The 57671-nt window shown below is 36.5% G+C and carries 55 protein-coding genes (2 of these 55 only partly in view); 46 read left to right on the forward strand and 9 right to left on the reverse strand.

Going from position 1 to position 57671, the window contains the following annotated elements; genetic code table 11:
• From MHI40_RS03955 to MHI40_RS04095, 29 genes are all read left to right on the forward strand, one after another.
• Positions 1-594 carry the 3' portion of a PTS ascorbate transporter subunit IIC gene (locus MHI40_RS03955; protein WP_340761610.1) on the forward strand. The gene continues 672 nt to the left of window position 1, outside the view, so the window shows 594 of its 1266 coding nt (coding positions 673-1266); the start codon falls outside the window, past its left edge; it ends in the stop codon at positions 592-594.
• Between the two features lie 65 nt (positions 595-659).
• Positions 660-1496, forward strand: coding sequence for a transketolase (locus tag MHI40_RS03960; RefSeq protein ID WP_340761611.1), 837 nt, complete (start codon positions 660-662; stop codon positions 1494-1496).
• 4 nt (positions 1497-1500) lie between these two features.
• A complete protein-coding gene (locus tag MHI40_RS03965) occupies positions 1501-2436 on the forward strand; it encodes a transketolase family protein (protein ID WP_340761612.1) in 936 nt (311 codons plus the stop codon).
• 296 nt (positions 2437-2732) lie between these two features.
• Positions 2733-2888, forward strand: a complete 156-nt coding sequence (locus MHI40_RS03970) for a hypothetical protein (protein ID WP_340761613.1) — start codon at positions 2733-2735, stop codon at positions 2886-2888.
• Between the two features lie 456 nt (positions 2889-3344).
• A complete protein-coding gene (locus MHI40_RS03975; protein WP_340761614.1) occupies positions 3345-5009 on the forward strand; it encodes a hypothetical protein in 1665 nt (554 codons plus the stop codon).
• A 21-nt stretch (positions 5010-5030) separates the two neighbouring features.
• On the forward strand, positions 5031-6266 hold the full coding sequence (locus MHI40_RS03980) for a DegT/DnrJ/EryC1/StrS family aminotransferase (protein ID WP_340761615.1): 1236 nt from the start codon (positions 5031-5033) through the stop codon (positions 6264-6266).
• Between the two features lie 23 nt (positions 6267-6289).
• Positions 6290-8107 carry a hypothetical protein gene (locus MHI40_RS03985; RefSeq protein WP_340761616.1) on the forward strand — a complete coding sequence of 606 codons (1818 nt, stop codon included), beginning with the start codon at positions 6290-6292 and terminating at the stop codon, positions 8105-8107.
• A gap of 7 nt (positions 8108-8114) precedes the next feature.
• Positions 8115-9185 carry an alpha/beta hydrolase family protein gene (locus MHI40_RS03990; RefSeq protein ID WP_340761617.1) on the forward strand — a complete coding sequence of 357 codons (1071 nt, stop codon included), beginning with the start codon at positions 8115-8117 and terminating at the stop codon, positions 9183-9185.
• Positions 9186-9265: 80 nt separating this feature from the next.
• Positions 9266-10696, forward strand: coding sequence for an extracellular solute-binding protein (locus MHI40_RS03995; protein WP_340761618.1), 1431 nt, complete (start codon positions 9266-9268; stop codon positions 10694-10696).
• A gap of 57 nt (positions 10697-10753) precedes the next feature.
• Positions 10754-11401, forward strand: a complete 648-nt coding sequence (locus MHI40_RS04000) for a YesL family protein (protein WP_340761619.1) — start codon at positions 10754-10756, stop codon at positions 11399-11401.
• A 164-nt stretch (positions 11402-11565) separates the two neighbouring features.
• A complete protein-coding gene (locus MHI40_RS04005; protein WP_407691711.1) occupies positions 11566-12489 on the forward strand; it encodes an ABC transporter permease in 924 nt (307 codons plus the stop codon).
• A gap of 32 nt (positions 12490-12521) precedes the next feature.
• Positions 12522-13397 (forward strand): carbohydrate ABC transporter permease, encoded by an 876-nt coding sequence (locus tag MHI40_RS04010; protein WP_340761620.1) that lies wholly within the window; start codon positions 12522-12524, stop codon positions 13395-13397.
• 66 nt (positions 13398-13463) lie between these two features.
• The gene (locus tag MHI40_RS04015; RefSeq protein WP_340761621.1) at positions 13464-15083 is read left to right on the forward strand and encodes an extracellular solute-binding protein; all 1620 of its coding nucleotides are present in this window, start codon (positions 13464-13466) and stop codon (positions 15081-15083) included.
• Positions 15084-15325: 242 nt separating this feature from the next.
• A complete protein-coding gene (locus MHI40_RS04020) occupies positions 15326-16570 on the forward strand; it encodes an Nramp family divalent metal transporter (protein WP_340761622.1) in 1245 nt (414 codons plus the stop codon).
• An 18-nt stretch (positions 16571-16588) separates the two neighbouring features.
• Positions 16589-17605 (forward strand): NAD-dependent epimerase/dehydratase family protein, encoded by a 1017-nt coding sequence (locus MHI40_RS04025; RefSeq protein ID WP_340761623.1) that lies wholly within the window; start codon positions 16589-16591, stop codon positions 17603-17605.
• Entirely contained in the window at positions 17606-18661 is a 1056-nt protein-coding gene (locus MHI40_RS04030) for a dihydrodipicolinate synthase family protein (protein ID WP_340761624.1), read from the forward strand.
• A 63-nt stretch (positions 18662-18724) separates the two neighbouring features.
• Positions 18725-20047 carry a hypothetical protein gene (locus MHI40_RS04035; protein ID WP_340761625.1) on the forward strand — a complete coding sequence of 441 codons (1323 nt, stop codon included), beginning with the start codon at positions 18725-18727 and terminating at the stop codon, positions 20045-20047.
• The gene (locus MHI40_RS04040) at positions 20044-20913 is read left to right on the forward strand and encodes a Gfo/Idh/MocA family oxidoreductase (protein ID WP_340761626.1); all 870 of its coding nucleotides are present in this window, start codon (positions 20044-20046) and stop codon (positions 20911-20913) included. The genes MHI40_RS04035 and MHI40_RS04040 overlap by 4 nt, the downstream gene beginning before the upstream one ends.
• Before the next feature lie 97 nt (positions 20914-21010).
• On the forward strand, positions 21011-21877 hold the full coding sequence (locus MHI40_RS04045; RefSeq protein ID WP_340761627.1) for an STAS domain-containing protein: 867 nt from the start codon (positions 21011-21013) through the stop codon (positions 21875-21877).
• A 320-nt stretch (positions 21878-22197) separates the two neighbouring features.
• Positions 22198-25827 (forward strand): S8 family serine peptidase, encoded by a 3630-nt coding sequence (locus MHI40_RS04050; RefSeq protein ID WP_340761628.1) that lies wholly within the window; start codon positions 22198-22200, stop codon positions 25825-25827.
• Between the two features lie 432 nt (positions 25828-26259).
• A complete protein-coding gene (locus MHI40_RS04055) occupies positions 26260-27102 on the forward strand; it encodes an ABC transporter permease (protein ID WP_340761629.1) in 843 nt (280 codons plus the stop codon).
• Positions 27081-27872 (forward strand): ABC transporter ATP-binding protein, encoded by a 792-nt coding sequence (locus MHI40_RS04060; protein ID WP_093537189.1) that lies wholly within the window; start codon positions 27081-27083, stop codon positions 27870-27872. Before MHI40_RS04055 ends, MHI40_RS04060 begins: the two co-directional genes overlap by 22 nt.
• Positions 27873-27910: 38 nt before the next feature.
• Positions 27911-28921, forward strand: coding sequence for an ABC transporter substrate-binding protein (locus MHI40_RS04065; RefSeq protein WP_340761630.1), 1011 nt, complete (start codon positions 27911-27913; stop codon positions 28919-28921).
• Positions 28922-29122: 201 nt separating this feature from the next.
• Entirely contained in the window at positions 29123-30493 is a 1371-nt protein-coding gene (locus tag MHI40_RS04070; protein ID WP_340761631.1) for a HAMP domain-containing sensor histidine kinase, read from the forward strand.
• A 17-nt stretch (positions 30494-30510) separates the two neighbouring features.
• Positions 30511-31185 carry a response regulator transcription factor gene (locus MHI40_RS04075; protein ID WP_340761632.1) on the forward strand — a complete coding sequence of 225 codons (675 nt, stop codon included), beginning with the start codon at positions 30511-30513 and terminating at the stop codon, positions 31183-31185.
• Positions 31186-31219: 34 nt separating this feature from the next.
• A complete protein-coding gene (locus tag MHI40_RS04080) occupies positions 31220-32620 on the forward strand; it encodes a sulfatase family protein (protein ID WP_340761633.1) in 1401 nt (466 codons plus the stop codon).
• Positions 32621-32758: 138 nt separating this feature from the next.
• Positions 32759-33322 (forward strand): chromate transporter, encoded by a 564-nt coding sequence (locus tag MHI40_RS04085; RefSeq protein ID WP_340764380.1) that lies wholly within the window; start codon positions 32759-32761, stop codon positions 33320-33322.
• A gap of 10 nt (positions 33323-33332) precedes the next feature.
• Entirely contained in the window at positions 33333-33872 is a 540-nt protein-coding gene (locus MHI40_RS04090; RefSeq protein ID WP_340761634.1) for a chromate transporter, read from the forward strand.
• A gap of 20 nt (positions 33873-33892) precedes the next feature.
• The gene (locus tag MHI40_RS04095; RefSeq protein WP_340761635.1) at positions 33893-34825 is read left to right on the forward strand and encodes a formylglycine-generating enzyme family protein; all 933 of its coding nucleotides are present in this window, start codon (positions 33893-33895) and stop codon (positions 34823-34825) included.
• 200 nt (positions 34826-35025) lie between these two features.
• Here the strand turns inward: MHI40_RS04095 and MHI40_RS04100 are convergent, their stop codons facing one another.
• Both MHI40_RS04100 and MHI40_RS04105 read right to left on the reverse strand, forming a co-directional pair.
• Positions 35026-35961, reverse strand: a complete 936-nt coding sequence (locus MHI40_RS04100) for a putative bifunctional diguanylate cyclase/phosphodiesterase (protein WP_340761636.1) — start codon at positions 35959-35961, stop codon at positions 35026-35028.
• Positions 35962-36041: 80 nt separating this feature from the next.
• Entirely contained in the window at positions 36042-36173 is a 132-nt protein-coding gene (locus MHI40_RS04105) for a hypothetical protein (RefSeq protein WP_340761637.1), read from the reverse strand.
• A 38-nt stretch (positions 36174-36211) separates the two neighbouring features.
• On the opposite strand from MHI40_RS04105, the gene MHI40_RS04110 reads away from it, so the two are divergent.
• Both MHI40_RS04110 and MHI40_RS04115 read left to right on the forward strand, forming a co-directional pair.
• Positions 36212-37093: a helix-turn-helix domain-containing protein gene (locus MHI40_RS04110; protein WP_340761638.1), complete on the forward strand. Its 882-nt coding sequence runs from the start codon at positions 36212-36214 to the stop codon at positions 37091-37093.
• Between the two features lie 364 nt (positions 37094-37457).
• Positions 37458-38120: a ribonuclease H family protein gene (locus MHI40_RS04115; protein WP_340761639.1), complete on the forward strand. Its 663-nt coding sequence runs from the start codon at positions 37458-37460 to the stop codon at positions 38118-38120.
• A gap of 91 nt (positions 38121-38211) precedes the next feature.
• Here the strand turns inward: MHI40_RS04115 and MHI40_RS04120 are convergent, their stop codons facing one another.
• Positions 38212-38613, reverse strand: a complete 402-nt coding sequence (locus MHI40_RS04120; protein WP_340761640.1) for a hypothetical protein — start codon at positions 38611-38613, stop codon at positions 38212-38214.
• A 174-nt stretch (positions 38614-38787) separates the two neighbouring features.
• Here MHI40_RS04120 and MHI40_RS04125 point away from each other — a divergent pair, with 174 nt between their 5' ends.
• On the forward strand, positions 38788-39267 hold the full coding sequence (locus MHI40_RS04125; protein ID WP_340761641.1) for a metal-dependent hydrolase: 480 nt from the start codon (positions 38788-38790) through the stop codon (positions 39265-39267).
• A 114-nt stretch (positions 39268-39381) separates the two neighbouring features.
• Here MHI40_RS04125 and MHI40_RS04130 read toward each other — a convergent pair whose 3' ends face one another.
• Positions 39382-40665: a S8 family serine peptidase gene (locus MHI40_RS04130; RefSeq protein ID WP_340761642.1), complete on the reverse strand. Its 1284-nt coding sequence runs from the start codon at positions 40663-40665 to the stop codon at positions 39382-39384.
• A 126-nt stretch (positions 40666-40791) separates the two neighbouring features.
• On the opposite strand from MHI40_RS04130, the gene MHI40_RS04135 reads away from it, so the two are divergent.
• The 5 genes from MHI40_RS04135 (at position 40792) to MHI40_RS04155 (ending at position 45160) form a co-directional block, all read left to right on the forward strand.
• Entirely contained in the window at positions 40792-42009 is a 1218-nt protein-coding gene (locus MHI40_RS04135) for a helix-turn-helix domain-containing protein (protein WP_340761643.1), read from the forward strand.
• Between the two features lie 14 nt (positions 42010-42023).
• Positions 42024-42161, forward strand: a complete 138-nt coding sequence (locus MHI40_RS04140) for a hypothetical protein (protein WP_175496261.1) — start codon at positions 42024-42026, stop codon at positions 42159-42161.
• Positions 42162-42309: 148 nt separating this feature from the next.
• A complete protein-coding gene (locus tag MHI40_RS04145; RefSeq protein WP_340761644.1) occupies positions 42310-43203 on the forward strand; it encodes an NAD-dependent epimerase/dehydratase family protein in 894 nt (297 codons plus the stop codon).
• Between the two features lie 87 nt (positions 43204-43290).
• Positions 43291-43992: a gamma-glutamyl-gamma-aminobutyrate hydrolase family protein gene (locus MHI40_RS04150; protein WP_340764381.1), complete on the forward strand. Its 702-nt coding sequence runs from the start codon at positions 43291-43293 to the stop codon at positions 43990-43992.
• A 163-nt stretch (positions 43993-44155) separates the two neighbouring features.
• Positions 44156-45160 carry a M23 family metallopeptidase gene (locus tag MHI40_RS04155; protein WP_340764383.1) on the forward strand — a complete coding sequence of 335 codons (1005 nt, stop codon included), beginning with the start codon at positions 44156-44158 and terminating at the stop codon, positions 45158-45160.
• A 9-nt stretch (positions 45161-45169) separates the two neighbouring features.
• Here MHI40_RS04155 and MHI40_RS04160 read toward each other — a convergent pair whose 3' ends face one another.
• Entirely contained in the window at positions 45170-45505 is a 336-nt protein-coding gene (locus tag MHI40_RS04160) for a DUF5658 family protein (RefSeq protein WP_093537205.1), read from the reverse strand.
• A 115-nt stretch (positions 45506-45620) separates the two neighbouring features.
• On the opposite strand from MHI40_RS04160, the gene MHI40_RS04165 reads away from it, so the two are divergent.
• Together MHI40_RS04165 and MHI40_RS04170 are read left to right on the forward strand one after the other, a co-directional pair.
• A complete protein-coding gene (locus MHI40_RS04165) occupies positions 45621-46280 on the forward strand; it encodes a Dph6-related ATP pyrophosphatase (RefSeq protein ID WP_340761645.1) in 660 nt (219 codons plus the stop codon).
• Positions 46281-46345: 65 nt separating this feature from the next.
• Positions 46346-46810 carry a divergent PAP2 family protein gene (locus MHI40_RS04170; RefSeq protein WP_340761646.1) on the forward strand — a complete coding sequence of 155 codons (465 nt, stop codon included), beginning with the start codon at positions 46346-46348 and terminating at the stop codon, positions 46808-46810.
• A gap of 170 nt (positions 46811-46980) precedes the next feature.
• Here the strand turns inward: MHI40_RS04170 and MHI40_RS04175 are convergent, their stop codons facing one another.
• A complete protein-coding gene (locus tag MHI40_RS04175; protein WP_340761647.1) occupies positions 46981-47484 on the reverse strand; it encodes a YusW family protein in 504 nt (167 codons plus the stop codon).
• 163 nt (positions 47485-47647) lie between these two features.
• Between MHI40_RS04175 and ytxJ the strand changes: the two genes are divergently transcribed.
• The 5 genes from ytxJ (at position 47648) to MHI40_RS04200 (ending at position 52542) form a co-directional block, all read left to right on the forward strand.
• Complete coding sequence (gene ytxJ, locus MHI40_RS04180; RefSeq protein ID WP_340761648.1) at positions 47648-47980, forward strand: bacillithiol system redox-active protein YtxJ; 333 nt, start codon at positions 47648-47650, stop codon at positions 47978-47980.
• A gap of 17 nt (positions 47981-47997) precedes the next feature.
• Entirely contained in the window at positions 47998-48813 is an 816-nt protein-coding gene (locus MHI40_RS04185) for an STAS domain-containing protein (RefSeq protein WP_340761649.1), read from the forward strand.
• Between the two features lie 129 nt (positions 48814-48942).
• The gene (locus tag MHI40_RS04190; protein ID WP_340761650.1) at positions 48943-50694 is read left to right on the forward strand and encodes a mechanosensitive ion channel; all 1752 of its coding nucleotides are present in this window, start codon (positions 48943-48945) and stop codon (positions 50692-50694) included.
• A 9-nt stretch (positions 50695-50703) separates the two neighbouring features.
• Positions 50704-50877, forward strand: coding sequence for a hypothetical protein (locus MHI40_RS04195; RefSeq protein WP_175496262.1), 174 nt, complete (start codon positions 50704-50706; stop codon positions 50875-50877).
• A gap of 171 nt (positions 50878-51048) precedes the next feature.
• Entirely contained in the window at positions 51049-52542 is a 1494-nt protein-coding gene (locus tag MHI40_RS04200; RefSeq protein ID WP_340761651.1) for a class I adenylate-forming enzyme family protein, read from the forward strand.
• Positions 52543-52844: 302 nt separating this feature from the next.
• Here MHI40_RS04200 and MHI40_RS04205 read toward each other — a convergent pair whose 3' ends face one another.
• Genes MHI40_RS04205 through MHI40_RS04215 form a run of 3 tightly spaced genes read right to left on the reverse strand, consistent with a single transcriptional unit; the run spans position 52845 to position 56438 of the window.
• Positions 52845-54761, reverse strand: coding sequence for a PTS fructose transporter subunit IIABC (locus tag MHI40_RS04205; RefSeq protein ID WP_340761652.1), 1917 nt, complete (start codon positions 54759-54761; stop codon positions 52845-52847).
• A gap of 16 nt (positions 54762-54777) precedes the next feature.
• Positions 54778-55689 (reverse strand): 1-phosphofructokinase, encoded by a 912-nt coding sequence (gene pfkB, locus MHI40_RS04210; protein WP_093537214.1) that lies wholly within the window; start codon positions 55687-55689, stop codon positions 54778-54780.
• Complete coding sequence (locus tag MHI40_RS04215) at positions 55686-56438, reverse strand: DeoR/GlpR family DNA-binding transcription regulator (protein WP_340764384.1); 753 nt, start codon at positions 56436-56438, stop codon at positions 55686-55688. The genes pfkB and MHI40_RS04215 overlap by 4 nt, the downstream gene beginning before the upstream one ends.
• Before the next feature lie 644 nt (positions 56439-57082).
• Here MHI40_RS04215 and MHI40_RS04220 point away from each other — a divergent pair.
• Both MHI40_RS04220 and MHI40_RS04225 read left to right on the forward strand, forming a co-directional pair.
• Positions 57083-57376 carry a WXG100 family type VII secretion target gene (locus MHI40_RS04220; RefSeq protein WP_090565261.1) on the forward strand — a complete coding sequence of 98 codons (294 nt, stop codon included), beginning with the start codon at positions 57083-57085 and terminating at the stop codon, positions 57374-57376.
• Positions 57377-57454: 78 nt separating this feature from the next.
• Positions 57455-57671, forward strand: the 5' portion of a protein-coding gene (locus tag MHI40_RS04225) for an EsaB/YukD family protein (protein ID WP_093537215.1). 23 nt of this gene lie beyond the right edge of the window; 217 of the gene's 240 nt are visible here — the first part of the coding sequence; its start codon is at positions 57455-57457; its stop codon lies beyond the right edge, outside the window.

The raw sequence follows: 57671 nt of genomic DNA on the forward strand, positions 1-57671 counted from the left end.
ACTACTGCTTTAACAATGGTAGCTATTTTCATCATTTTAGCGGTTCTAGCAGGTTCTGATGTGGTGTCTAATTTCTCTGGAGACCAAAACTATATTATGTTCAGTATTATGCAAGGTATTATGTTCGCTGCCGGGTTAAGTATTATTTTACTCGGAGTCCGTATGATTCTAAATGAAATCGTACCAGCATTTAAAGGTATTGCAGATAAGCTTGTTCCGGGGGCAAAACCTGCACTAGATATACCGATAGTATTCCCATATGCTCCAACTGCTGTAATGATTGGGTTCCTTTTCAGTTTTGCTGGAGGGCTTATTAGTATGGCGTTGTTAGGTGTATTGTCATTGCCTTTGATCATTCCGGGTCTTGTTCCTCATTTCTTTACTGGAGCGGGTGCGGGAGTATTTGGTAATGCAACAGGCGGTCGAATTGGTGCTGCTGCAGGTGGATTTGTAAATGGTGTTTTAATCAGCTTCTTGCCAGCGTTTCTACTACCTGTGTTAGGAGAACTTGGTTTTGCTAATACAACATTTGGTGATTCTGATTTTGGTGTAATCGGTATTATTATTGGGTACATTGCAAGTCTATTTAACTAAAATTTAAAGGTAGCCTTCTTTCGATTGGGAGAAGGTTACCTAATTTTATGAGGAGAGGTATTTTATTGATAGAGTCGATTGAACAACTAAGATTGACAGCTACTGTGCTGAGAAAAAGGATATTATCTACTGCTTATTATAAAAAACAGGGCCATGTTGGTGGTTCCTTATCTTGTGCAGATATTTTAGTTAGTTTATTTTTTCGTCAATTATCTATTGATCCTTCTAATCCAAGATGGGAAGATAGAGACCGCTTTGTGTTATCAAAGGGGCACACGGCATTGGGGTTATATGCAACATTGGCACTGAGAGGATACATTTCCGAAGAGGAACTTAAAACCTTCGATCAATTCGAGTCACGTTTACAGGCACACCCGGATATGACCAAGTTAGATGCGTTAGATATGTCGACAGGTTCCTTGGGACAGGGATTATCAGCTGCGGTTGGTATGGCAATAGGTGCGAAAAGGTTAAAGAAAGATTTTCATGTGTATTGTTTGATAGGCGACGGAGAATCGCAGGAAGGTCAAGTTTGGGAAGCTGCAAATATTGCGGAAAAGTATAAGTTAGATAACCTCATTGTTATTATGGATCAAAACGGGCTGCAGCAATATGGTTGGAAAAATGGCCATGACAGAATGAATCCAGAGAGTAACGGAAGAAGGAAGTTTGCCAGTTTTGGATTTGAAACATGGGAAGTAGATGGACATAGTATAGAAGATTTAGTTGCTGTGCTGGATGAGGTGAAGGGTAACGCGAATGGTCAGCCTAAAGCAATTATTGCTAATACGACAAAGGGTAAAGGTGTTCGTTTTATGGAGAATAATTATGTCTGGCATTCTAAAGCCCCTAATGATGAGGAGTATATTACAGCGCTAACTGAACTAGAAGAGGGGGATTAACGGCATGTCTATAAGTGTACGCGACCAATTTGGAAAGCAATTAGCAAAGTTAGCAAAAGAGGATTCTAGAGTCCTTGCACTTGATGGAGATCTTGGAAATTCAACTCGTCTCGATTCTATAGAGAAGGAAACAGCCGATTCCTTTTTACAGATGGGAATTGCGGAACAAAATATGGTAGGGGTAGCAGCTGGTCTAGCTTCGGTAGGATTTCAGCCTTGGGTGTGCAGCTTTGCCACTTTTTTAACGAAAAGAGCATTAGACCAAATTATAGTCAGTGTTGCCCAGACTAATTTTGATGTGAAGCTAGTTGGCAGCTATAGCGGATTGCTAACTAGCAACACTGGTAAAACGCATCATTCCTTAGATGATATCGCGATCATGACGACAATCCCAAATATGACTGTCATAGCTCCAGGCGATGCTAGGGAAACGGTTGCTGCGATGAAAGCTATGCATAGAACAGTGGGACCTATGTATTTAAGGCTTACTAGGGATGAAACGATTCCTTCCTTTTTACCTGATGAAGACTTTGAAATTGGAAAAGGTAAAACTTTGGCGGAAGGTACGGATATGTTAGTAGTAACTACCGGGAGTACTACTTATCGTGTTGCTGAGGTTATTAAACAAATGGAAGACGTTTCGATTGCTCATCAACATTTCCCAACCCTAAAACCATTTGATAAAGAGCTATTAATAGAAGGAGCTAGAAAAGTTCGTCAAGTAGTAACGGTGGAGGAGCATTATAAACGTGGCGGTCTCGGAAGTATTGTTTCGGAGATATTGTCAGAGAGCTTACCAAGGAAGATTTACAGAATTGGAGTTCCCGACAATTTTTTTGGTTGTGGAACAGATGAAGAATTATTAGAGGTAACCGGGCTTTCGGTGGAAGCTATTAGGAAGTCGTTGATTGACTTGTCCCTGTGTAAGAAACAATTTTGAATTGTTTCTTGCGCAGGGATGTTTTTATATAAAATGTAAATTAAGTAATTCTAATTATCTATTTAAAAGCGTGGGTGTTATAATAATTTCAATATAATGTATAGTAGTGGGTTAATAGGTCTAATTATGGGTATATGAAAGTAGTGAAGAACCTGGAGTACTTCTACAAAATTTGTAGCAAATTATGTGTTTCAATATATTACTAGTCTATTAAGTTTTAACGACATTGACTAATCTAGCCAGAGTTTAATATAAAATGTAGCTAATTACCATTTAGACCTTAGGAGGAGCAAGACATGACAGCAATTGAATTAAATGATGAATTTAAAAAAATATTGGAATACGGATACATATTAGGAAACGAAAATAAAACGATCAAAGCAAACGAGTTTATCGATGAGATGTCAGCTCAATTAAAAGTTTTATTTGAAAAGAGTAATGACCCTGTGTAACAAACAATTTTAATAAATATTAGTTTCATAAACCAATTAAAAAATCGCCCTCAAGACTTCCGAGTTTGAGGGCGATTTTTTATTTGATTTATAGGGGAAAGTTATCCGTTTAGCGAGTAAAGAGTGAGTATCGAAGGTAGGAGAGCAGTAAGAGGAATCTGGAAATGAGTAAGCATGCACCTATGATTTTAAATTTAATTAATTATCAGAATAGTTTGCTACACAGGGACACAAAAAAAGAGACCAAATAGGAACCACCAAAAAAAGACAAAAAAAGTCCAAAACAAACATTGATTTCTCCAAAAAAGGTATTATAATTAACTTAAAAATACATGTCATATACATGTGTTTTATAGAATAAACTAATTATAAATAACACCATAAAACAAAAAAAGAGAATTGTATGGTGCATATAAAGATACATATGTATTTTTATTTTGAAAGGTGAGGGAAACATTGAATGTTGCAAATATAGGTATTATTTTTGATGAAGTTAATGCGGAGAAAAATTGGGCGAATGGCAGCAATGTATTTGAGAATTTTTTGTTTGAAATATTAGATCACTTTAGACTGCCTTATAAAAAAATAAATGAAATAGATGAGTATAATGACTTTGATCTGTTAATCGTAGGTCACACGAGTAATAGTGTAGCGGCAAGTGCAAAAATATTAGCATATGTTCATGCTGGTGGAACGGTAGTTTCTTATGGCGGATTGGATGCTATTCGAAGTAAATTAGGGTTTGCTAATATGTTTTCATCTAGTAAAGGTTACGCAGATTTATCTGCTTTTTTAAACCAACCTACCCCTTTGCGTTTTCTGGATGCACAGCCGTGGATTCAAAAAGGTAATTTAGAAGTGAAGGAATTTGGTTCTGTAAGTGATGAGGCAAAAACATGGCAGGGAGCATCTGCACTACAAAAAATTCAATATGGAACAGGAACGATTGAACGTTGGTCCATCCCGATTCCTCAAACAATAGTGGGATTACAGCAAGGAACGAAAGCTGTTGTGGAGGATGGGACACCAGCACCGGATGGTTCGGCAAATTTAGATGAGGATATCCTAAAAGCAGAGGACGGCTTTGAACTCGATTGGGTTTTGGATAGAGCGTTTACTGAAAGTGGAATGCCTTATTTCCCACACCCATATGCTGATCTTTGGAAAGAAGTAATAATGGAGCATCTCATAAAAATTGCACTAGGAAAAGGACTAACACTTCCATTTCTGGACTTATGGCCCGCTGGTGTAGAGCATGTGGCAATGATATCCCATGATAGCGATTTAAATGTAGATGAATCTGCTCAAATTACTTTAGATACTTTGAAGGCTGCAGATGTACAGACTACATGGTGTATGATTGCGCCAGGATATAGCCCATCGATATACGATCAAATAAAAGAGAATGGCCATGAAATCGCCCTCCATTATAATGCTTTAGAAATGGAAGACGGGGTATGGTCCGAAGAAACTTTCCACTCTCAAAAAGAGTGGTTAGAAAAAGCGACAAGTACGGCCCAAATTGTTTCGAACAAAAACCACTATACACGTTTTGAGGGTTGGGGAGAGCTTTACGTTTGGTGTGAAAATAATGGGATTCAAGTGGATCAATCTAGGGGACCAAGCAAAAAAGGAAATGTTGGGTTCTTATTTGGAACATGTCATCCTTATTTTCCGATTGCTTGGGCAGATGAAAAAAATAGATTATATGATGTTCTAGAAATTGGTTTCTTAACACAGGATTTAAATCACAACACACTATCAGATGTGAGTGTTATTCAACCATTTTTAAATGGAGTAAAACTCGTAAATGGCGTGGCGCATTTTCTGTTCCATCAACATCATATTTACAACCAACCAAAAGTAAAAGAAGCTATTATTCAACTAATCACAACTGCTAAAGAACAAGGATTTACATTCTGGACTAGTAAACAAATAAATGATTGGGAACGAGCACGTCGTTCTGTAACCATTGATGGTACTAGTCGTTCTGGTATAAAGGTAACTAGCCTAGATGAAGAAAGTGATTTTGTGTTACTCATTCCTGTAGCTGATAATGTTGAATCTGATTTGGTAGTGAAACGATTCGGTATTTGTTGTAAGCAAGTTAGAGTGAACTGATCCTAATATAGGGGGCTAATAATGGGAGATAATATACTAGCATTACATGGTGGCCAGAAGGTAAAAATGACACCCTTTGGAACAGGCAAACGTTTTGGATCAGAGGAAGCAAAGGAATTACTAGAGGCACTCGAGCAAAATACATTATTTTATCACTTTGGCAATAAAGTAAAACAGTTTTTACAGGATTTTAACGATCTTTATAATGTAAAATACAGTGTCGCGACATCCTCTGGAACTGCAGCACTTCATGTTGCACTTGGAGCAGCTGGTATATCGGTTGGAGATGAAGTAATTACAAGCCCTATTACTGACCAAGGAACGGTGGTTGGAATTCTCTATCAAAATGCTATACCCATTTTTGCCGATTTGGATCCCCATAGCTATACTATGACTGCTGAATCTATCGAAGAAAAAATAACAGCAAAGACGAAGGCAATAATAGTTGTGCATTTAGCCGGCAACCCATGCGATATGGACCCTATCATGGAACTCGCTAAAAAGTATAATCTTAGAGTAATAGAGGATTGTGCTCAGAGTTATTTAACTACTTATAAAGGGCAACTTACTGGTACAATTGGGCATTACGGATGTTTTAGTACAAATGATTTCAAGCATATTTCTACTGGTGACGGAGGAATGGTGACCGTAAACTCAGGGGACGAATCCGATTATTTTACGACGCATGCATTTGCAGATAAAAATTATCGAAGACAAGAAGATACTGTGATGAAGGATTTAGAATACTTAGCGCCGAATTACCGTATGACAGAGTTACAAGGTGCAGTTGGAATTGCACAGTTAAAAAAGCTTAACTGGATTTGTACAAGACGCAATGGGTTAGGGGAACGCTTACAGCAAGGAATCGCTACCATTAAAGCTGTTAATCCAATGAAAATTACCGGTGAAGGTTGGTGTAGTTATTGGTTTTATATGCTAACTTTAAATTTGGAACAGCTTACATGTACACGAGAGGAATTTTCGGAAGCTTTAGCAGCAGAAGGAATTCCAAACCAACCTGGATATATTCCGAAGGTGTTATATGCACAGCCTATATTTCAAAAGGAGCAGGCGTATTTAAATAGCCATTATCCATTTAATCTAGGTTCCTATGATTATTCCATAGGAAGCTGTCCAAACGCCGAGAATATTTTAGAAACGGCCATTCGATTAAATATAAGTGAATTCTATACAGATCAAGATATAGAAGATATGATCATAGCCATCAGTAAAGTTGCTTCCTATTATAGTAAGTAACTAAGTGTGGAAGGAGGGTCACCGTGCGCGATAATTTATTTGCAGATTACGGGATCCCCGTTTCAGCAGAGGAAGAAAGAACAGCTGCTATATGCATGAATTCCGAAGGTGACTATAGATTTGTGATTGCTGCGAAAGGGTTTGTTATTATTGTCAATTTGGAAACCGACGATGTAAAACAAGTATTCTTTCCGGAAAACAATGACGAATATCCTTATGCCTCCTTTAGTAGCAATGGATTATTTTATACTGGTGCAGCAAATATGTTTATGGTATTGGACCCTTTTAAGGAACAATTTATTCATTATAGTGTGATTGAAAATGGGGAAGAAATTGTAGGCTTTAGCTTTGCGGAGGATTTAGCAGGTAATATTTATTTCACTTCGTATCCGCACTGTCATTTACTAAATTTTTCGCCTCATTCTAAAGAAATTATAGATTTTGGCAGTATGGACCTGACCGAAAAGTATCCAGGAACTGTTGCGATTGATCAGACAGGATGGGCATATTTAGGCATTGGAACGGAAAATAAAAATATAGTTGCCTATCATATAGAAAAAGGTTTAAAAAAAGATCTTATTGAAGGAACACAAAGGAAAAAAGGAACTGGATATGTCTATCTAGGAGAAGATGGATCTGTATATGGACATATAGGAGATACCAGTTCTCCTGAGAGGATGAAGTTCTCTAATGGTGACTTCGAAACTGTTACTATAGAAAAACTACCCCTTTCTTTATATGCAGGTACTGCATTTCAACGAATTCATCGATATAAAGAAGGAAACTATCAGTTAGAGAAATACACCCTTTCAGAAGGTTTGATTGAACTTATTCATAGAGAAACAACACAAACTAAAAAAATTCAGTTTAGCTATACTTCCGATGGAGCAAAATTATCTACTCTATATCTCGGACCAGATGATCATATTTATGGTACTTCCATGCATCCACTACAATTTTTCCAGTTTAATAGTTCCACGAACACAATGACTAATTTTGGTGGAGAGGTTATTGAAAAAGGAGGAGGCGGGAATATTCCAGCCTATGCTTCTAGTGGGAATTTACTTATTGGAGTCGCATACGCAGGTGGAAAGCTATATGAATTTGATACGACGAAGAAGTTCAAAAAGAGTCAAAATCCGAAGTTGGTATTACAAGAAGAGAGTATCCATCGACCTCGCTGCGCAATTACTCTAAAGGACCAAGAACATATTGTTTGGGGAGGATTTCCTGGATATGGAATGGTCGGGGGATCATTAGGTATCTATCATATGAAAACGGAAGTAAATCTTCTGCTGACACATGAACAATTAGTAGAGAACCAAAGTACGATTAGCCTCGGACAATTGAGCTCTGGAGATATTCTGGGTGGAACGAGTATTGAGACACCAGGGGGAGCAGAGTCACGAGAAAGAGAAGCACGTTTATATGTATTAGACTGGAAGACGCAAAAGGTAAAAAATAGTTTTGTTCCAATTCAAGGTGCTCGGGAAATTGCTCAAATTTTTGTGGACCAATTTAATCGTGCTCATTGTCTAACAGATCAAAGTATCTATTTTGTATGTGATCCATCTACCGAACAAATACTTTTTCAAACAGATTTATCTAACTGGGGGCAAATTGTACGAAATAGTTTTGCTTATGATGTAACGACTAATAAGCTCTTTTGTCTTCTAAGTGAGACATTGCTTCGTATAGAGATCCAAGAGAAACGGAGTGTAGAACCCCAAGTTATTCATGCTCTACCAATGAGTGCAAGTAGTGGCCTTGTACTCAAAAACGATCGAATCTACTATGGTAGCGGAAGTCATTTATGTAGTATTCAAACTAGCGAAAATTAGAGGAGGGATGAAGACCATCTATACAATAAAAGCGATTGAAAAAGACGGAGCCCAACCGTTATTACAGAATATAGGGAATATAGATGACTGGCATGAAAAAAGATCAAAGATACACCAAGATTGGTTAAATTGTATTGGTGGTCTTCCTCCTTTAGTTAAACCAGAGATGAAGATTAACTCATGGGAGATCTTTACCGATTATTACCTGATCAACATTTGCTACGCTACAGTTTTTGAAGACTGGGTACCTGCCAATCTTTTAGTTCCGAAACTACAACAAGTAGAAAATTTAACGTCCAAAAGTGATGTACTTCTTTTACTTAACTGCACGAATAGCAAGCCGTTTCCAGCAGTGATCGCTCTCCATCCGACGAGCGATAATGGAAAAGATGATATATGTACAACAGCGGGAAGAAAGAATAGACAGTATGGATTGGAGCTTGTAAAAAGAGGATATGTAGTCTTAGCTCCAGATACGATAACTGCAGGAGAACGCGTTTTACCAAACGACAAGCCTTTTCAAACAGCGACATTTGATAAGAAACACCCAGAGTGGTCCGCGGTTGCTAAGATGATTATTGACCATCAACAAGGTATTAGCTTACTGGAAAAACTGAGTATAGTAGACAACACCAACATTGGAGCTATTGGGCATTCGTTAGGTGGGTATAATAGCTTCTTTCTAGCTGGAGTTGACAGAAGGATTAAAGCAGTTGTTTGTAGTTGTGGATTCTCTTTGTTTGCACAAGATCCAGAACAGCATCGGTGGGGTAAAAGAGAGTGGTTCAGCCATATTCCAAAGATTAGTGATTATATAAATGAAGGAATTGTACCATTTGAGTTCACTGAAATAGCTGCTCTAGTTGCTCCGACTCCGTTATTCATGTGGATGGGGCAAAATGATCACATATTTCCTCATTGGGAATCTGCAGCCAAAGGGTTAGTGGAACTTAACACCTTATATGAATGGATGGAAACAGGAGAACGCTTTACATCATTAATAGGAAACTCTGGGCATGACTTTCCATCTGAGATTCGTCAACTGGCCTATAGCTTTCTAGATCAATGGCTTAGTTAAAGTAGTCGTTCAAGTTTTCAAAGCAAATATGCTATCCTAAATAAATATAAACTAATCAATATGGTAGGGAGTTGAGACAATTGCTAAAACGGAAAAGTGCATTTGAAGATCGCTATAACAAGTTCATACATGAATTAAAAAATGAAATTATTTCGGGAAAGTTAAAGCCTGGAGAATTCATTCTCCCTGAAAATACATTAAGCAAAGTATATGACTTAAGTAGAGTATCTATTAGAAAAGTATTGGCAGAACTAGTAGATGAAGGCCTTATCGAGAAGATACCTGGAAAAGGAAACCGGGTAACTATTCCAAATGATACGCAAAAACAAACAATTACTTTAGGATGGTTTTCACATTCTTATGAGTTAGAAGTTGTTCATAAAATTATTGAACGATTTGAGATGCTCAACCCGTTCACGAAAGTAAATCTACAATTACTACCTAATAGTCAATATGTTTATAATCTAAAACAATCTTTGAAGCATGAGAGCGGACCAGATGTATTTATATTATCTGATTATCATTTTCGGGAACTAATGGATTCCAATTCATTGGATATCATAGATCCCTACTTACCGTACTTTATAGACCCAGAAAAAGATAGTTATAAACAAGTATTTGAAATGTTCACTTACGACAAGAAAATTCCTGTAACACCTTTGGTATTCTCTCCAGTGATGATTTGCTATAATCGACGAATGTTTGAAGAGGCGGGAATTGCAAAGGATTTCAAAATGGAAAACTGGGATGATTTATTAGAGTTAGCAACCCGTACTACGAAGGAAATGGATAGAGAAGGCATGATTAACGAATACGGCTTTTGTTTTTCCTCCTCTACGAATCGTTGGCCGGTTTTTCTTTTGCAGAATAAGGGTAGTTTCATGGCAACCGATAGATCTAAATCCGTTATGAACAGTAAAGAAAATATAGAAGCATTGAATTACTGCGCTGATTTAATGTATAAGCATCAAGTTTCTCCAATTTTCTCTCATGGGAGTAATGAACTTGCGGAAAATCTTTTCATGCGAGAAGGAGCAGCAATGATTTTGACTACTTACTATTTTATGAATGAATTTAGAGATCATAAAATTGAATGGGACGTTGTTCCGCCTCCTCAAAATGATGCTCAAGGAACATTAATCATAGGAGGAGCTTTAGGGATTAGTGCAAATAGCAAAATAAAAGAATCTGCTCAAGCATTTGTTCAATTTATGGTAAGTACAGAAGCACAAACATTACTCAAGCAAAATGGTTGTACGATTCCAATGCTTCGCAAAGTTGCCGAGGATAACCATCTTCTGCAATCAGGCATTCATCCTGAAAAGTATAATGCTTTTAAAGAAGCTATGGGATTCTCCAAGACAATGAAAGACCTTCATCTCACCATTGAGGAGACTGAACTAGTAGAACGAGAGATGCAATTTTTCTGGGCCAATATGGAAAAGGCAGAGGATACGTGTAAACGAATTGAAGAACTTCTAAATTCAAAACAAGCGGTAAATAACGTTTAAACCTATTTGAAGTTCATCCATTCTCAAAGGAAATATGTTTTTAAAGAGGTGATTTACATGGAACTAACTGGTTGGAGAGGTTCACTATATCATTATATGGATTGGGCATTAAAGCTTGCATATCTCAATATTCTTTGGTTAGTAGGGATAATCATTGGTATAGGAATTGCAGGTTTTTTTCCCTCAACCGCGGCAATGTTCTCTGTCATTAGGAAGTGGACCCATGAGGAGGAAGATATAAAGGTATTCGCTCATTTTAAAAACGAATATAAAAAGGAATTTCTTCAGTCCAATAAATATGGCTATTCCTGGGCAGTTCTCGGAGTAATAATATATGTAGATTTACAGTTCTTCCGTGGCATTCCTACTATTTGGTCATTAGTTATTTCATTGTTCTTTTTTATACTTGGTGCCATTTATATAGTTTCTTTACTGTATGCATTCCCTGTTTACGCTCAATTTCAATTAACTATAAAGCAATACTTTAAAAATTGTTTACTCATTGTCCTTTCTAATCCATTATTTTCTGTATTAATGGTCTTAGGATTTTATTTCCCCTATTATTTAATGACTAAGGTTCCAGGGTTAATACCATTTTTCGGAGGCAGTCTTATAAGTCTAGTGTTAGTGATTATTTCTAATAGAATGTTCGAAACATTAGAGAAAAATAATAAGAAGTATATAGAAGAACAAGAAATAAAATAGTGAGTGTTTAATATGTACAAATCAAATTATTATAGAATACATGTATATTACATGTACTGAATGGAGTTAAAAGAAAGCAGGAATTTGAAAGGGGAGATTAGTTATTGAAACTAAAAGTCAAAAAAATTGACCCGCTAGATTCACCTTTAGCAGTATCAAATAATATCCCGATTAAAAGAAAAAAGAATTCCTTGAAAAGTAAATTATGGCGGGACCGCTATTTGTTACTACTAATCTTCCCCGGAGTTCTATACTTTCTTATTTATCGTTATATACCAATGGCAGGAATACTTTTAGCATTTAAGGATTATAGCCCGTTTCGAGGATTCGCAGAGAGTCCGTGGGTAGGGTTAAAGTATTTCAAACTAATCTTTGAAGATGCAGAAGTTATTCAAGTTATATGGAATACGTTACAAATTTCTATGCTACAAATCTTTTTTGCTTTTCCTATCTCTATAGTACTTGCCTTAATGTTGAATGAAATTAGAAATCAAGTTTATAAAAGATTTCTCCAATCTATTGTGTATTTACCACATTTCTTATCCTGGGTAGTCGTAGTTGGGATAACCGTTATATTTCTTAGAAGTGAAGGGTTGATCAACGGAGTTTTAGTAAATTTTCTGGATCTCAATCCAATTCCGTTTTTAACAGATCCCACTTTGTTCAAACCTATAGTCATTTTACAGGTTATTTGGAAGGAATCAGGATGGGGTACTATTCTTTTCTTAGCTGCATTATCTGGTATAAGTCCACATCTATATGAAGCAGCTGTAATAGACGGAGCTAGTAGACTGAGACAAATGTGGCATATTACTTTGCCAGCTCTTAAGAGTACAATTGTCATCTTATTAATACTTCGTTTAGGAAATGTCATGGATAGTGGGTTCGAGCAAATCTTTCTAATGTTGAATCCTTTCAATATGGAAACAGGAAATGTACTAGATACGTATGTGTATTTTAAAGGGATCCAGCAGGCTAACTTTAGTTTTGCCACAGCTGTTGGGCTGTTTAAAGGAATTATAGGTTTAATACTTGTTGTACTTGCCAATAGACTTGCGAAGAAGTTTGGAGAAGACGGCTTGTATTGAAGGACTTTTAGATTTTGGTAGGGGGGTAGATTATGTTCAAATCTTCTGGTGGGGAAAGGGTAATGGAAATCGTTAATAACATCGCTTTGTTATTAATCGCTGTAACGATGCTCTTTCCCTTCCTTTACATTTTTTCTGTTTCATTTTCAAGCGTAAGTGATGTACTCAATAGTGATTTGCTTTTATGGCCAAAGGAATGGGTGACAGACGCCTATTCGTATATCTTAGGGTCGGACCAATTTATCCGTTCTCTAGGGGTAACCGTTTATATTACTGTGGTTGGAACATTTGTTAATCTAGTGTTTACATCAACGATGGCTTATTCTTTAACAAGAAATATTATTGGACAACGATTAATCTTGTTCTTAGTATTGTTTACAATCTTATTTTCTGCGGGAATGATTCCAACTTATATAATTGTGAAAGAAACTGGATTATTAAATTCGTTATGGGCATTGATCATACCAGTGGCGATCAGTCCTTTTAACTTAATCATCATGACACAATTCTTTAAAGGAATTCCAGAGGAACTGACAGAGGCTGCCATTATAGACGGGGCCAATGATATTCAAATTTTTACTAAAGTGATTTTACCGTTATCTAAGCCTGCTTTGGCAGCATTTGGTCTGTTTTATGCAGTGGGTCATTGGAATAGCTACTTCTCGGGAGTGCTCTACTTGAATGATCCGTCGAAGTGGCCAATACAAGTTATTTTACGCCAAATTGTTATTGTAAATGAACCAAATGCTGCACTGGGCGGTCATGCAGCAATGTTAGAGGCTTTACCTCCTCCAGAAACGGTTCAAATGGCGGCGATTTTATTGGCAACCTTGCCAATACTTATTGTTTATCCGTTCTTACAAAAACATTTTGCAAAAGGAGTGATGCTTGGATCTGTAAAGGGTTAGTAACTAGAAATTTGTCTGTACTACTGTTTTACGAAGCCTTACAATAAGATAATTGGAGGGGTTAATGTGAAGAAAAAGCACAAAATAATTAGCTTTCTACTTCTTTTCCTAAGTTTTATGTTAGTTGCATGTACGGATGAAAAAACAGATGAAAAAGCCACTGTGGACGAAGGAAATGAAACAGCAGGAGAAAAAGCACCAGTTACACAAATGGATCCATTTGATCATTCAGAGAACTATACAATTACGGGGATGACATTCCGTTTTGGTGATCCACCTCCCTTAAAAAGTCCTGGTTTAGATATGATAAATGAGCGATTTAACGTAGATTATAAACCAGAGATTATCCCTCAAGGTGATTATGTGGAAAAATCATCTGCCATTGTAGCATCAGGCGCTATGCCAGATTTAATTGGATTTCAAGCTGGCGATACCCGTTTTTATCAGTGGGCAGAAGATGGAGCATTTCTACCTTTAGATGACTATTTATCACATTATGCTACGTTAGGAAACATTCCAGACTATATTTATAATTCTTTTAAAGTAGATGGAAAGATTTACGGCATTCCACGTTATTCTAATCCATATCCTGTAACGCCAATTATTCGTCAAGACTGGTTAGATAAATTAGGAATGGAAGTTCCAACAAATTACGAAGAGTTAGAGAAAATTGCCATCGCATTTACAAAAGAAGATCCAGATGGGAATGGTAAGGACGATACGTATGGGGTAGCTATTGGAGAAAATATTAACCCAAGTTTTAATATGGGAACTTACTGGGACTTCAATTCTTGGTACCACCAAAATGATGATGGTGATTTTATCCCTGGTATCATTTCGGATGGAAGAAAAGATTTAGTTCAATTTTTTGCTAATTTGTATAAAGAAGGCGCGATGACAAAAGACTTTGCAGTACTTGATTGGGCTAGTACTAATAATGAGTTTTACTCTGGTAAAGCAGGAATTTTCGTTGCCGGTGTTTCAGGAATGTCACAGGAATACTTTGATGGATTATTAGCTATTAATCCGGATGCAAAGCTTGTAGCAATTCCACCATTTGAAGCACCTGACAAATCGAAAGGATTTACAATGGGTTCAGGTAACTCAGGTATTCTTGCTTTAAATGCTAATCTTGCTAAAGATGAGGGTAAAATATACCGTGCATTAGAGTTAGTAGACTTTGGGAAAACATATTTCCCAGCTGAGGAAAAAAATCCACAAAATGCGGACTTTGATTTCTATTTAGGTAAAGAAGGAACAGGTTATAATATGGAAAATGGATTACCTGTTCAAGTTCCAACATTCTCTTCTGAAGGACTTTCTCCGTCAACTTATTTCCTAGATAACAGAGAACAGGTGCCTGAGGATGCGAAAATTACCTATGCAGATAGCTATACATTACCAGAATTGAAAGAGATGACCGCATCATTACAAGAAATGTTTGAAACGACAGATTTATATGTGGATCCTTCTCATGGAGTGCAATCCCCAACAAACCAAGAAAAGGGTACAGATCTATTTCAATTCTTAATCAATGAACAATCGAAAATGATTGCTGGCCAAAGACCATTATCAGACTGGGACGCACTTGTTAAAGAATATTTAGCAAAAGGTGGCGAAGCAATCATTAAAGAGACAAACGAAGGAATTAAGTCAAAAGGTTATACAGAAAGAGAATGGAAGTAAGTAATAAGAATATAGCCTGTTCGCACATGCGAATAGGCTATTTTTATTTTTGTCTTTGTAAGTTAGCACTGCTGATACCTTTACATGCGGAGTTTTTCTAATATATTCATAGTCCATTAGAAAAGAGTTATTAGAGAATTCTTCCTCCCTATTTAAAGACATATTAAAGACATGTCATAAATTCTACTCATAAGTTAATATAATAATAGAGTATTCAGAAAATTAGCGAGGGAGGAATTGGTTTGGTAGTTCAAGGGGAATCAGTCTCAACAAGGGGTGACGAGAATATTAAAAAGAAAAGTATATTTAGTTATCTTGGGCCGGCTTTAATAACTTCTGCATTAGTTTTAGGTCCCGGAAGTGTTACGCTTTCATCGAAAATCGGTGCTATATATGGCATGCAATTGGTTTGGACGATTATTTTAGCCATTGCTTTAATGATGGTGTATACAGAAATGAGTACTCGAATAGGTTTAGCTGCTGAGCATAGTTTCATACAAACAATTAAGAAAAAGTGGGGGTTACCTGCAGGCATACTAATTGGGATCGGGGCATTTCTAGTTACGGCTTCCTTTCAGGCTGGTAATGCAATCGGTACAGGTATCGCTGTATCAGCAGTAACTGATATGAATCCTACAATTTGGATTATTATCTTTACTTTAATATCCATTGCGCTGTTATTTGCAAAACAGTTTTATCAAATTCTTGAAAAAATGATGCTTGTATTGGTAGTGATTATGTTGCTAGCATTTTTAATCACTGTAATAGTAGTCCAACCATCTATTGTTGATATATTTAAAGGATTTATACCAGTGTTACCTGAAGGTAGTATGGGGTTAGTCATTGCTTTGTTTGCTACAAGTTTTTCTATAGTAGGTGCCTTATATCAATCTTACTTAGTTAAAGAGAAAGGCTGGAAAATTACAGATGCTGCAAATGGTCGAAAGGAATCGTTTTTAGGAATCTTTCTATTAGGTTTTATATCTTTTCTAATAATGATTACAGCCGCTACAATTTTAAAGCCTCAAGGACTTGTTGTGAATGATGCAAGTGAAATGGGTCTGGCGTTAGAGCCACTTTTCGGGAGCTGGTCTACTTTCGTATTTATGCTCGGATTGTTTGGCGCTTCTTTTTCTTCCCTCATGGGAAATGCCACAATTGGTGGATCCTTACTTGCTGATGGCCTTGGTTTAGGAAGCAGCTTATCGAATTTGAAAGTGAAGCTCCTCATTATTGTCGTGATGCTCTTCGGTTCTATTATTGGTATAGTATTTGGCTCTGCTCCATTAAATTTAATTGTATTTGCACAAGCCGTCACCATATTTGTTGTACCTTTTATCGCAATTGCTATTTTAGTAGTGGCTAATGATAAAAATATTATGGGGGAACTTAAAAATAAACTATTAAGTAATATCCTAGGAATTATCGGAATACTCGTTCTAATTTATTTAGCATTTAATAATTTGAAGAATATCTTTTTCTCTTAATGAACAGGAGGGTTTCAGTTGAAAACAGTCGAAGAACTAGAAAACTTAATGACCGAGCCATCGGATGCACTGGTAGAGGATATGCGTAAAATAGACGGGAATATTTTGATATTAGGTATTGGAGGCAAAATGGGACCGACATTAGCTATTATGGCTAAAAGAGCGATTGATAAAGCTGGAGTAGACAAAAAAGTGATTGGTGTATCTCGATTTTCCAATGGCACCTTAAAAGAAGATTTAGAAAAAGCCGGAATTGAAACAATTTCCACAGATTTATTAAACGATGAGCAATTGAAACTTCTTCCGAAAGAGAAAAATATCATTTATATGGCAGGCAATAAATTCGGGACAACTGGAAATGAACACTTTACTTGGGCAATGAATACATATTTGCCTGGTAGAGTAGCAGAGCACTTTAAAGGAGCAAATATTGTGGCTTTCTCTACTGGAAATGTTTATCCACTGGTACCACTTTCACAAGGTGGCTGTGATGAACTGCATGAGGTTGCTCCAGTTGGAGAGTATGGTCAATCCTCTCTTGGGAGAGAAAGAGTGTTTACTTACTTCTCTCATAAAGATAATACGCCACTAACTGTTTTTAGATTAAATTATGCAATTGATATGAGATATGGCGTATTACTAGAAATAGCTCGTTCTGTATATAACGGAATTCCTTTGGACTTATCGATGGGTCATGTTAATGTTATTTGGCAAGGTGATGCAAATGAATATGCAATTAGATCATTGTTAAGAGCTAGCTCTCCTCCTAATATTCTAAATGTAACGGGACCAGAAACGTTATCAGTTCGATGGCTTGCAAATGAATTTGGAACGTTGCTAGGAAAAACTCCGGTTTTTGAAGGAGTAGAACAAGAAAATGCATTATTAAATAATGCCAGTAAAGCACATAAGGAATTTGGATATCCGCGTGTCTCCATAAGAGAGATGATTGAGTGGACAGCAACGTGGGTAGCCAACGATGGAGAAACGATTAATAAACCGACGCACTTTCAGGAACGGAAGGGGCAATTCTAAATGTCTTTAACACCAGAATTACAAAAGCATTTACAAGATGGAGCCTTTATCCCAGCTCATCCTTTAGCCTTGACAAGGGAGAAACAATTAGATGAATATGCCCAAAGAAGATTGACTAGATATTATATGGAGGCTGGTGTAGGTGGAATTGCAGTAGGTGTTCATACAACTCAATTTGAAATTAGAGATCCACAGTTTAATTTGTACGAAATTGTTTTACGGTTGGCGATGGAGGAAATTGAAAAAGCACAGTTACAGCGTCCATTCCTGAAAATAGCAGGTGCTTGTGGTAATACGGAGCAGGCTTTAAAAGAAACGAAAATAGCTAAAGCGTTAGGCTACGATATGGTACTTTTAAGCAACGGTGGGTTACAAGATTATTCGGAAAAGGAACTTATTGATCGAACGAAAGTTGTTGCAAATGAGTTGCCAGTGTTTGGTTTTTACTTACAACCAGCTGTTGGAGGAAGAATCTTCAGTTATAAGTTCTGGGAGGAATTTGCAAGTATTAAGAACGTAGTAGCTATTAAAATGGCGCCTTTTGATAGGTATTTAACAATGGATGTAATTAGAGCTGTGTGTGCTTCTCCTAGAAGAGATGAAATTGCACTTTACACTGGAAATGACGATAATATTGTTTTGGATTTATTGACAATGTATCAATTTGAAGTAGATGGTAGGAAGGAGAGTAAAAGCATAGTTGGTGGTCTCCTAGGTCATTGGTCGGTCTGGACTCATGAAGCTGTGAAGCTTTTTGAGAAAGTAAAAGAAGCTAGGCTTCATAGTCAAATAGATAAGCACTGGTTTTCTATTGCACAAAATGTCACAGATGCGAATTCAGCATTCTTTGATTCTAAAAATAGTTTCAAAGGGAGTATTGCTGGGATCAATGATGTGCTGAACAGACAAGGTCTTCTACAAGGAAATTGGTGTCTAACTGACCATGAAGTTTTAAGTCCAGGTCAAGCAAAAGAAATCGACCGTGTTTATGCAACGTATCCACAGTTAAATGATGATGTTTTTGTACAGGATTTTCTTCGTAATGATAAAGAATAATGAACAACGGAAAGGACACATTGCTAATTATGTGTCTTTTCGTGGTGGAATGGAGGAAGGGGAATGAAAACACATTTAAAAGTAGGAGTGATTGGTCCATTATGGATTTATGACACATTAGTACGTTGTTTTGGGCTTTTTCCAACCATTCAGCCGATATTTCGTTTGTCTGATGAAATAGAGAATGCTAAAAAGTTCACTGTTGAACTAGAGGACAAAGTGGATTGTTTATTTTACTCCGGACGAATTCCATACTTGTTAGCAAAAGAAAAAGTATCAGTGGAAATTCCAACATTTTATATACCCTTAAAAGGAGCAGGTTTATACCAATCGTTGTATAAATTGAAAAGTAATATGAATTTTACTCAAATAAGCTTTGACGGAATTCAAAATGATTATATTGAAATTGTAAAAAAAAATTTAGAAGAAACGTTTAGTTATGACAATTATAGTGACTTAGTTTCCCTAGACAACATAGAGGATATTGTTAACTTTCATATGGAGAATGTAGAAAAGGATTCTAGTACGGCTGTAATTACAAGCTTAAGATTAGTAAGTGAACGTTTGACAAGTAATAATATTGTAAATGAATGGTTAAAGCCCTCTGAAGAAGATATTATTGTCGCTATCGAACGAATGCTATTAGGGACTACTCAGCGAAAACAAAAAGAAATGCAAATTATAGTGGGGCGAATTTGTATAGAAAACTTGACTATGTTAGCATCAGAATTTATGACCGAGCAACAAATTCAAAAACGAAACCATACTACATACCGAATGCTCCTCCATTTTGCCGAGCAAATGAGCGGTTATTTGACGGCATTAAGTAGTAATGAATACTTGTTTGTTACAAGCCGGGGAATATTTGAAAGAGTCACTGAAGGTTATAAAGTATTGCCAATTTTAGATGAGTTAAAGAAAAAAATAGGTGTCACCCTTTCAATTGGAGTAGGCTTCGGCTTTTCTGCATTAGAAGCTGGATCTCATGCAAGAGTTGCACTTATGCAAGCTCAAGAAAACGGAGGTAATAGCTGTTATATCGTGAATGAGGATAAAAGTGTGTTTGGACCAATTAACTTAATAGCCCCTATGAAATATCCATTAACAGTTACCGATCAACTATTAATACAACAATCAGAGGCAGTTGGTTTGAATGCAGCAAACATTGAAAAGACGATGGCGTTAATACGAAGAAAAAAGAAAAATGAATTTACCGCTCATGAGCTCGCTTCGGTATTAGGAATTACGCCAAGAAGCGCGCATAGAATTGTTCAATCTTGGCTAGATATATCTTTAATAGAAGTGATTGGTACAGAGAAAATATCGAGAAGAGGTAGACCACGGCAAGTTTTCACTCTACTAAAAAGTGAGGAAGAGAGATTATGAAAATAGGTTTAATAGGTTTGGATACATCCCATAGTGAGATTTTCACGCGATTGTTAAACGATTCGGTGGACGCTCATCATGTAAAAGGTGCTCAAATAACACATGTTATTCCAACTTACTCCGAAGACTTACGCATCAGTCGGGAACGGTTTCCTAATTACTATAGAATTATCACCAATAATTACGGAGTTATTCCTGTCGAAGATGTAGAAGAGTTCATGACGGTCGTTGATGCAGTAATTATCGGAACAGTAGATGGTAGAAATCATTTAGAATGGTTTAAAAAAGTGGTTAGTTATAGTAAACCAGTATTCATCGATAAACCGATTGTCATGAACAGTGGGGAAATGAAAGAATTAATCAATCTTAGTAAAATCTATAATACCCCTGTTATGAGTTCCTCCTCTTTGAGATTTTCAGAATCAGTTGTACAAGCAAAAAGTGCAGATATCCAGAGTGGCTATTTTTTTGGACCGACGCCTCGTCAAGAACAAATGCCAGGATACTTTTGGTATGGGATTCACTTAGTTGAAATGGTTGTCACTATATTTGGTACCGAAGTTGAAAAAATGAAAGTAGAGACATATAAGGATTGCGAACAAATTCACATGACATTTTCTAACGGAAAACACGCCATCATTCGAGGAGAAAACGAGTGGCATAATCGATTTGGAGCAACTCTGCATACCAAAGAAAATGTTCATTCCTTACGTTTATGGGAAGAGGAGAAACCGTATTACGCAGGGCTAATCGAACAAGTCATACATTTTTTTGAAACTGGGGTATCCACGGTACCCATTGAGGAGACGAAGGAGATTGTTGGGTTACTCGAGGAGATTTCATCCCTGTGTAGCAAACAATTCTGAATGTTTTTAAATATACTTACTTTAGGTATAGTCCATTACACTCTAAACGTTTATACTAAATGGTAGATGGTGGTAATGTAGAAAGTAGGTAGATAAAATGGCATCGATTGATCGCGAACTTTATGAATACATTCTTGTAAATTCAAGTAATATTACAACCAAATGGTTTACCGCAAAATGTGATTTTGACAGCCCTTTTTATTCTAATAATTTGAATCCCGAAATAGACAAAGTTTTAAAAGAACAGCATGCATTAACAATTAGCACCGTAGCTTATGCTTTTTTGGAGGAAGAACATGGCTTTCAGGAGCAACTTTTAATATGGGCTGAAACAGTAGCCCAAAGTAGAATTGAACATAATATTCCGATCCATGACGTCATAAAGGCGCTAAATAAAACGCGTGAAACAATATGGCTATTTGTGGAGAACTTTGCATTTGCGCATCATGATGATTTGGTCAATACCGTTGTGTTGAAGTGGAGTCGCTTGTTTAATACCGCATTCGATCAACTTATTCACAGTTTTTCGGAAAGGTATTACTATCTATCTAACAATAGATTGAATGCCCAACAAGCGTTGATAAATGAACTTAGTGTACCGGTCATACCAATTTTAGAGAGTGTCGGAGTTTTACCTATTGTAGGGGATATCGATACATTTCGGAGCAGGTTATTATTGGAAAGTGTCCCTAATACATGTGTGGAAATGAATATAGACAAACTTTTCATAGATATTTCATCTGTCACGTTTATGGATACAATGGTAGCAAATGAATTATTCCGTTTAATAGATGTACTTCAATTGCTTGGCATTAAGACTGTCTTATCTGGTATTCGACCTGAAGTGGCGCAGACTTCGATTCAACTTGGAGTCAATTTCGGGAATATTTCTACTTTTAGTTCATTAAAGCAAGCCTTGTTAAGGACTGGAGTTTATACTACTAGTGAAACTAGTAAAAAATAGAAGTTTAAAAAAACATTTACAGGAGAGGTCTGTAAATGTTTTTTTATGTCCCTGTGCAGCAAACAATTCTGAATAAAAAATTAACAGGATTTAAGTATTAAAATATTTCTTAATTTACACCAATTATATTAGTACAATCTACTAATATATAATTTTGAATTAGGTTCAAAAGATATGCACTATATTGAGTAAACTAATACTATTTTACAATCTTTTGAATAATTAGAAATTTCGGTATTCGTACTAGTTTAATTGTGATAAATTGGTATTGTCACACTTAATTGGAAGTGTGAAAACTCAAGTTAAAGGGGAAATGAGATTTGAAGAAGTTTAAGTTTACGAAGTTCTTTAGTAGCATGCTAGCTGTGATTATGGTTTTATCTCTATTGGTTCCATTCTCAAATGCTAGTGCTGAAGAAGTTAAACCATTCAAGCAGAATGGTCAAAGTGAAAGTACTATTCAACTGAAGGCTGCTATAGCGGAACAATTGAGCTTATCTAAAGATGGCCCAACCCTTCATGAAAGTTTACAAAATGTGTCAGGCAATCAAGATGTTGCAGTAATTATTCATTTATCCGAGAAGCCTGTAGCACTAGAACAAGGAATTAGCCAAGTGAAAGGCAACAAATTCTCAAATGCGCGCGCAAATCAGGTCCGTGCAAATGTAAAAGCTCAACAAGCAAAAGTGAAAAAAGAACTAACTGTTAAACAGGTTCAATTAAAGCAAGGATATACGTTTGATACAGTATTGAACGGATTTGCAGCAACAGTTAAAGCAAGTGACATTCCGAAATTATTAACTGTAGAAGGAATTACGTTAATCGAACCAGATGCTACTGTTTATGCATCAGAAGAAAATACGACTAAATCTTCTGAACTTATAAAAGATGAAACATTAGAAGCACAAATGAATACAAGTGTTTCCTTCCTAGGCATTGAACAGCTATGGGATGAAGGAATTGAAGGACAAGGGGTTAAAGTAGCGGTACTTGATACAGGTATTGATGCGGATCATCCTGAGTTTGCTGGTATTTATAAAGGTGGGAAGAACTTCATTCCAAATTCATCTACTTATGCGAAAAATCGTGCAGATGATGATGCTTCCGAGACATTACCTTCGGAACGCCCAGCGGGAACACCTGAATTTAATACAACGGGAAGTTCATTTTATACATCACATGGTACACATGTAGCGGGAACGATTGCAGCAATTGGTGCAAACGAATTCGGTATAAAAGGGATTGCACCTAAAGTAGATTTATACGCTTACCGTGTACTTGGGGCTTATGGAAGCGGAGCAACTTCAGGAATAGTTAAAGCAATTGAAACAGCTGTAATAGAAGAGATGGATGTTATTAATCTATCACTTGGTGGTGGAGCTAACTCTGAAACGGATGCAGGTTCATTTGCGATTAATAACGCCATGATTGCTGGTACTATTGGAGTAATTGCAACTGGTAACTCTGGTCCAAATCGTGGAACAATGGGAACTCCGGCTACTGCACGTTTAGGGATTGCAGTGGGTAACACAACGAATCCTGAAACAATGTATAACGGACAAGTAAATCTTACGGTTGGAGATTATAACTTAACGAAACAACTACAATTAATGGGCACAACATTTGGGCAAAATTTAGCAACACAACTACAAGGTGAGTTTGACCTAATTGAAATACCTGGGCTAGGGGAAGTAAAAGATTTTGAAGGAATTGATGTAAAAGGGAAAGTAGCTTTGATTGCTCGTGGTTCTATCGCATTTGTCGATAAAATTGAAAATGCAAGAGCGCAAGGAGCAGTTGCTACAATTATTCATAACTCAGCGACAGGATCGGGTGCACCAAATGCGTCTGGTACATTCCTTGGAGATTCATTTGCCTTCATTCCGACATTTGATATGTCTTATACGGATGGAATGGCAATCCGTGCGGAATTAGCAAAAGGAACAGGTAAAGTTAGCTTTGGTCAGTTTGCATCCACAAAAACACTTGGTGACGATGTAAACGATTCTAGTTCACGTGGACCATCTACACCAAACTTTGATATTAAACCAGATGTAAGCGCACCTGGAACAAATATTATGTCTACTATTCCAATGTACAAAAAAGATTTCCCTGAAGCTGTTTACGACGAAGCATATGATCGTAAAACAGGAACTTCTATGGCAACACCGCATATCGCAGGTATTGCTGCGCTTGTAAAACAAGCAAATCCTGATTGGAATGCTTTTGATGTAAAAGTAGCGCTTTCCAATACTGCTAAAATATTGGATACAAATAAGTATGATGTATTTGCTCAAGGTGCAGGTCGTGTAAATGCGTATGCAGCGGCACATCCAGAAATTCTTGCGTATGCATTAGATACGGCTGTATTAGATAGCAATGGAGCTATTGTGGATAACGTGAAAGGAACAGTTACTTTCGGTCCTCAATCATTGAAAGATGGTAATATTTCCGTCACAAAAGAGATTTTAGTGAAAGATATTGCTGGTAAAGGTGGAAACTATAACGTCTCAGTAGATGTAACCAAGTCATTTGGTGACGCAAAAGTGACGATAGACAAACCGACATTCAATCTTGCTGGAGAGCAAGTGTTAAAAGTTACATTGACAGCTTCTAAAGCAACTGCACCAAATGGTTCTGAAATACTAGGATATATCCATATTAACGGTGGTAATTCAGAAGTTTCCTTGCCATTTGCGGCTGACTTTGGTGGAGCAGAGGCAACACAATTAAAAGACTACAAAATTTCAACAACAGATTTATCCTTTAATGGTGACGGAGTTCAGGATTTCGCAGTTCTTTCGTTTACATTAACTGGTGACGTAACAACAAACTATATCGAACTTTGGGATATTATGAATCCTGAAGGTGGGGAATACGGGGATGGCTATATTGGTTACTTACATTCAGGTTCCGCACTAGCAAAAGGATCTTATAACCTGAATATTGCAGGACAATATAAACCGTGGGGCACAGATCCAGCAACTACTATTCCTGATGGCTTATACACTATAGACTTCACTGGTGTTGCAGCTTCTGGAGTTGTGCAAGATTATGTTGGACCAGTTATCGTGAAAACAACAAAACCAGAAGTTGCTGGAACAGTAACTGAAGGCGTTGCAACTGGTCAAGTAACAGACAAATATATCGATTATAATGAAGAACTATATTTGTATGGATTAGATTATAATTTAAATGAGAAATTAAAAGCTTCCTATATTACTACTGTCAATGGTGAAGCAACTGCACCAGTAGCGTTTAACTTGAACCAAGACGGTAGCTTTACATTCCCAGTAACAGCTGAAACAGATTCAGTAAAAGTAATCGTTAAGGATGCTGCAGGAAATGTGGGCGAAGCATTAATTTATGAAAAAGAAATAGTAGAACCAGTAATAACTCTTTCTGTTAACCCAACCACGCTAGACTTAACAGCTGGAGAAACATCTCAACTAACTGTGATAGAAACATCTACACCTGTAGAAGGTGATGCAACTGATAAAGATGTAACAACAGAAGCAACTTATGTCGTAGCAGACGAAAGTATCGCTACAGTTAAAAATGGAGTAGTAACTGCAGTGGCTGAAGGTACGACAACAATTACTGTTTCATATGGTAAAAATGAAGTTACTGTAAATATTACAGTAAAAGCACCTGTCGTTGTTGAACCTGTAGTAACACTAACTATCGACCAAGATCAGGTAGAAACTAGACCTGGCAAGGAAGTAAAAGTGAAAATTACAGAAGTTACAACTGTAGATGGTAAGACAACAGAAAAAGACGTAACGAATCTTGCATCATACAAAGTTGAAAAAAATAATGTGGCTTCCGTAAATGCTGGAGTTGTAAAAGGTAAAGGCCCTGGTGAAACAACAGTTACCGTAACATATGGTAAGCATACGCTAACATTCGATGTGACTGTAGTAAACCCGGGAAAGGGTAATAATAAGTAAAAAACACTAAAAGAAGCAGCCCTACTCGATAGAAATGTTGAGTAGGGCATTTTTTTGTCCCTGTGTAGCAAACAATTCATAAATTGCTGTATTTAGGACTAACTTCTGTCTTTATAGAAGCATCTATACCACTTTGATGAGAAGAGATAGTTAATTGTCAGAATAGTTTGATGCACAGGGAACATCAGGGATTATTAAGCAATAGTATTCGTTTTTCCTTTAGACAGACTACTAGCCTTTATTTGTTTTTTTGCATGGGTTTATTTTTATAATATTTATCCGTGTCCACGTAAGTTGTTTCCGAGAAAGTTATTGAGATGAGCTTTTAAGTTGATATGAAATCGCTTACAAAAGGTAGTAAGAAAATTCATACTATTTAATAATAGGGTAGGGTGATAGCATTAGTAATAATAAATAACCGAAATGAAGAGGGTGGTTAAAATAGTAATAAATCAAACATTAAAAACGAAAAATAAATCAAATGTAAAAAAAACACCAATGACTAAATCGAATTGGGTTGAAAAAATTCCTAGTAACTTGTGGGTTCTAATATCACTAGTTGTCGCGATTGTCATTTGGACCATCCTGTCTATAATACCGAATACTTCTAGAAGTTTTCCGAATATTTTCTATGTTTCAGAGTCTGTTGTAACAATGATGCAACGGGGAGTATTTTGGAGTGACATTGCAAGCAGTTTAATATCTGTTTTGGTTGGGTTCTTAATTGGGTTTGTTATTTCTTTACCGGTAGCTGTACTGATGGCATGGTATCGTCCTATTCGTTTTATAATTGAACCTTGGATACAGTTTGTTCGGAATATCCCCCCTTTAGCGTATGTTCCGTTGGTCGTTATATCGGCTGGGGTTGGACGCACTCCACAGATTATTGTCATAACAATTGCTACATTTTTGACAATGTCTATTACAATTTACCAAGGGGTACGTAATATTGATCCAACTTTGATCAAGGCAGCGAGAGTGCTTGGAGCAAAGGATAAAGATATATTCTTGAAGGTCATTGCTCCAGCTTCGCTCCCTTTTATTATGACTGCAATTCGTCTTGGAACAGCAATAGGGTTAACTTCTTTAATCGCAGCTGAGTCTACAGGGGCAAGTGCAGGACTTGGAATGAGAATAAGGGCATTAAATAATACTTTCGAGGCGAGCCCGATGCTACTTTACATTATAGTCATTGGTGTAATTGGATTAATATTTGAACGTTTAGTGAAACTGCTTGAAAGGAGATTAACAGGATGGCAGGAGAAGAGAGAGTAGTAAAGTTAAAGATTGATAATGTACGGAAAGTATACAACTCGCAGAATGGCGAGGTGATTGCTTTAAATGGTGTTAGTCTCGATATTTATGAAAATGAATTTATTACAGTTGTAGGGCCGTCTGGTTGTGGGAAGTCAACTTTGCTTAATATTATTGCGGGATTAGAAAAGACAACTTCTGGAAAAGTTTTCTGTGATGATCAAGAAATAATGGATACAGGAACTGAAAGAGGAGTAGTTTTTCAGCAGTATGCGCTATTTCCATGGTTAACGGTGTTGGGGAATGTGAAATTTGGATTAAGCCTGCAAGGTATGAAAAAAGAAAAAGCAGACGAAATAGCCATGAAATATATTCGAATGGTGGATTTAGAAGACTTTGTAAATTCTTATCCAAAAGAGTTATCTGGTGGTATGAAGCAACGAGTTGCAATAGCTAGAGCATATGCAGCGAATCCAAGTGTTCTATTAATGGATGAACCATTTGGTGCTTTAGATGCTCAAACTCGAACACAGTTACAGGAAGAGCTTCTACATACATGGGAAAAAGAACAAAAAACCTGCTTTTTTATAACTCATGATGTAGATGAGGCGATTATTTTAGGGCAACGAGTAATTATTATGAGCGCAAGACCTGGGCGTATTAAAGAAGTAGTAGATATAAATATTCCATATCCTCGTAGTCAGGAAACGAAAATTACACCTGAGTTTTTAGAGGCAAAGAATTATATTTGGAGTCAAGTATACAAAGAGTATTTAGAGGTTAGGAAATAAGGATACACCACTATTTCTAAACATAGGGAGGAAAGAAGATGAGGAAGTTTTTAAGCATTATAGCTATTGCACTATTCGGCTTTATGTTAGCGGGGTGCTCGGAAGATGAAGGAACTAGTGAGGCAGAGGGCAAGGAAGCAGACAAAGTTAAAGTAGCATATATGCCCAACTATGCAAGCTTAAATACGGTAGTTGCTGGTATGCAGATCGGTGCCTTCGAAGAGCAAGGGATAGAAATTGAGCTTGTTGAATTTGCAGACGGACCTACAATTATTGCAGCTTTGGAATCTGGAAGCATTGATGTAGGATATATCGGACCTGGTGCACATGTACTACCTATTCAAGGAGAAGCGGAGATATTCGCATTTTCTCAGTTAGGAAATGCTGATGAAGTTATTGGTAGTTCTGAAAAGGGTGTAAAAACTATTGACGATTTAAAAGGAAAAACAATTGCAGTAGCAACGGGGACCTCAAGTGAAACAATTTTAGATTTAACGCTTGCAGAAGTAGGTTTAACAAAAGATGATGTGACATTGATGAATATGGATGCGTCAGCTATAGTAACAGCGATGATTTCCGGGAGTGTAGATGCAGTTGCTACTTGGTCTCCAAATACGAATGCGATTAAAAACGAAATGGGTGACGATGCCGTCATGCTTTCGAATAACGCTAGATACGCTGACCAATTTCCATCCATTGCATCATGGTTAGTAAAACCGGGTTACGCCGAAAAGAATGAGGATGTATTGGTGAGATTTACTAAAGGGTTATACAAAGGTATGGATTATCGAGTGGATAATTTGGAAGAGGTAGCGAAGTGGGTTGCAGAAGAAATTGCTGTCGATCCAGATGCTGTAGTACAACAAACTGGAGACGGGGAATGGATCACTCAAGATCAATTGATGACAATGATCGAAGATGGCACTTTAGAAGCATACTATAAAAAACAACAAGAAAACTTTAAGGATGCTGGAAGATTAAAAGAAGAAGAGATGAGACCAGTAGAAGAATATGTATTATTTAATATTATGAAAGATGCTGCAAAATAAAGTTATATATTTAGAAGATTAATTAAGTTAGAATTATCTGAAAGAATATTACGAAAGGTTATCCCTTATCAAAGATAACCTTTTGTATTTGTAGGTGAATTCTAAATGCTCATTATTCTAATGCTTTTTCTATTTTTATCATCCATTTTGGTATTAATACTCAAACGAAATCGAGAGACCTTCTATATTTTTGGAATGTGTATGAGTCTGGCAATTATGTTCTCTGGTATTTTACTATATATCGCTAAAAAAGGCGGAATAAGCAGGGAACTTCAAGAATTCCTTTTCTTAAATCTAGAAATTAAAATGCATATTCAATACTTTCTTATAGATGTCTATGATATGGGCTATATTATTGCGATTGGCAGACACTTATTTCCAATGTTTTTGCTGTTTTTAGCTTTCCATTTCTCAATGATTCCATGGTTACAAAGGAATTATTGGGTGAAGAGGCTTACTTTTGTTATGCCACTATTCACCCTGATCATCTATCATCCAACTATTTTTAGTTACTTAACAAATAACAATGAAAGCCTGCAACAAATTATTGCTGTTGGTACCATCATATGGATTCTGCTGTATATAATCATCTCTATAGCGTTGTTGCTATTTGAAGCATATTCAATTGAAATGATTTTTTTTCAAAGAAAGTTTATTTTAATTACATCCTTCATCCTATCATTAATTTTATTTTATTTTCTTTATTTCGGTCAGGATCCAGCTCAGGTTTATCAATTCTATTCGTTCAAAACCGGTATCTATTATATGAACACAGTATTGTCAGTACCTATCTATATTTTTATTGTGTTTATTAATGTAATCTTTGCCATTATTGGTTTCACGAGTCTAATGAAATATACAAATGATATTGTACAGTCGAGTAAAGAAGAAGTTATAATTCAACGAAAATTTGATGCAATCAGCACAGGTACCTCGGTATTTGTACATAGTATAAAAAACCAACTATTAGCAAACCGAGTAATTTTCAAGCGAATTAATAATAACTTAGATGATCTTGAAAAGGTGAAGGAATACACGGATAGATTGTCTAAGCAAAATGAAAATATATTGATGCGTATAGAAGAGTTATATCGTTCTGTAAAAGCAAATTCAGTTTATTTGGTTCCGGTTAGTTTGAGTGACGTGGTGGAGAGCGCTCTGGAACGTTTTAACCAAAAGTTTCCCGATAAAGTAGTGGAATTGAATTTAATGATCAAAGGAAATGTTCTAGCTGATAAAAATCATTTGAGTGAGGCTGTTTATAACTTATTAACTAATGCACAAGAAGCGGTAAATAGCCTGACAAGTGTGGAAGGAAGCGTAGTATTAAGTTGCTATAATGTTAGACAGTATACAGTAATTGAAGTGAAGGATAACGGGATAGGTTTTAGTAAGGAAGATGCCAAAAAGATTTGTGAACCGTACTTTACGAAAAAGAACTCTAATTACAATTGGGGTATGGGTTTACACTATGTTCGTTCCATCGTTAAAGAACACTTCGGAAGTCTTCGATACGAAAGTAAGGAAGGCAATGGGAGTACATTCTATCTATTACTTCCCAAATATAAATGACAAAGTAGTGAAGCTAAATGAGTGAAATTATTAAAATAATGATAGCGGAGGACTTTTCTTTATTATTAGAGGATTTATCCGAACTAATCAATGCCCAAGAAGATATGCAGGTGGTAGCTACAGCATCAACCGGAAAAGAAATGATTGATTTAGCAAAGAGTATTGAGCACGATATTATCTTAATGGATATTGAAATGGAGAATACTACAGCAGGCATAATAGCTACTGAATATATACGGGATTGGGATAAAAGCGAGAAAATTATTTACTTAACTGCCCACGAAACAGATGAATTTATCTTAACGGCGATGGGAACAGGTGCTATTGACTATATGGTGAAGGGCATTCCAGACGAGGAACTTCTGAATCATATTAGAAGTGCTTATAGTGGTCATTCACTATTAGAAGGTAAAATTCAACAAGTTGTCATGCAGGAGTATAAAAGGTTACAGCAATCAGAGAGAGGCCTTTTGTTTTTTATACAAAATATCTCCAATCTCACAATGACAGAAAGAGAATTAATACGGTACTTAATAAAAGGTATGAAAATAAGAGAAATAGCGATGGAAAGAAGGGTTGAGGTCGTTACCATTAAATCGCAAATCAGCACTCTACTAAAGAAATTTGGTGTATCAAGAACGAAGGAAGTTGTAAAGAAAATAAATGATCTAAACCTTTCTCACTTATTTTAATGTTCAATAACCATAATTAAAAAGGAGTGGAATTATGCCGGAACAAAACAAGCAACCTAATGTCATTTTTATTATGAGTGATGATCATGCTGCGCATGCAATGAGCTGTTATGGCAGTAGAATAAATGAAACACCAAATTTAGATAGAATTGCAGATGAAGGTATGCGCTTCGATAATTGTTTTTGTACCAATTCTATTTGCGCACCAAGTCGGGCTACTATACTAACTGGACTCTATAATCATAAAAATGGAGTGAAGACACTCGGTGACCAATTTGATAGCCGGCAACCAACTGTTCAAAAAATTTTAAGAGACAATGACTATCAAACAGCCCTTGTTGGTAAATGGCATCTAGGACATGGTGAAAATCATGATCCTGCCGACTTTGATTACTGGAACATTTTCCCCGGTCAAGGCGTGTATCATGATCCAGTGATGATTGAAATGGGAGAGGAAAAGACAGTTCAAGGTTATGCTACTGATTTAGTGACAGATTTGTCCATTAATTGGATGGAAAAACGTGATAAAGATAGACCGTTCATGCTAATGTGTCATCACAAAGCACCTCATCGTCCTTGGGATCCAGATGAAAAACATGCTCACTTATATGAGGATGTGGATATTCCGGAACCGTTAACTTTCCATGATGATTATTCTGGCAAGGCCTCTGCTGCCAAGGAAGCCAAGATGAGAATTGATCGGGATTTAGTAACTCGTGACGTTAAGGCAGAACCCCCTGAAGGTCTAACTCCCAAGCAATTGAAAAGTTGGTACTATCAGCGTTACATAAAGGATTACTTAAGATGTATCGCTTCCATTGATGATAATGTAGGTAGATTACTAGATTATTTAGATTCCGAAGGTATTGCTGAAGATACGATGGTGGTTTACACTTCTGACCAGGGCTTTTTCCTTGGTGATCATGGCTGGTACGATAAGCGATTTATGTACGAAGAGTCACTTAGAATGCCATTTATTATCCGCTATCCACGCGCTATTAAAGCTGGTACTACTACGCGAGACTTTGCTACAAATGTCGATTTTGCTGAAACATTTTTAGATTATGCGGGAATAGATATTCCTGAGTTTATGCAGGGGAAAAGTCTTCGTCCAGTTATGGAAGAGCGCACTCCAGAGGATTGGCAGACTTCGATGTATTATCGTTATTGGGAACATTTGAGTGTAGAGCATCAAGTGGGGGCACATTATGGACTTAGAACCCATCAATATAAACTTATTTATTATTACGGAGAGGCTCTGGGATGTGCGGATGCGATTGACGATCCAAGAATACCTGAATGGGAATTATTCGATTTAGAAAATGACCCGTATGAAATGAATAATGTATATCACGATCCTACTTATGCAGAAATAGTTGAGAGATTAAAGGAAGAATTGTATAACTTTAAACAACGTGTTGGTGATGACGAATAAAGTGAATAACTAATAAATGCCTTTCATCAATGAATTTAGCTACAAGGTGGCCTTACATTGTTGGAGGGCATTATTAACTCTCCGTAAGAGAGGGGTAGTGATTCTATTAAGAAAACGGACTGGAAGCTTATTAGAGATATTTTCTTTTCATTCTTAAAAATTGGGCCTGTAACATTTGGTGGTGGATATGCGATGATCCCGCTAATTGAACGGGAAGTCGTATGGAAAAAAAGGTGGATTACTGTTAAAGAGGTGACAGAGATTTTTGCTATTGCTCAATCTGTTCCTGGTGCCATTGCGATCAATTCTGCAATTTTTGTTGGATACCGGCTTGCTGGCTTTAAAGGGGCAGTAGCAGCGATGTTTGGAGTATTATTACCAACGTTTTGGATCGTTATATTATTGAGTGTTTTGTATCTGTATGTTCAAGATAATCACTATATAGAAGCCGCTTTTGTTGGAATACGTGCTGCCGTAGTGGCTATAATTGCGTATGCAGCTTATAAAGTTGGATTAACATCCATATACGATAAAACAACTTGGTTAGTAGCTATAACGTCAGTAATTGTTTTATATGTTCTTGAAGTGCATCCTGTATTTATGATTGTTGGTGGGATTTTGACAGGTCTGATTGCTGTATATATAAAAAAATACTTTGGAATAGTGACGAGACTTGAAAAGGAGTCGGAGCAAATAGATTAGGGGGTACTTCATGCTGTTGTTGGAATTGTTTACGACCTTTTTAATGATTGGCTTCGCCTCTTTTGGTGGGGGATATGCGATGATTCCAGTTATTGAATCAGAGGTTACTGTTCACGGTTGGATGACAACCCAGCAGTTTACAGATGTAATAGCAATAGCTGGTATGTCTCCTGGTCCTATAGCTACTAACTGTGCCATCTTTGTAGGTTTTCATACCGCTGGTTTACCTGGTGCTATTATTTCAACAGTAGGAATGGTTTTACCATCTATACTTATTATTTTAATAATTGCTAAGTTCTTTTTCCAATTTCATGAAAATAAATATGTGAAGTTTGCATTTTATGGACTACGACCTATTATAACAGGACTAATCGCTTATTCTGCAATTGAATTTGCGATTTCAAATGATGTAATCGGGGAACTTTCCTGGTATACGTTTAGTTTAGTAGCAATCTTTGGACTATCTTTATTTGCAGTTACTAAAACAAAGATGCATCCAATTCTAATCATTTTGTTGTCTGGAGTTTGTGGAATTATATTATATAGTTAAGATGTATAGGAGCTGAAAAAATGAACAAAGAAAATTCTTGTTGCTCAGTGAATAGAAATAGACAATCGATCCAAACCAGAGACAATATAGTACAAAATAATGAAAAGCTAGTTAAGGAAATAAAATTCAAAGAGAAAATGGTCTATTTGTCAGGCGGTGAATTTATAATGGGGACAAATGACCATGAAGGATCTCCAAAAGATGGAGAAGGACCTGCAAGAAGAATGAGCGTTTCTCCATTTTACATAGATCGCCATACAGTAACGAATGAAGAGTTTATGCAATTTGTTCAGGAAACAAGATATAAAACGGAGGCAGAGCAATTTGGCTGGTCATTTGTTTTTTATCATTTTGTAGAAAAAAACAAAGCAAAAGTAATACAGCAGGTTCCTGGAACTCCTTGGTGGCTAGTTGTTGAAGAAGCCTACTGGTACCAACCAGAAGGTCATGGATCTACAATCGACAATCGAAAGGATCATCCTGTTGTTCAAGTATCCTGGAATGATGCAATAGCTTTCTGTGACTGGGCTGGAAAACGCTTGCCAACAGAAGCAGAATGGGAATTTGCAGCGCGTGGGGGACTGGAACAAAAGAAATATGCCTGGGGAGATGAATTAACTCCAAATGGTAAGCATCACTGTAATATTTGGCAAGGTAACTTTCCATATGAAAATACGAATGAGGATGGTTATCTAGGAACTGCGCCAGCACAGTCTTTCCCAACCAATGGATTTGGTCTCTATAATGTAGCAGGGAATGTATGGGAGTGGTGCTCGGACGCTAGACAAACAGATTCGATGGAATCTCAAAGCTATGCTTCAAAAGTGATGCGAGGTGGCTCTTATCTATGTCATGAGTCTTATTGTAATCGTTATCGAGTGGCTGCACGTAGTTCTAATACATCAGATAGTTCTACAGGGAATATTGGCTTTAGATGTGTAAGTGACGTTTAATAACTGATGGTAAGTATAGTTAGTAGATTAATAGAGGCAAGATATAATTAGAGGTACCGTTAATTCAAGCTCAATGTACGAGGGATAGATTTACTATAAGTAGAAAACAGAGGGATTTTGGTAAAGCAATAGAAAAGTAAATTAGATACCTATACTAAATCTAAGGTTTCCTTCATAGGAGGGAACCTTTTATAGAGTTTTCATCGAATAGGTTCTATCCTCTGTTTCTTCAATAACTCGGCAAACTGATTTGCGGGTACTGGTTTGGAAAACAAATATCCCTGAACGGTGTTGCAATTATAGTTTTGTAGAACCTTCAATTGCTCCATAGTTTCAACGCCTTCTGCGATTACATCCATGTTTAAGTGATTTGATAATTGCAGAATCATATGTACGATGAAATTTGCATCTTCTTGCTTAGTGTTACTCAAATCTTTAATAAAAGAACGATCAATTTTTAATATGTCAATTTTTCCATTAAAATGATGCAAATGGGATAACGAAGAGTAGCCAGTTCCAAAGTCATCTAATGCAATTTTAATCCCTAACTTTTTTAACGCATCTAATTGGGAGAATACAATTTCCTCGTTTCTCATAATAGAAGTTTCGGTAATCTCTATCTCTAAATAACGAGCTTCAAGCTTAGTTTGCTCCAGTGTTTCCCTAGTACTGTTAACTAAATCTGTCTCCATGAAGCGTGAGGCAGATAAGTTGATAGACACTGGAATAGCAGGAAGTTTCGCATCTTGCCAAGCTTTATTTTGAGCACATGCAGTTTTCTTAACCCATTTGCCAATATCATTAATAAAACCTATTTTTTCAGCCAACGGAATAAAATCATTGGGCGATATTAACCCTAATTTAGGATGATTCCATCTAATAAGTGCCTCGGCACCAATAATAACATTTTCTTTCGTATTCACTTTAGGTTGGTAATACAATTCAAACTCGTTTCTATGTATTGCATATATAAGGTCCAATTCCAGCACGGAGGAGGAAGAAACAATTGCTTGGTCGCTAACCACTCCATTTAAGCTATTTAAATCAGTTTCACTATTTTTTTGATGATTATTTTTATTAACTGCGCTATGCTTAATAGACGAGGGATTCGGTTCAAGATTCACTTTAGGCTGCATTGGTTTTTCTCCTTATATATGATTTGGTTTTGTTTAGAGAAGTCCAATAAAATTATGAATTTTATTGGACTTTGTGGGAATTAATGAATATGTGGCAAGTCTAAAGTTGTTATTGGATTCTTAACAGAAAGAGCTTCTTCATTGTTTACATTCAAATTAGGATAAAGTGCTACAGCCAATACGATTAATAAGATAATAGATAATTTTTTCATGTTTTTTACCGTCCTTTTTTATAATATGGGGTGATTTTATGGAGATGAAATACTTAGGTTTAGAGATTAGTAAACTTAGAGCTGATATGGGAATGTCCCAAAAGGAGCTCGCAAAAGATATTTGTACACAATCAACTATTAGTCGAATTGAAGCAGGTGAAGTGTATCCAGCAATAGATACTTTATTGAAAATAGCATTAAAGCTACATGTCCCAGTGGAATACTTTATAGAAATGTTATTTCATAAAAATGTGTTAGAAAGTGAAAGAATAATCAACGAAATTGAAATTCATCTAAAAGCACATAATTATAAAAAGGTTAGTTCTATTATTAGACAAAATAAAATAGAGAAAGATAATATTTGGTTGAATTTATACTTAGATTATATTTTGAATACAGCAGAGTATGCTTTAAAAATTATTTCTCCTGAAAATTGCATAGCAAACCTTAAAGCCTTGCTAAATTTTTCTAACAAAACAACTATTCAGTTTCGATTTTTATATATAAAAATTAATAATTCAATTGCAAATATTTATTCAGATATTGGAGAACGTCATAAAAGCCTGTATTACTATAACAAAATTTTAAAAGAACATATTCATGAAAATTATACAGACTATAAAGTATATGAAACTCTTATTACAGTTTTATTTAATAAGACCAAAGTTCTGTACGATATACAAGAATATGATACTTCCTTAGAAACTGCTAATCAAGGTATTCAAAAATCTAAGGAAAGCTCATTTATGTTCTTAAATGGTCAATTCTTATACTACAAAGGCCAATGTTTAGAAAAGAAGGCCGCTCCATTAGAAGAGATTAAAGAGGCTTATAAACAAGCATTGTTTTTCTTTGAGTTTCAGGAATTACCTTTTTACATTCAAGCAATAAATCAAAATAAAAAGCAATTCTTACATTAGACTGGGAGTCTTGTGTCGATTTTCAGTAAGCTTCTATTGTTAGATGTTTTCCTCCATTTCTGTAATTAAGTAATTTACTCATTCGTTACTAAAAGAGCATTTACAAAAGAGTACAAAATACTTAATAAAACGTGTTTTAAATACTTTTTGCATTTCAAATATACTAGATAAATTGAAAAAAATCTGTAGAATATGCATAAATGGATATTTTCTTAAGTAATCTATAATTAGTTCCAACAGCTCTTTTATTTAAAATCTTTCCTTAACAAGAATATCGGTTATTTTCTTAAGCATTCACTTTGTAGAAGAAGCATCATAAATGGGTATAAAATGGTGATACTAATGCTATTAGGAGGAATGCGATATGAAAGTGAGAATAGAGTGGATTTACAAAACGAAGCGAGGAGCGGAGATGGATTTCTTTTCAGAGGAAGTGCCCGCAGCGCAAGCGTTGTTATTTGCCGAAGATATGGAGCGTACCGGTCGACTAAAGCAAGTTACTTTTGTGGATCGGTTTGATAGTTCGTGGACAGTAAAGGAATTGAAGGGGTATTTGAAAGGTATTGAGACGGAGCCACATAATGTCACGGTTTATTTTGATGGGGGATATGATCGAGATACGAAAAGTTCGGGGCTAGGTTGTGTTATTTATTATGAACAAAATGGCAAGTCTTATAGACTTAGAAGGAATGCTGCTACGACGGGTTTAGAATCGAATAATGAGGCGGAATACGCTGCTATGCATTTAGGGTTACAGGAATTGGATTTGCTAGGAGTTCATCATTTGCCTGTTCGATTTATAGGTGATTCACAGGTTGTTATTAATCATTTAAATGGTGAATGGCCAGTAATTGAGCAGGATTTAACTGGGTGGGCAGATCGAATTGAAGGAAAACTATCGAAGCTTGGCATCCAAGCAGAATATGAGTTGGTGCCAAGGAAAATGAATGGAGAAGCAGACCGTCTTGCTACTCAAGGTTTAAATGGTACTGAGATTAAGGCTGTTATTGAATTAGTAAAGGATTGAATATTAAAATGATGTTGATCATTAACTATATACAATATAAATAAACACCAGTGCCTAAGAGAGACACTGGTGTTTATTTATATTTCTAATTTTATAAGTGTGCTGCATTTTCCTGTTTTGCTGGTGAATCATTATTATCTTCTGGTAATGACTCTTCTTTTTTAGCTAATTTTTTATGTTGTGATTTAGGAAATGCTTGTTTTGCCTCAGCTTTTGAGTTAGCATCCTGTACGTTTTCATTATAATATTGGACGCTTGTCATTGCTCCCTCTTCCACCATACGATTATCATCTGGATCGTTTGGATCAGAGTGACCTGTCTTAGTCGCCTGACTAGGTTTTGTGTTCTTAGAAGACATCATCGAATCGATCTTCGTTTTCGAATTTTTCACTGCTGTTTTTAATTGAGCTTTATTGTTTTTGTTTGTGAAATATACTGCTGCGAGCGCAGTAGCTGCCCCTATTATAAGAGATCTTTTATTTCCGTTTGCCATAAATCATCACTCCCTTTCTTTATATATACCCAAATGTTTTCATGCTCAATCCTTTTACTATTTATTTCATTTTTGTTTGTTTTAATATTCAATGGCAGTACAAATGCCCGATAACGTTTATCCTCATAATAGTGTAAAATAATTGTCTACATACATAAAAAGGAGAATAAAAGCATGACAGGAAACACACACATCATCGGCGGTCTTGCAGCAAGTCTTGCTTTTGCCCAAGTTTCAAATTATGATCCGGTATTATTAGTTGGAGCAGGCGTTGTTGGGGCAATCATCCCGGACATATGCCACGGAGGTAGTAAAATCGGTCGCAAATTTAAAGTATTATCAAAGGTGATTAACACGCTTTTCGGGCATCGTTCATTCACACACAGTTTACTATTTTTAGTATTAATGGCATTTCTTTTGAATGGTTTTATTAACAATGATTCCATCATACTTGGTTTTCTTGTTGGGATGGCAAGTCATTACATACTTGATATGGCAACAAAAAATGGTATTAAATTATTGTACCCACTTAAGATAACGGTTCGATTTCCTGTAACTACGAGAACTGGTGGTACAGTTGAGTATGTCGTATTTGCAGCTTTATCAGTACTAACTGTCTATTTTGGCTACGGGGTATTTGGTAAATATTTATAAATCATTCAACATTGGATGTAATCCTGTAGAATATTTTATCATAACTATATAAATAAAAGAGGCTTATTCCACTTGTCCCGGGGGCGAAACAGTGGAGTAGGCCTCTTTTGTTAGTTATTGCACTCTTGCAAAACCGAAACCAGAAGCATAGTCGTCGCCAGTTGCTGCGCCGCTACCTCCTTTAATATCTACTGCTCTTGCACGGGTTTGTAAATTTGTGCGGAGTTGTGTATGGGACCAAGAGGGGTTTTGGGACCATACCTTTGCTGCCAGTCCAGCTACATGGGGAGTGGCCATTGATGTTCCGCTTATTGTATTATATCCACCATTATTCCAAGTGGAATATATAGATGCTCCAGGAGCTGAAATTTCTATATCTCCTTGTTGAATTACATAGTCTCCGTCAGTGGAGCTAAATCCGCGTGAGGAGAAATCAGCAACCCGGTATGTACCGTTTTGTTGACGATTTTCTAGAGCTGCTACAGCCACAGCATCTACTAAGGCTCCTGGATAACCTATTGATCCTTGGGAAGGACCTGAATTTCCTGCAGCTGCAATTATTAATACTCCTTTGTTATAAGCGTAATTCACAGCACTTGTTATTAAACTATTACTAGCAGAAGAGCCAAGGGACATATTAATAACTGTTTTAGTTCCCGTAGAAACGGCTTGGTCGGCTGCATGTCTAATTGCTGCGGCGATATCATCTGAATATCCCGATCCATCATCTCCTAGAACTTTATAAGCCCATAAGTCAGCACTTGGTGCTACTCCGTAAATTCCTGCTCCATCACTCCCACCATCTGCAAGGGCAGTGCCAGCAACATGCGTACCATGTCCATTTGCATCATTGCAGCTATTATTGACAATTGGAGTAGCGGTAGTGAAGTTTTTACATTGTTCCACTGTATTAGTTAAGTCATAATGATTAATATTTACTCCAGTATCTAAAACCGCAATATTAATACCTGCTCCACCAGAAGTAGCCGTTAAACTTGAATTATTATAAATAGCTTTTATTCCCCAAGGGGTTTGCTCGGTTGGATATTCACCTGCCATTGTTTCGAATTCAGAAGAACGTACATCTGCATCAAGTGTTACTTTGTCAATTTTTGTTACGGTTATATTTTTGTTTTTTTGAAGTGCTTCATATTGATTTTGGTTCATATTAGTGGAGAAACCATTCTCAGTTAACTCCCAACGAACTTGGTATTGATTTTTTATATTATTTTTTGTAGATTTATTATTACTTTCAACATAAACTCGAAATGTCTCTGATCCTTTAGCAGAATCGATTAATTCGGAAGAAGTTGCGTTTACGAATGAAGTACCTTGCAGTGGTATTGTTAATGAACCGATTAATGCTGCGCTTAGTAATAATAATTTTGCTTTGTTCATTTCTCCAAAACTCCTTTTCGATTTTTTTGTAGTGCAATTTAAAACTAGCATACAAAAGTAATTTTGTTTATTGGGAAAATTTAAACTACTATAGTATTATAAGAAAACTAGAAAGAATGTGATTATATGAAAATAGGACCATTGATCAAATATCATCGCACGAAGAAAAAAATGACCCAAGCTAAACTCTGCGAGGGGATTTGTTCAATCACGCATCTAAGTAAAATTGAGAATAATTTTAGAGAAGGAAATGCTGAAACAATTCAATTATTACTAGAACGCTTAAAAATTGATATAAAAGAAGTGGAAAAAGGGGAACGCAATATTCAATACCTACTCGACGAATTTGTTTCTTACCTTCAATATTATGACTTAGAAAAGTTACCTCTAGCTTATAAACAATTAGAAAATTTTAAGGACTTTATTATTTTTACAGACTTTATGTACTTGTATGAACTATATAAGTTTAGGTACTTTCTATCTATGAATGAGCTAAAGGAAGCAGAGAAACAATATAAATGGTTACATGTTCAGAAACAGAATTTTTCCCAACATGAGAGGTATTTACTTTCCTATTTCCATTCGATATCTTTAGTAACAAGAGGTAAATATACGGAAGCTGATAAGAATCTAATGAAAATTATTCGACAAAATATTAATCTAGGTGTTTTTAAAGGAGAGGTTCTTTACCATATTGCGGTAGTTAAAGGCCACTTGGAGGAATCAAATCAAGCAATAATTTACGGAGAAAAAGCTTTGGAATATTTTAAAGAACAAATTAACTTTAAAAGAATTCTTTACACGTTGTTATCGCTTTCGATGAATTATTCACGTGTAAAGGTCTATGACAAAGCACTAGAAACATATGGACACTTACTAAGAAACGCTGAAATATTTAATTATGATTCTTTACTTCCTCAGGTTTATCATAATATTGGAGATTTACATTACATAATGGGGAATTATTCTATAGCAAATGCCTATTTTAAGAAGAGCCAAACAAGAATGCTAAGAGATACGGAAGATTTTCTGTTATGTCTTTTCAATCTTGGACAAACAGAATACCAACTACAAAATTGGGATGCGAGCAAAGGTAATTTTGAATTATTAAAAGAAGAAGCTAGTAAACTTAAGGTTCACCATTATGGAATGTACGCAACCTTTTATTTAATACTCTTAGATAACAAAAAGTCCAAAGCCATGGATTATTTAGAGAAGAAGTTATTGCCGTATATTTCTACTGATGGGCGTTGTGCTGATGCATATAAACTTTTTTCAAACCTCCTTTCTGATTTTTACAAGGAAGAAGGTAAATTTGATAAAGCAGTTTATTTTAAACTTTAAGGAGGTGAATCTTTATGAAGAAAGCTTTCGTAGTTTTAGCTATCATAGTAGTTTCTATTTCAATTAACTTGAATGTAGACAAAGTAGAATCTGTCGCAAATAGTACAATGTCAGATAGTCTATATCTTCCTATTCATCCTCCTATTATTTAAATAAGGTATCGCTTTTTACCAGTCTTTGAGTCAATTAACTCTGAGACTGGTATTTTTTTATGATAATTGAAATCTAAATATTCTCATATTGACTAATTGGTAGTAGAAATGGGATAGTAGAGAGAATATTATTAGAGGGGGATTACATATGACCAAAGCTTTAGTATTAGGTGGAACAAGGTTTTTTGGTGTGCAGTTAGTCGAATCTTTGTTGCAACAGGGAGTTGAAGTGACCGTTGCCTCGCGAGGTAATGTGGAAGATCCGTTTGGAGATAAAGTAAGTCGTATTAAAGTTGATCGTCTCGATGTGGGTGATATGCAGAAGAATTTTGTACATACGGATTGGGATATCGTATTCGATCAAATATGTTATTCATCTCAAGAAGCAATTGATACAATCGATGTGTTTGCCGGTAAAACGAAAAAGTATGTATTCACTTCTTCTAAATCTGTTTATGAACTAGGTGGTGGAGAACAAGGATTTATAGAAGAGGATTTCAATCCATCTGAATACAACTTAAATATTGGGCCAAAAGAAGATTTTTCGTATGGTGAAGGAAAAAGACAGGCAGAAGTAGCATTTTTCAGTCGTGCACCTTTCCCGGTTGTCGCTGTAAGATTTCCTATTGTAATTGGTATAAACGACTATACGGATAGACTCAATTATTATATTAAAAAAGTTCGAGATCAAGCGGATATTCATTTGGTCAACTTAGAAGCTGCCATGGATTTTATATCAGAGGAAGAGGCTGGCGATTTCTTAGCTTGGGTTGGGCAATCCGATTTTGAAGGTCCGATTAATGCGACATCTAACGGAAATGTGAAAATAGGAGAATTGCTTGCCTATATAGAAGAAAAGGTTGGCAAATCAGCGATAGTAGTAGCAGATACGAAAGAAGAGAGTGATTCACCCTACAATATTTCTAAAACTTGGTTGATCAGCAATGAAAAAGCTGATCGGCAAGGATATGAGTTTAGGGAGCTTAAAGAATACCTTCCTAGCCTAATAGAGGAGGCATTAATAAAAATAAATACTAAATAGGTTCCTAGACTCTATTTAGCAAAAGTGAAAGATACTCGTATCACAAGCATACAATCATTATATATTCCACCAGGAGGAGTGTTTGGTATAAAAGCTGTAATTGGTGTGTCGTCAAATATAAAAGAGGATTTGCTATCAGTTCCAATGAGTAATGTGCGTGCAATAACACAATTTGGAGGAGTTCCAATTGTGTTACCAAATTTAGTAGGAGATGAAATTACAGAAATCGCAAATACGATTAATGGTCTTTTACTAACTGGTGGTGGAGATATTGACCCGACATTATTTGGCGAAGAGCCACTTCCGGGTCTAGGTAATATTGTTCCAGAGCGAGATCTATTTGAAATGGCACTTGTTCAAAAAATGCTAGAGTTAAATAAACCTGTTTTAGGAATTTGTCGTGGAGCCCAAATTATGAGTATTGCGATGGGCGGGGATATGTATCAGGATATTTATTCTCAAAAGGATGGACCATTCCTACAGCATGATCAGCAGGCTCCAAATTGGCATGGCTCTCATTTTGTTGAAGTGACGGAGGAATCTTTGTTGCGCAAAATAGTTGGAATGGAAAAATTTAAGGTGAACAGTTATCATCATCAGGCACTTAGAAATATGCCAGCAGGTTTTATCGTCAGTGGTGTCGCTAGTGATGGTGTAATTGAAGCTTTTGAAAGTACGAAGCACCCATTTGTTATGGGTATACAGTGGCATCCGGAGAGCTTGTTAACAAAAGGGGATGCTAGTTCGTGTGCAATATTTCAAGCCTTTATGATTGCATGTATGAAATGAATGTAGAATGTTTTGTCTAGCTGTTGGACCTAAGCTTTAATAAAAACGACTGTTTATACAGTCGTTTTTATTATTCTCCTTTTTACTTAAAAAATGTAATTCATGAAATGTTTTTTCTAGGGAAAGCTATTTGAATCATGAATGAGGAGGTATTGCTTTGAAAATCGGGCTGAGGCAAGGGTTTTTTGTTTGTGTGCTTTCCTTTTTAATATCGACTAATGTTTCGGCCGCGGAGAAAGAGCCGACGCGTGAAGAAATTTTGGAAATGCGCATGGACTACTATATAAAGTATTCAAGTGAGATGCTCCCGTGGTATTACTTGGCAGCAATTGACCAATACGAACGCAATTTACAAGAAGTTCGCAGTGATCTCCCAAAACGAGAGGGAGTTGTGGCGTTTCAATTTTCCGATGACTTTTGGGTTGGATTATTGAATCCTATAAAAGATGATCGGAATAGTACATCCATCACTTTTTTTGATGGTAGTGGACTTGATGGGAATAATGATGGCTTTGCTGATCTTAAACACGATGATGATGTGATGTTTACATTAACTAATTATTTAAGTGAGCGTGTCGTAACAGAAGAAGATTTTGAAAAAACACTGAAGGACTATTACACTCGAGATGAAGCAGTTAAACAAATTATGACAAATGCTGAAATTTATAAGCATTATAATACGGTAGATCTAGATGGACGTGCATTTCCACTGGCACTTCAGCATAATTACAGTTACCGCAGTACTTGGGGTGACAGAAGAGGCTGGGGCGGACGACGGATGCACGAAGGAACCGATTTGTTCGCTTCCTATGGTGTACCTGTGAAGTCCACAACATATGGAATTGTAGAAACAAAAGGTTGGAATGATTATGGTGGCTGGCGTGTTGGAATTCGTGATGTAAATAATACTTATCATTACTATGCTCACTTATCAGGCTATGCAAAGGAATTAAAAGAAGGAGATATTTTGGAGCCAGGAACCGTTATCGGCTATGTCGGAAGCTCGGGTTATGGTCGGGAGGGGACCTCTGGTAAATTCCCACCACATTTACATTATGGAATGTATAAATTTAACGGACGTACAGAATGGGCTTATGATCCTTTCCCACTGTTAAAACGTTGGGAGCAGCAGGAAAAGAGTGCGAAAAAGAATCCAGCAGCAAATTAGTTGCTGGATTTACATTTCTATAAAAGCAAGCGTTAACCAGAAAAAATGAAGGAATAACACACTTACATAGAGAAAAATAGCAACATTCAATAAAACTACTATAAATGGTCTCGATTTTAATTTGGAAACAATACCTATTAGTAAAATAGGAAGAGCAATTTTTATCAGATAAAAGCCTATTAAGTTACCTTCATATAGGTTCCGCATAATAGGGTTTGCTTCTGTAATATGATGACTTTGAATACCAAAATCGGTAAAGAAAGCATCGAGAGTAGCAAGTATTAATAGGATTATTCCTAATTTGACTAATTTATTTTGTATGAATGAGAGGGGATTTGTAAGCAATAGAAAATGTACTCCTTTTACTTTTTTCTATTAGTATGTGATTGAAGCAGCGGATTATATTCTTCATTTGCAAAATAGCTTACAATGAGATGAGGTAGGAAAGGTTGTGCTAAAAATGAAGGATGTTCCATTTGTTTGTTCTTGGTCGGGAGGGAAGGATTCTGCGATGGCCTATTTTCGGGCAATGAAAATGGGGATGAAACCGAAGAGGTTACTGACCATGTTCGAAGAAGAAGGAGAAATTTCTAAATCTCATGCACTACCATTTGAAGTGGTAACAGCTCAGGCAGAACGGTTAGGAATACCATTAACTACAAAAGAAGCAAGCTGGAGTTCCTATGAGGGACTATTTACCGAAGCAATGGACGAATGTCGCGCTGAAGGAATTACTCATGGCGTCTTTGGAGATATTGATCTAGATGGTCATTTAGAATGGGTTCAAAATACGTGTGCAAAATCGGATATAGTTGCGGTTCATCCCCTATGGAAAGAACCACGCCATAAAATTATTGTAGATTTGATAGATGCAGGATTTGAAGCCTGGATTGTAGTAGTGAACACTACAATGATGCCAGCTGAGTTTGTTGGCAGGAAGTTTTCAAAAGAGTTGATAGTACAATTGGAAGCTCTAGGAATTGATGCTTGTGGAGAAAATGGAGAATTTCACACGGTTGTTGTGGATGGCCCCATATTTTCTAGTAGAGTGCCTATAAAAATTGGACAGACTATAGTAAAGGGTGACTATATTTTCTCTCCGGTAATGATTAATGATTAATACAAACGGAAAAGGGTATCGTAAAGAAGAAAATACATATTATTTTGAAATGGTGGAGGAGAAAAATGACCAAAATGAATAGAGGAATTATAACTGCTTTATCGGCAATAGGGCTAGCACAGGGTTTGAAGGTATTAACACATAAGAAATTGACGGGCAATTGGGATTTGAAACAGGCGTTTACTACAGGGGGAATGCCAAGTTCTCACTCTGCAGGTGTCGCAGCATTAGCATCTTATGTTGCTGCCAATAAGGGAACTCGACATACAGAAACTGCTCTTGCTGTTGTTTTCGGGGCAATTGTTATGTATGATGCGCAGGGAATTCGAAGACATACAGGGGAAATTGCACAATTAGTAAACGATTTGGAAGATAATATTGCAGCACTTTCAGGGAATTTTCCAAGTTTTGAATATGTTCAACGAGAAGGCGAATTAAAAGAACTTCTTGGACATCAACCAGTAGAAGTAATGGCAGGTGCAATATTAGGAACTGCATTTGGGGTATTATGCGCTAAATTAGAAGATTAATTAATCCATTTAGATAGGAAAGGCCGAGTTAGATAGTAATTCTAACTTGGCCTTTCTTATTGTTTATTTTTTCGTCCATCTTTAAACTCAATCTCTAAATCTGTTAAATAATCTCTAATAAATTGACAAAGTAAAACCAAGTTGAAAAGATCCAACTTGGCTAAATAAGGTTATTTTTTAGAATCTGTATAGGTTTTAACTTCCTTTTCACCATTATAAGCAATCTCTAAATTAAAGTTTTTATATTCTTCAATACCAAAGGCAAGTGTTACTCTTTGAATGACATCTTCATCTGCCATATCTTTGTTTAGTTGTAGCTCGCCTAAAACAGAATGAAGAAGTTCCTTGGCTTCTTCTCCTTTGATATCAGCAGCATCGAGTTCATTGGAGTAAAGAGAGTCTTTCGGTTCTTTACTATATTGAGCAACTACCGCCTCTTTTGTATCGGCAGTATCTATTTTTAGATTAAACGTTTCGAATGCTACTTCTTTTGGCTCCTCTTCAGGAGTTTCTACAACAGTATCCTCTTCTGTTGTTACTTCTTCTTGTTTTTGAACTTCTGATTCATTTAGTTCGTTTTCTTCTACCTCATCATTGTTGTCTCCACAAGCTCCTAGCAGTAATGCCGAAGTTAGAAATGTAGATGTAAGTACTTTAAATTTGGTGGTTTTCATCTAGTTGGCTCCTTTCCAGGTGTTTAAACCTACTCTTTTATTATATAACCCAAATTGTTAGCCCTAAACATTTCCAGATAATTTAAAATAAATGTAGAAAATGATTATGACTATAACAATGGGGGTAAAGAACTGTAATATTAAAGTATAGGAAGGTGATGGAATGGGAAATTATAAAGAAATTACAACAGTTAATCAGTGGAAGAATATCTTTGATGAGTCAAAGGATAAAGCAATCCTAGTGTTCAAACATAGTACAACATGTCCTGTGAGTGCACATGCATACGGGGAATTTACAGCTTTTAATAATTCAATAGAAAGTTATTTAGTGAAAGTTATAGAAAATCGTGCAGTATCTAATGAGATTTCAAAGGACCTTGGCATTCAACATGAATCTCCTCAGGCGTTTGTCATAGCAAATAGTGATGTTGTATGGAATGCCTCTCACTGGAAAATTACGAAAAAGGAGTTAGATAAAGTAACTGCATCATTATAAAAGATTGGAGCAATGAAATGGAATCAATACTAAAAGTAAAAAATTATTTAGTGGATAATGCCGAGAAGATTATACGAGACATGACGGATACAGCAAACGACAATCATAACCCGAAATTATCACCGGAAGAGTTGGAACAATTCATTCAAAAAAATACGCAGTTTTTAGTATTGTTGGCAGATTCCTTACAAGGTTCAAGAGAGTCGGCAGAGGAAGAACTGAAACAATGGAGTAAACAGACGGGGGAAGAAGAAGCTAAATTGTTCCGTCGATTTTCTAACATTATGAAACCGTACGCAAATCGCCGATTAATATTTTTACAAAAAATTTCTCAAATATCCATGGAGCATGGACTGTCTACAGAAGATGTTATTAAAGTAAATAATCGCTTTTGTTATTTAATGGATGTCAGTATGGCAGAAACGATTAGTGCGTATGAAATGTATCGGGACAAGTCAATAAAAGATCATCAACGTGAAATCAATGCACTATCTGCACCAATTGTTCCTATTCAGGACGGTGTGGCAGTATTACCATTAATAGGAGCGATTGATTATACACGGGTGCAGCATTTATTAAATTATGTTGTTCCGACCATTCCAGATTTGAAAATTGACTATCTCATTATTGACTTTAGTGGAACTATGGCAATAGATATGGAAATAGCACAGCATATATTCACTATTCACAATGTGCTCGGATTATTAGGTATCCATGTGTTATTCTCCGGTATTCGTCCTAACTTATCGATGACTGTCGTGAAAGCAGGGATTGATTTTACCTCTTTTAATACATATGGTAGTGTAAAAATGGCCATTAATAGTTTGAAGTAATAATCTCCAATAAATTCAATCCTATCTTCGGGGATTGGATTTTTTTTGTATTTCTGTTTAATTTTTCTTTGTGGTGGGTAACTAATCTATGTCAAGGATATAAAAAGTTGAATTGAAGGAGGAGAGAGTATGCTAGATCGTTATTACTGGAATGATACCTTATCTTATATACCGGAGTTAGTTGTTGCAATTCTTGTGCTTCTTATTGGATTTATCGTTGCAAAAGTATTGGAAAATGCAACTCACAAATTATTACGTAAGTTTAGGGTAAATGAACGATTAGGAAACACGAAGTCTAAATGGACCGTAGAAAAAGTTATTAGTAAGGTTGTTTTCTTCATCGTATTGATTTTAGCACTTGTTTTATTCTTTAATATTTTGAATTTAAATACGATGGCAGCACCATTTGTTTCGATGTATTCTGGTTTGACGGGGGCTTTCTTGAACATTTTGAAAGCTGCTTTGATATTATTATTTGCTTGGGTTTTAGCTACTGTTGTGAAAAAAGGGATTCAAATGCTTGGATCAAAGTTCAATTTGAACAAGTATTCGGAGAAAGCAGGGTTTGACGCAAAACCTGAAAATCAAATGAAGTGGACAGATACTGCAGCTAAAGTTGCGTATTATTTAATCTTCCTATTATTCATTCCAGCAGTGTTAAGTGCACTAGGAATTGATGGGTTAAGTGGACCGTTTGAAGGAATGCTCGCAAGTTTCTTTACCTTTATACCGAAGTTAATATCAGCGGTACTTGTATTTGCTATTGGTTGGTTTATTGCGAAACTAGTTCGTAACTTACTAGAAAAGTTATTGCATTCAGCAGGATTGGACCGCTTAGCTAATAAATGGAAATTGTCCTCGTTTGTTGAGGGAACAAGTTTATCTAAAATTGTAGGCATCCTTGCATTTGTTTTAATAATGATTCCAGTTTCCATTACAGCACTGGAGATTTTAGATTTAGAAGGTATTTCAGGGCCAGCCATTGCAATGTTAAATGATGTCATGACAATGCTGCCGAAAATTTTCGTAGCAATTGTACTTGTATTAGTTGGTATTGTTGCAGCTAAATGGGTCAAGGATGTGGTTGTATCTCTCCTTGAAAAATTAGGTGTGAATTCTATTTTTGGAAAAATGGGCTTCCAATCTGCTAATGGAGCAGCACCATCTTTTGCTACTTTAATAGGGACGATTGTACAAGTCATTATTATCCTACTATTTGTAGTGGAAGCACTTCAATTATTAGAGCTAGACTTTATGGTAACACTGGCAACAGGTATCTTTGCTTACTTGCCATCTGTAATTGCAGCTATTATTATTTTAGCGGTAGGCTTCTGGTTAGCTAGTTTAGTAGAAAAAATAGTTGGAAACGTAATGACGCATTCATCAGGAACACCACATTTCCTTCGTTATGTAGCAAAATATGCTATATTAGCATTTGCATTTTTCATGGCATTAGACCAATTAGGCATTGCCGCATCTATTATTAACGCAGCATTCATCCTTATTCTTGGAGGAGTGGCATTAGCATTCGGACTTGCATTTGGACTAGGCGGTCGCGAACATGCTGCAAAATATTTAGCGAAAATGGAAAAAAGCTTAAATGATGCAGAAGTTTCTACTGAAAGATATCAACAAGAAAAAGAAACAATGAAAGAATCATTTAAAGAAAACTTTCAAGATCCTAAAAAAGCGGAACAAAGCTTAAAGGGCACAAGTCCCCATATGGACGAAGTGAACCCTATTCAAGAAGCGGATGTAAATGTTGTAAACCCGGCTCATGAGGAAGATTCCCCAAGCACGGGTTATAATATCCCATCAACGGATGATCTTCACCCGTTTGAAGACTTACCACCAATTGATGAAAGAAAAGATGAACAATAAAAATATGAATTGGCTCCAGCGAGTATAAAACTCGCTGGAGCTTTTTTTGGAAAGGAATATTTTTTGCATTTAGAAGCGAAAATTATTAATGACCACCATGATCATCGATCGATTATTGCCGCTGATCAATCGATTCTTGCTATTGATCGATCGATTATTAGTGGCTATCGCTCGATTTTATAGGATCATCAATCGATTATCTTCAACCATCGATTGATTCACACTTTTATATGGTTGGAATTCCCCGTTAAAATAGTTATCGTTTTGCTATTAATTATGTATAATAATATTAAAGTTATAATATTATATAAATTCAGAATAATTGAATGCGAGACAGGATAAAGGGGGAATAGAATGTTAGTATCAGAGAGATTGGCATACTTAGCAAAGGAAACACCTAAGAAAATTATCACTTCTTTTCAAGGCAGGGAGACAAGCTACAAGGAATTGTTCGAGCAGGCAAAACGTCTTGCAGGATATTTTCAATCGAAAGGGTATGAGCAGGAAGATATCATAGCGGTATACTTGATAAATTCCGATTATTTTCTGACTTGTTATTATGCATGTCAGTTAGGCGGATTTACAATTCTTCCGATTAATACGAAGCTAACTGCTCCAGAAGTCAATTATATATTTAAGCATTCAGAGGCAAAGGCCTTAATATATGATACTCGATTACACTCAATATTAAATGACCTTCCAGAAACAATGAATAGTTTTGAGGATCTTTTATATTTAGGAGAAGAAAATACGCTTCTGGAAGTGTTCAATAATGATAGTTTGTTATTTAATGAAGGAAAAGTAGATGAAAATACAACGACTGTTATCTTTTACACATCTGGTACGACAGGTAAGCCAAAAGGGGTTATGCTTTCGGCGGCGAATGTTCGAGCAACGGCGAAGCTTTATGTCGAAGCACTTGAACTAAACTCAGCAGATCGTATGCAAATAGTAGCTCCTCTTTTTCATTGTGCAGCAAGTCATGTATTTAGTATCCCGGTTATTTATGCTGGTGGAACTGTTGTTATTGAAGAAGGCTTTTCTCCAGAACAAACAATGGATACATTAGAACAAGAGAGAATCACCGTCTTTTTTGGTGTTCCAGCGATGTATAGTATCTTATTGAATAGCCCTAAAATGGAAATACTCAAGTTAACTAATCTAAGATTGTTTACGTATGGTGCAGCGCCTATGCCATTTGAGTTAATCCGTAAAATAAAAGCAATGTATCCAGAAGTGAAAGTTCAAAATATATATGGGCAAACGGAAAACTCGCCGGCGGCAACGACGTTGAAGGATCGTTATGCCCTGGAAAAAGTAGGATCTGTCGGAGAGCCGGTACCAGGAACACAAGTGCGAGTAGTTGACGAGCAAGGTAACCCTTTGCCTATTGGGCAAGTAGGTGAAATTGTTGTGAAGGGACCTCAGTTAATGAAGGGATATTTGAAAAATGACGAAGCAACACGACAGGCAATTAGAGATGGGTGGCTGTACACTGGGGATTTAGGACGAATGGATGAGGACGGTCTATTATATATTGTCGACCGAAAAAAAGATATGATCATTCGTGGTGGAGAAAATGTATTCCCAGTAGAAGTAGAAGAGGTGCTTTATGAAATACCGGAAGTACTAGAAGCCGCAGTAATTGGTGTCCCTCATGAGGTATATGGGGAAGTTCCAAAGGCGTATGTAGTTTTGAAGGAAGGGAAACTGCTTAAAGAAGAAGATATATTGGGTAAATGCTCCAAAAGTTTAGCGAAATATAAGCTCCCCGTAGAAGTCGAATTTATCGACAGCTTACCACGTAATGCAAGTGGAAAAGTCCTAAAGACTACATTACGAGACTGATAATAATGACATTCTACTTCTGATAAGGAATAGGATGTCTTTTTTGTATTTCTCCAAATAATTAGCTAACCTGCAAAATTCATGTACAAGTGTAACTGATATAAAATAAAAAACAGGCAAAAAGATGCCTGGTCTTCTAAAAAAAATATAGATATGCTATTGATTTCTGCTCCGAGAGTCCACATGTAACGGAAATCAGTAGTATGATTCATTCCATAACTACGTATTCATATTGTATTTTTATATACTTATCTATTAAAAAAGCTTTCGGAGAGAAGATCCGAAAGCTAGAGTGTATTGAATCATGCAGCAATTACGATTTTCTTTTTCAGGAATCCAAGGGTTATAGCTGTTATAAAGGATCCCACGAGAATAGCGAATGCATACAATAGTATATTTATCGCACCTCCATCAACAAGGCCGATCACAAAAATTCCACCGTGAGGAGCGCGCAAACCAATGTCAAACAGCATTACCAATGCACCAGTGACTGCAGCTCCGGCAACAGAAGCTGGGATAACGCGTGCGGGATCTGCTGCTGCAAACGGAATAACACCTTCCGTGATAAAGCTAGCACCGAGCACATAAGCTGTCTTGCCGGCTTCTCGTTCAGGTTTTGTGAATTTATTTTTGAAAAGTGTGGTAGAAATCGCTACGCCAAGTGGCGGTACCATTCCTGCTGCCATGACAGTAGCAATGAAATTAAAGTTTTGTGCATCAAGCATAGCAATGCCAAATGTATAAGCCGCTTTATTGACAGGACCGCCCATATCAATAGCCATCATGCCTCCTAGAAGTAATCCGACAAGCACTAGATTTGTCCCACCAAGGCTTTCAAGAAAACTTGAAATGCCTGTATAGACTTTCGTCAATTCAGGATTGACTAACATCATGATTATTCCAGTAATGGCAATTGAAAACACTGGGAAGAACAATACTGGATTTAACCCTTCAAGTGAATTAGGAAGTCTTGAAAATATTTTTTTGACTAACAGCGTAACATAACCAGCGAGGAACCCGGCAATCAGTCCACCAAGAAATCCGGAACCACCACTTGCTCCTTCAACGCCTGTTACGGTAATAGCAATCAGTCCGCCGACCATTCCTGGTGCAAATCCCGGACGTTCGGCAATACTCATTGCGATAAATCCGGCTAGAACTGGAACCATTAGGAAGAAGGCATTGCCTCCACCAATAGTATTCAGCATAGCAGCGAATTCATTGTATTCAGGACTGTCAGGATTTGATGCATTTATGCCCCAGAAGAAGGAAATGGCAATTAGAATACCCCCACCTACGACAAATGGTAGCATATTGGAAACACCGTTCATTAAATGTTTATAAAACCCGCCTTTACCTTCACTAGAGGATGCTTCATCCTTTGACTTGTCATGCTTATAGATCGGTGCATCTTGGTTAACCGCTCGATTCAGTAAATCGTCTGTTTCATAAATCGCTTTGCCAACTGCAGTCTGGATGACATGTTTTCCATCGAAACGAGCCATATCCACTTTGGTATCTGCTGCCACGATAATAGCTTCTGCTTCTGTAATTTCCGCATCGGTCAGTCGATTTTTTACACCACTCGAGCCATTGGTTTCCACTTTCAGTGTAATACCAAGTTCTTTTGCACGATCATTGAGTTTTTCTGCCGCCATATAGGTATGGGCGATTCCTGTCGGACAGGCTGTAACCGCTAGAATCTTTTTAGCGGATGAACGAGGTTTATCCTTTTCTTCAAGCGGCTTTTCTGACCCTTCGGCTTCCATCTCCTTGTCTGTAATCGCTTGCAAAACTTGCTGTTTAGAACTGGCTGCAAGAATACGTGAACGGAATTTTTCATCCATTAAAAATGTTGCTAGTCTTGACAAGGCTTCCAGATGATCATCATTGGCACCTTCAGTGGCTGCAATCATGAAAAATAGATGAGCGGGTTGGCCATCCAATGATTCATAGTCGAGACCATGTTCAGATCTGCCGAATGCAATGGCTGGAGCATCGACTGCTACTGACTTGGCATGAGGAATGGCAATGCCTTCGCCGATACCTGTAGTGCTCTGATTTTCACGCGTTAGGATATCCTTCAGGAACGCTTGGCGGTCCACTAGTTTTCCGGCCTGTTCCAATTGTCCAGTCAATTCTTCCAGAACCTGTTGTTTTGAAGTGGCATCTAAATTCAGTATAATTGTTTCTTCTGTCAATAATTGTGTAATTTTCATCCTGTCACATCCTTCATCAGATTGGGGTGATTTCTACTTGTTCTAGTAATACTTCGACGCCTTGTTGATCACATAAATCTGAACGGAAGGCCGTGGCGCTTCCACTTGCAACACCGTAACGAAAAGCTTTTTCAGGATTTTCGTCTTTTGAATAGGAAGCGATGAAACCAGAAACGAGTGAATCGCCTGATCCTACTGTATTGATGACAAGACCAGTCGGCGCTTTAGCTCTTAAAGAGAGGTCTTTGGTAACGAGTAAAGCCCCGTCGCCGCCCATCGACACGATGACATGTTTGATGCCATTTTCTAAAAGTCTTCTGGCATAATGATGGGCATCCTTAATAGTTGTGATTTCGGTATCGAATAATTCTCCTAGTTCCTCGAGGTTAGGCTTGATCAAAAAGCAGGGTACTTTTGTCAGTTTTTTCAGTGCTTGACCGGAAGTATCAAGTACAAAGTGCACTCCGTTCTCCCTACAGATTTCCGCAAGGTCAAGAAAATAGCTATCGGAGATGGAGATAGGAAGACTGCCTGCAAGAATGAACCAATCGCCTGTTTTCATGCCTTTTACTTTATTTGTGAGAACTAGTAATTGTTGCTCCGTTAATTTTGGACCTGGCCCGTTTAATTCTGTTTCTTTATCTGCCTTTATTTTAATATTTATCCGGGTTATTTCCGAAGTTTCAATGAAATCAGTATCTACTCCTTCTTTTTGTAGAAATTCTTCTATATAGCTACCTGTAAAGCCGCCAGTAAATCCTAGGGCTTTGCTCTTAACACCAAGTCTGTTCAATACTCTGGAAACATTAATACCCTTGCCGCCAGGATAATAATATACTTCTTCGGAGCGGTTTAGTTTTCCATTTTCGAAAGCCGCCAGGTAAACGGTATAATCGATTGATGGTGTAATAGTGCAAGTATAAATCATTCGTGCACCACCTTTACTGAAGTTTTTTTTCTGAAAATATCCAAAGTTTCTGCCGGTATACTATCGATGATGAGTTCGGCCTTTTCCAAATCCATGATTTTCGCAAAACTAACTTGATTGATTTTTGAATGATCAGCTAGCACAAAGGTTTTTCTAGACAAGGAACTTGCCAATAGTTTGATAGCTGCTTCTTCAGGATCCGGTGTCGTATACCCATATTGCTCATGCAGACCATTAACACCAAGAAAACAGATATCAAAACGATAGTTTTTCATAGCCCGGGCAGTTTGAGAACCGACAAATGCACTCGTTTTAGACTTAAATAATCCACCGGTTAAATACGTGGTGATGCCATAATCTTTCAAGGCATCAACGAGTGTCAAACCATTAGTTACAACCAAAAGGTTTTTGTTTTGCAAAAATGGAATCATTTGAAAAGTTGTGGTACCAGCATCCAAATAGACGCTGTCTCCTTCTTTGATCAGTTCCGCTGCAGCTTGTGCAACATGAATTTTTTCGGCTAGATTCTGAGTAGATTTATCTGTCACACTTTGTTCTATTAGATTGCTCCTAGTCAGAATAGCGCCTCCGAAAACGCGTTCTAGTTTTTGCTGGCTTTCAAGTTCTGTTAAGTCTCTTCGAATTGTCGATTCGGAAGCCGCAGTTTCATCCACCAATTCTTGGATTTTTACCGTTTGTTTTTTTTCTAGCTTTTTTAAGATATAAGCATGTCTCTCGTTTGTTAACAAGTAATCAACCGCTTTCTTGAATAGAGTTAAATTTCTGTTAAATAAATAATACCTGAACTCATAATTTAATTCAATCACAAACATTCATAAACGCCCAAAAACAATCATTTTTTCTCTCTCTTTCTTAATTTTGCTCTCAACCTTTATCTAATGATGAATAGCGACAATAAACTAAGTCTTTGAGTATCTTTATAACGAGATATTATCCTGGTGCATTTTTGAAAAAATGATATAAAAGTAATGCGTATTATTTTTAATAATATTTTTATGATTTTTATACAACTAATTTTTAAATACGAAAACGAAAAAATATTAAGTAACTCTATATGGGAAAATTTAATGACAAAAGTCTATGAGCTTATAGGTCTAGTATTTTTTTGGGGGGGTTGATAGGAATTTTGACTATAAGATTATGTAATGGTATTTATTATAATAAAGGAAAAGTTTTCTAAGACTTATAAAAAAATTCTAGTTTATAGATTTTTTGAAATTAATAATTTTATTAGGTTTATAAACTAATAGATAGAGGGTAATGGGTATTAGTGGAACTTTGAATGTAGGAAGTACCTGTGGGTTCTGTTGAAAGCGCTACACAGTTATTTTATAAATGTCTTAAAATTTCAAAGAAAAGGGAGATGTTTGGAATGTCAGGAATTATTCGCGTAACACCAGCTGAGTTAGATGCTATGGCTTCTCGCTACAACCATGAATCAGGGGAGGTTGCTTCACAAATTGGTCGCCTAGATGGCATGATCGGTGAATTACAATCGATGTGGGAAGGTTCTTCTAGTGCTGCATTCGCTGAGCAATATGAAAGACTAAAACCTCATTTCAATGAAATGCGTGAATTATTAAGTGAAGTAGGTATTCAATTAAGCCGCGCTGGTCAAGCACTACAAGATGCAGATCAACAAGTTGCTAGTCAAATTCGTGGATAATTTATCAGTTAGCTTGTAAAAAAGTAGGGCGTCATTCCCGCACAGGAAGGCGCTTTTTCCTTAATTGGGGTGAAAAAAGTGTATATAGAAATTACTGTCGATCTTTCTAAATACGATGGAAAAATCATCGATTTAAGACTTTCCGATTATTATACTATGAAAAAAATGATTGATATTGCCTGGCAGGCCAGTTCTATTTCAAAAAATCCACGCGAAGGTCATTGGGTGCGCGTTGTGAATAAAGATAAAATATTCCCGGGACATTTGACGTTAGCCCATTGCGGTATAACGACAG

The organism is Psychrobacillus sp. FSL H8-0510 (assembly GCF_038008345.1).
Lineage (GTDB): Bacteria > Bacillota > Bacilli > Bacillales_A > Planococcaceae > Psychrobacillus > Psychrobacillus psychrotolerans.

What these genes read in the sequence shown, in the direction of transcription:
- MHI40_RS03965 (WP_340761612.1), top strand. Translation starts at nt 1,501, where the DNA reads ATGTCTATAAGTGTACGCGACCAATTTGGAAAGCAATTAGCAAAGTTA.
- MHI40_RS03970 (WP_340761613.1), top strand. Translation starts at nt 2,733, where the DNA reads ATGACAGCAATTGAATTAAATGATGAATTTAAAAAAATATTGGAATAC.
- MHI40_RS03980 (WP_340761615.1), top strand. Translation starts at nt 5,031, where the DNA reads ATGGGAGATAATATACTAGCATTACATGGTGGCCAGAAGGTAAAAATG.
- MHI40_RS03990 (WP_340761617.1), top strand. Translation starts at nt 8,115, where the DNA reads ATGAAGACCATCTATACAATAAAAGCGATTGAAAAAGACGGAGCCCAA.
- MHI40_RS04000 (WP_340761619.1), top strand. Translation starts at nt 10,754, where the DNA reads ATGGAACTAACTGGTTGGAGAGGTTCACTATATCATTATATGGATTGG.
- MHI40_RS04010 (WP_340761620.1), top strand. Translation starts at nt 12,522, where the DNA reads ATGTTCAAATCTTCTGGTGGGGAAAGGGTAATGGAAATCGTTAATAAC.
- MHI40_RS04030 (WP_340761624.1), top strand. Translation starts at nt 17,606, where the DNA reads ATGTCTTTAACACCAGAATTACAAAAGCATTTACAAGATGGAGCCTTT.
- MHI40_RS04035 (WP_340761625.1), top strand. Translation starts at nt 18,725, where the DNA reads ATGAAAACACATTTAAAAGTAGGAGTGATTGGTCCATTATGGATTTAT.
- MHI40_RS04040 (WP_340761626.1), top strand. Translation starts at nt 20,044, where the DNA reads ATGAAAATAGGTTTAATAGGTTTGGATACATCCCATAGTGAGATTTTC.
- MHI40_RS04045 (WP_340761627.1), top strand. Translation starts at nt 21,011, where the DNA reads ATGGCATCGATTGATCGCGAACTTTATGAATACATTCTTGTAAATTCA.
- MHI40_RS04060 (WP_093537189.1), top strand. Translation starts at nt 27,081, where the DNA reads ATGGCAGGAGAAGAGAGAGTAGTAAAGTTAAAGATTGATAATGTACGG.
- MHI40_RS04065 (WP_340761630.1), top strand. Translation starts at nt 27,911, where the DNA reads ATGAGGAAGTTTTTAAGCATTATAGCTATTGCACTATTCGGCTTTATG.
- MHI40_RS04070 (WP_340761631.1), top strand. Translation starts at nt 29,123, where the DNA reads ATGAGTCTGGCAATTATGTTCTCTGGTATTTTACTATATATCGCTAAA.
- MHI40_RS04075 (WP_340761632.1), top strand. Translation starts at nt 30,511, where the DNA reads ATGAGTGAAATTATTAAAATAATGATAGCGGAGGACTTTTCTTTATTA.
- MHI40_RS04080 (WP_340761633.1), top strand. Translation starts at nt 31,220, where the DNA reads ATGCCGGAACAAAACAAGCAACCTAATGTCATTTTTATTATGAGTGAT.
- MHI40_RS04090 (WP_340761634.1), top strand. Translation starts at nt 33,333, where the DNA reads ATGCTGTTGTTGGAATTGTTTACGACCTTTTTAATGATTGGCTTCGCC.
- MHI40_RS04095 (WP_340761635.1), top strand. Translation starts at nt 33,893, where the DNA reads ATGAACAAAGAAAATTCTTGTTGCTCAGTGAATAGAAATAGACAATCG.
- MHI40_RS04100 (WP_340761636.1), bottom strand. Translation starts at nt 35,961, where the DNA reads ATGCAGCCTAAAGTGAATCTTGAACCGAATCCCTCGTCTATTAAGCAT.
- MHI40_RS04105 (WP_340761637.1), bottom strand. Translation starts at nt 36,173, where the DNA reads ATGAAAAAATTATCTATTATCTTATTAATCGTATTGGCTGTAGCACTT.
- MHI40_RS04110 (WP_340761638.1), top strand. Translation starts at nt 36,212, where the DNA reads ATGGAGATGAAATACTTAGGTTTAGAGATTAGTAAACTTAGAGCTGAT.
- MHI40_RS04115 (WP_340761639.1), top strand. Translation starts at nt 37,458, where the DNA reads ATGAAAGTGAGAATAGAGTGGATTTACAAAACGAAGCGAGGAGCGGAG.
- MHI40_RS04120 (WP_340761640.1), bottom strand. Translation starts at nt 38,613, where the DNA reads ATGGCAAACGGAAATAAAAGATCTCTTATAATAGGGGCAGCTACTGCG.
- MHI40_RS04125 (WP_340761641.1), top strand. Translation starts at nt 38,788, where the DNA reads ATGACAGGAAACACACACATCATCGGCGGTCTTGCAGCAAGTCTTGCT.
- MHI40_RS04130 (WP_340761642.1), bottom strand. Translation starts at nt 40,665, where the DNA reads ATGAACAAAGCAAAATTATTATTACTAAGCGCAGCATTAATCGGTTCA.
- MHI40_RS04135 (WP_340761643.1), top strand. Translation starts at nt 40,792, where the DNA reads ATGAAAATAGGACCATTGATCAAATATCATCGCACGAAGAAAAAAATG.
- MHI40_RS04140 (WP_175496261.1), top strand. Translation starts at nt 42,024, where the DNA reads ATGAAGAAAGCTTTCGTAGTTTTAGCTATCATAGTAGTTTCTATTTCA.
- MHI40_RS04145 (WP_340761644.1), top strand. Translation starts at nt 42,310, where the DNA reads ATGACCAAAGCTTTAGTATTAGGTGGAACAAGGTTTTTTGGTGTGCAG.
- MHI40_RS04165 (WP_340761645.1), top strand. Translation starts at nt 45,621, where the DNA reads ATGAAGGATGTTCCATTTGTTTGTTCTTGGTCGGGAGGGAAGGATTCT.
- MHI40_RS04170 (WP_340761646.1), top strand. Translation starts at nt 46,346, where the DNA reads ATGACCAAAATGAATAGAGGAATTATAACTGCTTTATCGGCAATAGGG.
- MHI40_RS04175 (WP_340761647.1), bottom strand. Translation starts at nt 47,484, where the DNA reads ATGAAAACCACCAAATTTAAAGTACTTACATCTACATTTCTAACTTCG.
- ytxJ (WP_340761648.1), top strand. Translation starts at nt 47,648, where the DNA reads ATGGGAAATTATAAAGAAATTACAACAGTTAATCAGTGGAAGAATATC.
- MHI40_RS04185 (WP_340761649.1), top strand. Translation starts at nt 47,998, where the DNA reads ATGGAATCAATACTAAAAGTAAAAAATTATTTAGTGGATAATGCCGAG.
- MHI40_RS04190 (WP_340761650.1), top strand. Translation starts at nt 48,943, where the DNA reads ATGCTAGATCGTTATTACTGGAATGATACCTTATCTTATATACCGGAG.
- MHI40_RS04200 (WP_340761651.1), top strand. Translation starts at nt 51,049, where the DNA reads ATGTTAGTATCAGAGAGATTGGCATACTTAGCAAAGGAAACACCTAAG.
- MHI40_RS04205 (WP_340761652.1), bottom strand. Translation starts at nt 54,761, where the DNA reads ATGAAAATTACACAATTATTGACAGAAGAAACAATTATACTGAATTTA.
- pfkB (WP_093537214.1), bottom strand. Translation starts at nt 55,689, where the DNA reads ATGATTTATACTTGCACTATTACACCATCAATCGATTATACCGTTTAC.
- MHI40_RS04220 (WP_090565261.1), top strand. Translation starts at nt 57,083, where the DNA reads ATGTCAGGAATTATTCGCGTAACACCAGCTGAGTTAGATGCTATGGCT.